The sequence below is a fragment of the Bacteroides clarus genome, assembly GCF_015555825.1.
GTDB lineage: Bacteria > Bacteroidota > Bacteroidia > Bacteroidales > Bacteroidaceae > Bacteroides > Bacteroides clarus.
In genome coordinates this window covers 115,344-173,014 of sequence record NZ_JADNLF010000003.1, presented here as the reverse complement: position 1 = coordinate 173,014, position 57,671 = coordinate 115,344, and the positions used below count along the sequence as shown (strand labels likewise).

At 46.2% G+C, this 57,671-nt stretch carries 49 protein-coding genes, 1 tRNA gene and 1 riboswitch (2 of these 51 cut by a window edge); of the genes, 20 read left to right on the top strand and 30 right to left on the bottom strand.

Translation table 11 applies throughout. From position 1 onward, the window contains the following. Positions 1 to 163: the beginning of a response regulator transcription factor gene (locus I2F54_RS04790; RefSeq protein WP_009121020.1), read on the bottom strand. 554 nt of this gene lie to the left of the window's left edge; 163 of the gene's 717 nt are visible here — the first part of the coding sequence; it begins with the start codon at positions 161 to 163; its stop codon lies off the left edge, out of view. A 229-nt stretch (positions 164 to 392) separates the two neighbouring features. Then, positions 393 to 2,108: a sensor histidine kinase gene (locus I2F54_RS04785; RefSeq protein ID WP_195500627.1), complete on the bottom strand. Its 1,716-nt coding sequence runs from the start codon at positions 2,106 to 2,108 to the stop codon at positions 393 to 395. A gap of 212 nt (positions 2,109 to 2,320) precedes the next feature. Between I2F54_RS04785 and I2F54_RS04780 the strand changes: the two genes are divergently transcribed. After that, positions 2,321 to 4,486 (top strand): outer membrane beta-barrel family protein, encoded by a 2,166-nt coding sequence (locus tag I2F54_RS04780; RefSeq protein ID WP_195500626.1) that lies wholly within the window; start codon positions 2,321 to 2,323, stop codon positions 4,484 to 4,486. Positions 4,487 to 5,488: 1,002 nt separating this feature from the next. Further along, positions 5,489 to 7,159, top strand: coding sequence for a formate--tetrahydrofolate ligase (locus I2F54_RS04775; RefSeq protein WP_195500625.1), 1,671 nt, complete (start codon positions 5,489 to 5,491; stop codon positions 7,157 to 7,159). A gap of 131 nt (positions 7,160 to 7,290) precedes the next feature. Here I2F54_RS04775 and glyA read toward each other — a convergent pair whose 3' ends face one another. The 5 genes from glyA to pyrB all read right to left on the bottom strand — a co-directional run bounded on the left by glyA (position 7,291) and on the right by pyrB (position 11,552). After that, the gene (gene glyA, locus I2F54_RS04770) at positions 7,291 to 8,571 is read right to left on the bottom strand and encodes a serine hydroxymethyltransferase (protein WP_009121016.1); all 1,281 of its coding nucleotides are present in this window, start codon (positions 8,569 to 8,571) and stop codon (positions 7,291 to 7,293) included. A 103-nt stretch (positions 8,572 to 8,674) separates the two neighbouring features. Further along, positions 8,675 to 9,454 carry a porin family protein gene (locus tag I2F54_RS04765; RefSeq protein WP_009121015.1) on the bottom strand — a complete coding sequence of 260 codons (780 nt, stop codon included), beginning with the start codon at positions 9,452 to 9,454 and terminating at the stop codon, positions 8,675 to 8,677. A gap of 56 nt (positions 9,455 to 9,510) precedes the next feature. After that, a complete protein-coding gene (locus I2F54_RS04760) occupies positions 9,511 to 10,077 on the bottom strand; it encodes a flavin reductase family protein (RefSeq protein WP_009121014.1) in 567 nt (188 codons plus the stop codon). After that, entirely contained in the window at positions 10,077 to 10,532 is a 456-nt protein-coding gene (gene pyrI, locus I2F54_RS04755; protein WP_195500624.1) for an aspartate carbamoyltransferase regulatory subunit, read from the bottom strand. The genes I2F54_RS04760 and pyrI overlap by 1 nt, the downstream gene beginning before the upstream one ends. A gap of 90 nt (positions 10,533 to 10,622) precedes the next feature. After that, positions 10,623 to 11,552 carry an aspartate carbamoyltransferase gene (pyrB, locus tag I2F54_RS04750; protein WP_022218837.1) on the bottom strand — a complete coding sequence of 310 codons (930 nt, stop codon included), beginning with the start codon at positions 11,550 to 11,552 and terminating at the stop codon, positions 10,623 to 10,625. 615 nt (positions 11,553 to 12,167) lie between these two features. Here pyrB and I2F54_RS04745 point away from each other — a divergent pair. From I2F54_RS04745 to I2F54_RS04725, 5 genes are all read left to right on the top strand, one after another. Continuing rightward, complete coding sequence (locus I2F54_RS04745; protein ID WP_039950353.1) at positions 12,168 to 14,489, top strand: transglycosylase domain-containing protein; 2,322 nt, start codon at positions 12,168 to 12,170, stop codon at positions 14,487 to 14,489. 16 nt (positions 14,490 to 14,505) lie between these two features. After that, the gene (locus I2F54_RS04740; protein ID WP_195500623.1) at positions 14,506 to 14,868 is read left to right on the top strand and encodes a 2-amino-4-hydroxy-6-hydroxymethyldihydropteridine diphosphokinase; all 363 of its coding nucleotides are present in this window, start codon (positions 14,506 to 14,508) and stop codon (positions 14,866 to 14,868) included. Positions 14,869 to 14,880: 12 nt separating this feature from the next. Continuing rightward, positions 14,881 to 15,639 (top strand): 3-deoxy-manno-octulosonate cytidylyltransferase, encoded by a 759-nt coding sequence (gene kdsB, locus I2F54_RS04735; RefSeq protein WP_195500622.1) that lies wholly within the window; start codon positions 14,881 to 14,883, stop codon positions 15,637 to 15,639. An 11-nt stretch (positions 15,640 to 15,650) separates the two neighbouring features. Further along, the gene (locus I2F54_RS04730; RefSeq protein ID WP_022218756.1) at positions 15,651 to 16,946 is read left to right on the top strand and encodes a M16 family metallopeptidase; all 1,296 of its coding nucleotides are present in this window, start codon (positions 15,651 to 15,653) and stop codon (positions 16,944 to 16,946) included. A 79-nt stretch (positions 16,947 to 17,025) separates the two neighbouring features. Further along, positions 17,026 to 18,183, top strand: a complete 1,158-nt coding sequence (locus tag I2F54_RS04725) for an MORN repeat-containing protein (protein WP_009121006.1) — start codon at positions 17,026 to 17,028, stop codon at positions 18,181 to 18,183. A gap of 100 nt (positions 18,184 to 18,283) precedes the next feature. Here the strand turns inward: I2F54_RS04725 and I2F54_RS04720 are convergent, their stop codons facing one another. Beyond that, a complete protein-coding gene (locus I2F54_RS04720; protein ID WP_009121005.1) occupies positions 18,284 to 19,222 on the bottom strand; it encodes a ribose-phosphate pyrophosphokinase in 939 nt (312 codons plus the stop codon). A 159-nt stretch (positions 19,223 to 19,381) separates the two neighbouring features. Here I2F54_RS04720 and I2F54_RS04715 point away from each other — a divergent pair, with 159 nt between their 5' ends. From I2F54_RS04715 to I2F54_RS04705, 3 genes are all read left to right on the top strand, one after another. Next, positions 19,382 to 23,704 carry a DUF5113 domain-containing protein gene (locus I2F54_RS04715; protein ID WP_195500698.1) on the top strand — a complete coding sequence of 1,441 codons (4,323 nt, stop codon included), beginning with the start codon at positions 19,382 to 19,384 and terminating at the stop codon, positions 23,702 to 23,704. 64 nt (positions 23,705 to 23,768) lie between these two features. Next, complete coding sequence (locus tag I2F54_RS04710; protein ID WP_009121003.1) at positions 23,769 to 24,497, top strand: DUF5932 domain-containing protein; 729 nt, start codon at positions 23,769 to 23,771, stop codon at positions 24,495 to 24,497. 19 nt (positions 24,498 to 24,516) lie between these two features. Next, positions 24,517 to 25,974, top strand: a complete 1,458-nt coding sequence (locus I2F54_RS04705; RefSeq protein ID WP_195500621.1) for an AbgT family transporter — start codon at positions 24,517 to 24,519, stop codon at positions 25,972 to 25,974. Between the two features lie 25 nt (positions 25,975 to 25,999). Here the strand turns inward: I2F54_RS04705 and rpiA are convergent, their stop codons facing one another. Together rpiA and hepC are read right to left on the bottom strand one after the other, a co-directional pair. Further along, entirely contained in the window at positions 26,000 to 26,701 is a 702-nt protein-coding gene (gene rpiA, locus I2F54_RS04700) for a ribose 5-phosphate isomerase A (protein ID WP_195500620.1), read from the bottom strand. A gap of 81 nt (positions 26,702 to 26,782) precedes the next feature. Further along, a complete protein-coding gene (hepC, locus tag I2F54_RS04695; RefSeq protein ID WP_338083436.1) occupies positions 26,783 to 28,960 on the bottom strand; it encodes a heparin-sulfate lyase HepC in 2,178 nt (725 codons plus the stop codon). A gap of 433 nt (positions 28,961 to 29,393) precedes the next feature. Here hepC and I2F54_RS04690 point away from each other — a divergent pair, with 433 nt between their 5' ends. The 3 genes from I2F54_RS04690 to I2F54_RS04680 all read left to right on the top strand — a co-directional run bounded on the left by I2F54_RS04690 (position 29,394) and on the right by I2F54_RS04680 (position 30,759). After that, the gene (locus I2F54_RS04690) at positions 29,394 to 29,576 is read left to right on the top strand and encodes a hypothetical protein (RefSeq protein WP_009120999.1); all 183 of its coding nucleotides are present in this window, start codon (positions 29,394 to 29,396) and stop codon (positions 29,574 to 29,576) included. 168 nt (positions 29,577 to 29,744) lie between these two features. Beyond that, positions 29,745 to 29,818: transfer RNA gene (locus I2F54_RS04685), tRNA-Arg, on the top strand. Between the two features lie 227 nt (positions 29,819 to 30,045). Next, entirely contained in the window at positions 30,046 to 30,759 is a 714-nt protein-coding gene (locus I2F54_RS04680) for a tetratricopeptide repeat protein (RefSeq protein WP_009120998.1), read from the top strand. Between the two features lie 79 nt (positions 30,760 to 30,838). Here I2F54_RS04680 and I2F54_RS04675 read toward each other — a convergent pair whose 3' ends face one another. From I2F54_RS04675 to I2F54_RS04665, 3 genes are read right to left on the bottom strand one after another with little or no spacing between them, the layout of a single operon-like run. After that, positions 30,839 to 32,848: an alpha amylase C-terminal domain-containing protein gene (locus I2F54_RS04675; RefSeq protein WP_195500619.1), complete on the bottom strand. Its 2,010-nt coding sequence runs from the start codon at positions 32,846 to 32,848 to the stop codon at positions 30,839 to 30,841. Positions 32,849 to 32,874: 26 nt separating this feature from the next. After that, positions 32,875 to 33,321 carry a YhcH/YjgK/YiaL family protein gene (locus I2F54_RS04670; RefSeq protein WP_009120996.1) on the bottom strand — a complete coding sequence of 149 codons (447 nt, stop codon included), beginning with the start codon at positions 33,319 to 33,321 and terminating at the stop codon, positions 32,875 to 32,877. Between the two features lie 39 nt (positions 33,322 to 33,360). Next, positions 33,361 to 34,026, bottom strand: a complete 666-nt coding sequence (locus I2F54_RS04665; RefSeq protein ID WP_009120995.1) for a DUF2461 domain-containing protein — start codon at positions 34,024 to 34,026, stop codon at positions 33,361 to 33,363. A 298-nt stretch (positions 34,027 to 34,324) separates the two neighbouring features. Between I2F54_RS04665 and I2F54_RS04660 the strand changes: the two genes are divergently transcribed. Further along, positions 34,325 to 34,564 carry a DUF6965 family protein gene (locus I2F54_RS04660; protein ID WP_009120994.1) on the top strand — a complete coding sequence of 80 codons (240 nt, stop codon included), beginning with the start codon at positions 34,325 to 34,327 and terminating at the stop codon, positions 34,562 to 34,564. A gap of 27 nt (positions 34,565 to 34,591) precedes the next feature. On the opposite strand, the gene I2F54_RS04655 is transcribed toward I2F54_RS04660, so the two are convergent. From I2F54_RS04655 to I2F54_RS04635, 5 genes are all read right to left on the bottom strand, one after another. Then, positions 34,592 to 36,289, bottom strand: coding sequence for an alpha-amylase family protein (locus tag I2F54_RS04655; RefSeq protein WP_022219154.1), 1,698 nt, complete (start codon positions 36,287 to 36,289; stop codon positions 34,592 to 34,594). 27 nt (positions 36,290 to 36,316) lie between these two features. Further along, positions 36,317 to 37,126 (bottom strand): patatin-like phospholipase family protein, encoded by an 810-nt coding sequence (locus tag I2F54_RS04650; protein WP_009120992.1) that lies wholly within the window; start codon positions 37,124 to 37,126, stop codon positions 36,317 to 36,319. Positions 37,127 to 37,213: 87 nt separating this feature from the next. Further along, positions 37,214 to 37,609, bottom strand: coding sequence for a phosphoribosyltransferase (locus tag I2F54_RS04645; protein ID WP_195500618.1), 396 nt, complete (start codon positions 37,607 to 37,609; stop codon positions 37,214 to 37,216). A 14-nt stretch (positions 37,610 to 37,623) separates the two neighbouring features. Continuing rightward, a complete protein-coding gene (locus I2F54_RS04640) occupies positions 37,624 to 38,745 on the bottom strand; it encodes a DUF362 domain-containing protein (RefSeq protein ID WP_195500617.1) in 1,122 nt (373 codons plus the stop codon). 148 nt (positions 38,746 to 38,893) lie between these two features. Next, positions 38,894 to 39,373, bottom strand: coding sequence for an HU family DNA-binding protein (locus I2F54_RS04635; RefSeq protein WP_009120989.1), 480 nt, complete (start codon positions 39,371 to 39,373; stop codon positions 38,894 to 38,896). Between the two features lie 311 nt (positions 39,374 to 39,684). On the opposite strand from I2F54_RS04635, the gene I2F54_RS04630 reads away from it, so the two are divergent. Beyond that, positions 39,685 to 41,514, top strand: coding sequence for a vWA domain-containing protein (locus I2F54_RS04630; protein WP_195500616.1), 1,830 nt, complete (start codon positions 39,685 to 39,687; stop codon positions 41,512 to 41,514). A gap of 226 nt (positions 41,515 to 41,740) precedes the next feature. Here the strand turns inward: I2F54_RS04630 and I2F54_RS04625 are convergent, their stop codons facing one another. The 10 genes from I2F54_RS04625 to fabD all read right to left on the bottom strand — a co-directional run bounded on the left by I2F54_RS04625 (position 41,741) and on the right by fabD (position 50,117). Continuing rightward, on the bottom strand, positions 41,741 to 41,965 hold the full coding sequence (locus I2F54_RS04625; RefSeq protein WP_022219150.1) for a DUF4248 domain-containing protein: 225 nt from the start codon (positions 41,963 to 41,965) through the stop codon (positions 41,741 to 41,743). A gap of 215 nt (positions 41,966 to 42,180) precedes the next feature. Next, positions 42,181 to 42,981: a bifunctional hydroxymethylpyrimidine kinase/phosphomethylpyrimidine kinase gene (gene thiD / locus I2F54_RS04620; protein ID WP_195500615.1), complete on the bottom strand. Its 801-nt coding sequence runs from the start codon at positions 42,979 to 42,981 to the stop codon at positions 42,181 to 42,183. A 21-nt stretch (positions 42,982 to 43,002) separates the two neighbouring features. After that, positions 43,003 to 43,596 (bottom strand): thiamine phosphate synthase, encoded by a 594-nt coding sequence (locus I2F54_RS04615; RefSeq protein ID WP_195500614.1) that lies wholly within the window; start codon positions 43,594 to 43,596, stop codon positions 43,003 to 43,005. A 109-nt stretch (positions 43,597 to 43,705) separates the two neighbouring features. Continuing rightward, entirely contained in the window at positions 43,706 to 44,401 is a 696-nt protein-coding gene (locus I2F54_RS04610) for a HesA/MoeB/ThiF family protein (protein ID WP_195500613.1), read from the bottom strand. Between the two features lie 30 nt (positions 44,402 to 44,431). After that, positions 44,432 to 45,559: a 2-iminoacetate synthase ThiH gene (gene thiH / locus I2F54_RS04605; RefSeq protein ID WP_195500612.1), complete on the bottom strand. Its 1,128-nt coding sequence runs from the start codon at positions 45,557 to 45,559 to the stop codon at positions 44,432 to 44,434. Between the two features lie 18 nt (positions 45,560 to 45,577). Continuing rightward, complete coding sequence (gene thiC / locus I2F54_RS04600; protein WP_087411935.1) at positions 45,578 to 47,263, bottom strand: phosphomethylpyrimidine synthase ThiC; 1,686 nt, start codon at positions 47,261 to 47,263, stop codon at positions 45,578 to 45,580. 20 nt (positions 47,264 to 47,283) lie between these two features. Then, complete coding sequence (locus I2F54_RS04595) at positions 47,284 to 48,060, bottom strand: thiazole synthase (protein ID WP_022219144.1); 777 nt, start codon at positions 48,058 to 48,060, stop codon at positions 47,284 to 47,286. 7 nt (positions 48,061 to 48,067) lie between these two features. Further along, positions 48,068 to 48,715, bottom strand: a complete 648-nt coding sequence (locus I2F54_RS04590) for a thiamine phosphate synthase (protein WP_195500611.1) — start codon at positions 48,713 to 48,715, stop codon at positions 48,068 to 48,070. Positions 48,716 to 48,719: 4 nt separating this feature from the next. Then, a complete protein-coding gene (gene thiS, locus I2F54_RS04585; RefSeq protein WP_009120978.1) occupies positions 48,720 to 48,917 on the bottom strand; it encodes a sulfur carrier protein ThiS in 198 nt (65 codons plus the stop codon). Positions 48,918 to 48,983: 66 nt separating this feature from the next. Beyond that, positions 48,984 to 49,074, bottom strand: a riboswitch (TPP riboswitch). Between the two features lie 155 nt (positions 49,075 to 49,229). Beyond that, entirely contained in the window at positions 49,230 to 50,117 is an 888-nt protein-coding gene (gene fabD, locus I2F54_RS04580) for an ACP S-malonyltransferase (RefSeq protein ID WP_009120977.1), read from the bottom strand. Between the two features lie 396 nt (positions 50,118 to 50,513). On the opposite strand from fabD, the gene I2F54_RS04575 reads away from it, so the two are divergent. The 4 genes from I2F54_RS04575 (at position 50,514) to xylE (ending at position 55,742) form a co-directional block, all read left to right on the top strand. Beyond that, positions 50,514 to 51,245, top strand: a complete 732-nt coding sequence (locus I2F54_RS04575; protein WP_039950345.1) for an NUDIX hydrolase — start codon at positions 50,514 to 50,516, stop codon at positions 51,243 to 51,245. A gap of 38 nt (positions 51,246 to 51,283) precedes the next feature. Continuing rightward, positions 51,284 to 52,771, top strand: coding sequence for a xylulokinase (locus tag I2F54_RS04570; protein ID WP_195500610.1), 1,488 nt, complete (start codon positions 51,284 to 51,286; stop codon positions 52,769 to 52,771). A 49-nt stretch (positions 52,772 to 52,820) separates the two neighbouring features. Then, on the top strand, positions 52,821 to 54,137 hold the full coding sequence (xylA, locus tag I2F54_RS04565; RefSeq protein WP_009120973.1) for a xylose isomerase: 1,317 nt from the start codon (positions 52,821 to 52,823) through the stop codon (positions 54,135 to 54,137). Between the two features lie 129 nt (positions 54,138 to 54,266). Next, a complete protein-coding gene (gene xylE / locus I2F54_RS04560; RefSeq protein ID WP_009120972.1) occupies positions 54,267 to 55,742 on the top strand; it encodes a D-xylose transporter XylE in 1,476 nt (491 codons plus the stop codon). 72 nt (positions 55,743 to 55,814) lie between these two features. Here the strand turns inward: xylE and I2F54_RS16260 are convergent, their stop codons facing one another. Next, positions 55,815 to 55,937: a hypothetical protein gene (locus I2F54_RS16260; protein ID WP_262894502.1), complete on the bottom strand. Its 123-nt coding sequence runs from the start codon at positions 55,935 to 55,937 to the stop codon at positions 55,815 to 55,817. 47 nt (positions 55,938 to 55,984) lie between these two features. Beyond that, complete coding sequence (locus I2F54_RS04555) at positions 55,985 to 57,166, bottom strand: alkaline phosphatase family protein (protein ID WP_229097135.1); 1,182 nt, start codon at positions 57,164 to 57,166, stop codon at positions 55,985 to 55,987. Between the two features lie 151 nt (positions 57,167 to 57,317). Between I2F54_RS04555 and I2F54_RS04550 the strand changes: the two genes are divergently transcribed. Continuing rightward, positions 57,318 to 57,671 carry the start of a carbon-nitrogen hydrolase family protein gene (locus I2F54_RS04550; RefSeq protein WP_039950416.1) on the top strand. Its footprint extends 1,182 nt past the window's final position, so 354 of the gene's 1,536 nt are visible here — the first part of the coding sequence; the start codon lies at positions 57,318 to 57,320; its stop codon lies off the right edge, out of view.

Here is a 57,671-nt window from a genome sequence, read left to right as displayed (position 1 = left end):
CGTCGGCCACGAGTACATCGGGGCGCAGGTCGAAGAACCGGCGCAATCCCTCTTCACCGTCGGCAGCGGTGTGGATGGTGAAGTTCTGCCCTTCAAGCGTGTCTTTTATAATCATGGCGAGGGTTTCTTCATCCTCAACCAATAATACTTTTATTTTATCCATAATCCTTTATTTATTCTGTATTATAAGCCGAATTTTGTTACTCCTGAGGCGGATGTCGGTTTTCAGCGGCGAAACAGACTGTTCCAACCGTTGAAACACTTTGTTTCCCTACGGTGAACATTTTGTTTCGCTATGCGGAACATTCTGTTTTCATGCCTTGAAACAAAGTGTTCAAACGCGTAAAAAACACTTTGTTTCGTGCGTTGAAGCTTTTTGTCCCATACAGATTTCAATCATCCGCCTGCTTGTTTAATCTTACAACAAAGGTGCTGCCTTTGCCCGGTTCGCTCTTTACGGATATGCTCCCGCCATGTTTCCCAACCATGGTCTTGACGTAGAACAAACCGAGCCCGTAGCCCTTCACGTCATGTAGGTTACCGGTGGGAATGCGGTAGAACTTATCAAATATGTGGCTCTGCTTTTCGGGAGCGATACCTATTCCACGGTCGCTGATGGCGATTTCGACAAGTTCTCCTTGTTCCGCTGCGTTGATTTGCCGGCAACGGATGTTTACTTCCGCTTCTCCCGGCGAGTATTTTATGGCGTTATCTATTAGGTTGCTGATGATGTTACTGAAATGAGTGCGGTCGGCGGTAAGAGCCAGGTCTTCCGGCTCGATATCTACCGATATATGCACGGGCTTCTCCGATTTCAGTGTGTGCTGTTCGATGAGCGGTTCGAGGATATCTCCAACGGACAGTACTTCCGGATGCAGGCGGAAGGTCTTGTGGCGTTCCATACTCATGGAAAGTATTTGCTCGACAAGTCCGCTGAGCCGCTGCAACTGTTCCTGGCAGATACGCAGGTATTTGTCGCGTTGCGTCTTGTCTTCCGCCTGGTTAAAGTTCAGCAGGGCATCGTTGGCGGCGTAGGCGACGGCGATAGGGGTTTTCAGCTCATGGGTGATGTTGTTGGTGAAGTCGCTTTTCATCTCTTCCAGCGTCTTTTGCCGCAGAATGGTGCGGATAAGTACCCAGAATGCGAAGATAAGGATAATCAGAATGACGAGCGAGGTAGCCAGTATGCCCGACATCTGCTTCAACACCAGTTGCGTGACGGGCTCTATCCAAAGACGGTAGCTTTGGTGGGTATTGAGGTCGAAGGCGTAGTTGTATTGCTTGGCGTCAGGGCCGGGGATATATCCGGCAGTACCGGCAACGGCCAGCGTGTCCACGAATGTGTAAGGCGCGTCTTTGTCGCTCGTGTAGATATGCTCCAAACGGTAGGGCAGCGTGATGCCCCGGTCTTTCAGTTGAAGGGTCAGCAGGCTGTCGTACACGAGGACGTCGGGGTCGGAGATAATGTCCAGACCGGAGTGCAGACCTCGTTGGAAATAGGTGGCGAGTTCCAGCATGCTGTTCTGGTCGCGCAGAATCACATCCAGTCCGTCTTTGGCTCTCAGGGCGGCTTGGGGCGAGTTACCGGTATCTTTTACGGCGGCTTCCAGCTTCTTTTGGGCTGAATCGGGGTTCAGCCATTGAGCCTTGCTCCGGTCTTTGTTTCGTTCTATGAAAAGCACGTCACCGGAGTCCGAGGCGGCAATGTCATCACGGGTGACAATAGCTTGTACGGAAGAATTGTCCGAGATATTCATCGAAATGGTATCACTCTTTTGATGGATGACCTGCTGGGTGGTGGTTTCTTCTTTCTCACCGTTGCGGTCTATACTGGTGGTGCTGCGTACATAGGCTTTGTTTTGCGTTCCGTCTTTCTCGAATCCGGCGGATACGCTCACTTCTCCATGGTCGGTGCTGTCCTTACGCATCCTTTCCACACGCAGCATCATTTCATTATAGTCGCTCATGCGCATGGCTTCTATGATGTTGCGTTCCAGGTCATTGCGCATGGTGCGGTACAACCCGCCGAGCCAATAGGCCTGGTAGGAGAAGATACCCGCCAAAGACAGGATAACGAGTACGGCAATATATTTCAGAGGCAGTTTCATGGCAGTTTCTTTATGCTTAATGCTTACGCAGGCAAATATAAGGAGTTATATCGTGCGCTGTATCATGCGGTAAGACTAAATAACACTTCCGATAACAGTAGATAACACTTGGTAAGCCGGTGATAACACAGAGTTACGCGGCTAATGCCGTACTTTGCGGAGGTCAATTAAAATATGCCTGACTATAAATTAAATTTCAACACTGACTTGATATGAAACGATTTTATCTGTTATCAGCCATTTGCCTGACAAGCATCAGCCTTTCCGCCCAGGAAAGCACCGGCGAAGAGCGTACTCTCAGCGCTGACAGTATTATAACCTCGGATGCCCGGCTGGACAGCATCTACCAAAGTCTGCCCGAAGTAATGATAACCGGCGAGCGTCCCGTAGTAAAAGCATCGCAAGGCAAACTGGTTTATGACTTGCCGCGGCTTATCCGCGACCTGCCTGTGGACAACGCTTATGATGCCGTAAAGGAGCTTCCCGGCGTAACCGAGATGAACGGCGCTTTGCAATTGGCGGGGCAGGGTGTCACCGTCGTTCTGAACGGAAAGGTAACCACCCTCAGCGTCGAACAGTTGTATTCATTGCTGCGGAGCATCCCTGCGAGCCGTATAGAAAAAGCCGAAGTGATGTACAATGCGCCCGCCCGCTACCAAGTGCGCGGCGCCCTTATCAACATACAATTGAAGCAGACCGCAGACGGCCCTTCTTCCTGGCAAGGCGAGCTTTATGGCAAGTACAACCAGAAGTATTACGAAAACTTTGAAGAGCGTGCCAGCCTCTTATATAACGGAAATAAGTTCTCAGCGGATTTTCTTTACTCGCACAAACATGGCCGTACTTACAATACGACGGACAAAGAGGCTATGCACACTCTGGCGGATGGCTCGGTGTACCCGATGACTACCGATGAGGTGCGCCGCGGCCGTTCGCATACGCATAGTTTCCGGGTGGGAGCCGATTACAATATCGCTGAAGAGCATCAGTTGAGCTTTGTTTATAACGGTAACTATCAAACGTATCACAACCGGATGCATATCAACGGTTCGCAGCAGTCCACCACGCTGAGTAACAGTACGGATTGGCTTCACAACGGTCGTCTGGACTACCGTACTCCCTTCGGTTTGAAAGCGGGTGTGGAACTGACCTATTATCGTTCTCCGTCCGACCAGCTGTTGAACAGCCGTCTGTTGGAGAGCGATGAACTCGACTTCTTTACGCAAGACTGCCAGCGCATCAACCGCTGGAAAATGTTTTTGGCGCAGGAACACAGTCTGGGCAAGGGCTGGGGATTGAATTACGGCATCGTCTATACCACCAGCACCGACAATAGCTACCAATATTACTACGACCCGGAGACCGGAGAGCAGCTGGGAGATGAAAACACAACTTCGTTGGCAGCCGGTGATAACTCCGCCGATAACCTCAGCAACATGAAATCACGCAAACGGGAAGAAACACTGAACATCTATGCGGGCTTCAACAAGAGTTTCGGCGATAAGCTCTCGCTGGACGCATCCTTAGCCATAGAACGCTATAAAACGCCCGTATGGAACCAGTGGGATTTGTATCCTGCCATCAATCTGAACTATATGCCTGCTCCCGGACATATCCTGCAACTTGCGTTGAGCAGTGATAAGGACTATCCCGATTATTGGGCTGTGCAGGATGCCGTTTCGTATATCGGCGGCGGGTATTCCGAGATTCACGGTAATCCTCTGCTGAAGCCTGCGCAAAGCTACGAGTTTAAGATGAACTACGTTTTGAAGGGAAAATATATCTTCAGTACCTGGTTCAGCCATACCAAAGACTACTCGACGCAGACGCTTTACCAATCCTCGCAACGGTTGGTCGAGATTTATAAGTATATGAATTTTGATTATCATCAACAGGCTGGTATACAGGCGTCAGTGCCGTTTAAGATAAAGAATTGGTTGAATTCCCGCCTGACGCTTATCGGGATATGGCATCACGAGAAAGACAATGACTTTTGGGATATTCCTTTCAATCGCAAACAGTGTTACGGCATAGCTCAAATGAACAATACTTTCACCCTTTCCACCAAACCCGATTTGAAACTGACCCTCACCGGATTTGTACATAGCAAAGCGATTCAGGGGATTTACGACCTGCCTGTTTCCGGCAATGTGAACGCCGCCCTGCGCTATGGATTTGCCAAAGGAAAGGCCATACTGAATTTGTATTGCAACGATATATTCGAAACAGGGCAAATCTCTCCGCGCATCCGCTTCCGGACACAGAACGTAACCAATCATTATTCGTGCTTTCGCGAGTTGGGAGTGTCGTTCACATACAAATTCGGTGGCTATAAAGAAAAGCAAAGGGAAGGGGTGGATACATCACGATTTAAATGATTATTTGGCTGTTAATGATTGTTTGAGAATTGAGAAGGATTGAGTAATAAAGGAGGATTGACGATTGAGTGTAACTTGATAATTGAACATGACTTGGCGATTAAATATGATTTGGTAGTTAAGCATGGCTTGGCAATTAAATATGATTTTGTAGTTGATTTGATTAACTCTAAGCCTGAAAGGCTTTCAGCATATAGCCCGGGGTAACACCCCGGGTCTAAATGTCCTCTGTATTCTACGCCCTGTAAGGGCAAAAGATTAATGTTCAAAAATTTTGCCCTTACAGGGCGCAATGTTAGTCATATATACGTTCCCGGGGTGTTACCCCGGGCTTAGAGATGTAAGGCTTTCAGCCTTAGGTTAGTCTATACTTAATATACCTTGATATTAAGTATAAATTGGTCTTAAATATACCTTGATATTAGGCATGATTTGATATTAAGTATAAATTGGTTTTAAATATACCTTGATATTAGGCATGATTTGATATTAAGTATAAATTGGTTTTAAATATAACTTGATATTAGGTATGATTTGATATTAAGTATAAGTTGATATTAAATATGTCTTGATAATATAGGTATGTCTTGTCAATTAAATATGATTTTGTAGTTGATTTGATTAACTCTAAGCCTGAAAGGCTTTCATCATATAGCCCGGGGTAACACCCCGGGTCTAAATGTCCTCGGTCTTCTGCGCCCTGTAAGGGCAAAAGATTAATGTTTAAAGATTTTGCCTTTATAGGGCGTAATGTTGGTCATATATACGTTCCCGGAGGCTTACCCCGGACTTAGAGATGCAAGGCTTTCAGCCTTAGGTTACTCTACAATCAGGCTATTCTATGTATTAAATTATTCCATTATACTATATGGCATTCTCCCCATACCGACGAAACAACTCGGCGTGTTACTAAATTCTTTTTATATACCTGCATTTTCCCTTCTTTTTTGTACTTTTGCAACTTTCAAAAACCAAAGTTGTTATTTAAAGAAAAGACCCTGTATGAAATCAGACATTGAAATAGCGCGCAGCATAGAGCTGAAGAAGATAAAGCAGGTTGCTGAAAGTGTGGGTATTCCCCGTGAAGAAGTAGAGAACTACGGCCGTTACATCGCCAAGATTCCCGAACAACTGATTGACGAGGAGAAAGTAAAACAGAGTAACCTGATTCTTGTAACCGCTATCACGGCAACCAAGGCGGGCATTGGCAAAACTACCGTCTCTATCGGCCTGGCATTAGGACTTAATAAGATTGGAAAGAAAGCCATCGTAGCCTTGCGTGAACCCTCACTCGGCCCATGCTTCGGAATGAAAGGCGGAGCGGCAGGCGGCGGCTATGCGCAGGTGCTTCCCATGGAGAAAATAAACTTACATTTCACAGGAGATTTTCATGCCATCACTTCCGCTCACAATATGATTTCCGCTTTGCTGGATAACTATATCTACCAGCATCAGGCAGACGGCTTCGGTCTGAAAGAAATCATCTGGCGACGCGTGCTCGATGTAAACGACCGCTCTTTGCGCAGCATCGTCACCGGTCTCGGCCCGCGCACCAACGGGGTTACCATGGAGTCCGGCTTCGATATTACGCCTGCATCGGAGATTATGGCAATTCTTTGCCTGTCAAAAGATACGGAAGACCTTCGCAGGCGAATCGAGAACATCATACTCGGCTTTGATTTCAACGGCAAACCGTTTACTGTTAAAGACTTAGGTATAGCCGGTGCCATCACCGTATTGCTGAAAGACGCCATTCATCCCAATCTGGTACAAACTACCGAAGGAACGGCTGCTTTTGTGCATGGTGGTCCGTTCGCAAATATAGCGCACGGTTGCAACTCCATTCTCGCCACCAAAATGGCTATGACCTTCGGCGATTATGTAGTGACGGAAGCAGGCTTCGGCGCGGACTTGGGAGCGGAAAAGTTCTATAACATCAAATGCCGTAAAAGCGGACTGCAACCCAAGCTCACTGTTATCGTTGCCACTGCGCAAGGCCTGAAGATGCATGGCGGCGTCAGCCTTGACCGTATCAAGGAACCGAATATGGAAGGCCTGAAAGAAGGTTTCGGTAATCTTGACAAACATATTCGTAACCTGCGCTACTTCGGGCAGACCGTTGTTGTCGCTTTCAACCGTTTTGCCAGTGATACCGACGAAGAAGTAGAAGCTATCCGCCGTCATTGTGAAGATGATTTGAAGGTGGGCTTCGCCATCAATAACGCTTTCGCCGAGGGTGGGGAAGGTGCCATCGACCTGGCTAACCTTGTCGTGGAAACAATCGAAAAGAAACCTTCCGCCCCGCTGCAATACACTTACGGGGAAAACGATAGCGTACAGCAGAAGATAGAGAAAGTAGCCTGCAACCTTTACGGAGCAAGCGTGGTGACTTACAGCAGCGCTTCACGCAAGATGATGAAGCTCATCGAAGAAATGGGCATCGCGCATTATCCCATCTGCATAGCCAAGACGCAATACTCTTTCTCCGCCGACCCCAAAATATACGGCGCAGTCAATAACTTCGAGTTCCACATCAAGGACATCGTTATCAATAACGGCGCGGAAATGCTTGTAGCCATTGCCGGTGAGATACTCCGTATGCCGGGTCTGCCCAAAGTTCCGCAAGCGGAGCACATCGACATCGTGGACGGTAACATAGAGGGACTTTCTTAAAAATTGAGAATTGAGAATTAAGAAGTGAGAAATAATAGTTTCTACAATAAGAAGTGAAAAAAAACAGGCTGCGCAGTTCGAGTGAACATTGCGCAGCCTGTTTTTTTATTTCTCAATTCTTAATTTAATAATCAGTAAGCGAACAGCGGATATTCCTTCATCTTAGCATTCACACGTGCGCGAACGTCTGCGATGACCTGTTCGTTGTCTACGTTGGAGAGAACGGTTTCGATCATTTCGGCGATTTCCAGCATCAAATCTTCTTTTGCGCCGCGGGTTGTGATGGCGGGAGTACCCAGACGGATACCGGAAGTCTGGAATGCGGAACGGCTGTCGAACGGAACCATGTTCTTGTTTACGGTGATGTCGGCAGATACCAATGCCTTTTCAGCCACTTTACCTGTCAAATCGGGGTATTTGCTGCGCAGGTCTACCAGCATGGAGTGGTTGTCCGTACCGCCGGAAACGATTGTAAAGCCACGGTCTATCAGGGCTTGCGCCAGCGTAGCGGCATTCTTCTTAACCTGCTTGGCGTATTCCTTCCATTCCGGTTGCAGAATCTCGCCGAAAGCAACGGCTTTTGCCGCAATGACATGTTCCAACGGACCGCCTTGAATACCGGGGAATACGGCAGAGTCGAGCAATTGGGACATCATCTTGATTTCGCCTTTCGGAGTTTTCTTGCCCCAGGGGTTGGGGAAGTCCTTACCCATCATGATGACACCGCCGCGAGGACCGCGCAGCGTCTTATGAGTGGTGGAAGTTACGATATGGGCGTATTTCACGGGGTTATCCAGTTCACCGGCGGCAATCAGTCCGGCAGGATGCGCCATGTCAATCATCAGGATAGCGCCTATCTTGTCGGCAATTTCGCGCATGCGCTTGTAGTCCCATTCGCGTGAATAAGCGGAACCGCCGCCGATAATCATTTTCGGTTTCTCACGCAGGGCTACTTCTTCCATTTGGTCGTAGTCTACGCGTCCGGTTTCTTTATTAAGGTTGTATTCGCAGGGAGTATAGATAATACCGGAAGTATTAACCAATGAGCCGTGAGAGAGGTGACCGCCGTGCGCAAGGTTCAAACCCATGAACTTGTCGCCCGGATTCAGCACTGCGAGGAATACGGCGGCATTGGCCTGTGCGCCCGAGTGCGGCTGTACGTTAGCCCATTCTGCACCGAAAATCTGTTTCAAACGATCGATAGCAATCTGTTCGCTTTGGTCTACAACCTCGCAACCGCCGTAGTAACGCTTGCCGGGATAGCCCTCTGCGTACTTGTTGGTGAGGCAGGAGCCCATCGCCTGCATAACTTGGTCACTTACGAAGTTCTCTGATGCAATCAGTTCAATGCCTTTGAGCTGACGTTGATGTTCTTTTTCGATGATGTCGAAAATTAAATCGTCTCTTTTCATTCTTGCTTATTAGATAAGTTTGATAATTCTGTGTTCTCTTATTAAGCGCACAAATTTAAAGGAAATAAATGAATAAACTGTAAGAAAAGTAAGAAATTTCCTATCAAAAGAACACCCCGAGCGAAAAGCTGAGTACATTATCCCGTCTGTGGAAGCGTATTTGGTTGGCAAGAGTAATTTCCTCGCCGACGCTTTCATCGTAAACCGGCTTGTAGCTGATGCGCTTTGAAATGTTGTGCAGTCCGATGTCGTAGCGGAAGTCGAAGAATACGCGTGAAATCGTTACGGCAACGCCGGCCGTGAAGCTGACGTTCAGCGGATAAAGCTCTTCTTCGATATCCCGTTGGTCGAAATTCTCGAAAGTGACCTTGCTCTGCTTGTCCCAAATATAGCGTATTTTCGGTCCGCCGAATACGGCAAGGCTGTAAGGCCCTTCCTTGATGATGTTGTATCCGTAGATTACGGGAATCTCGAAACTATGGATGGACGAGGTGATAGAGGCCATTTCGGGCGTACTGTTTTCGGGCGCGTCTTCGGGCAGCGGCTTCTCGAAGGTGATATTGCAGCGGTTTATCGTGTACGACAGTTCCGGTTGCAGGAAGTGGCGCTTGAAGTTTATCCGCATAAAGAACGAGCCGAAATAGCCTATCTTGTAGTTGTTCTGCACTTCGTCGATGACGGTGCCGTTAAGCACCAGGTCTGATACGAGGAAAAGTGAAGAGGTGAATCCGCCCTTGATACCGAAGTTCACCCGTCGGTCGTGACGGTGGGTATGCTGGGGGCGTTCCGGTTCATCCGTTCCGGGCACAACCGGCAGTTGACCCCACATGGTTGCGGAGAAAGCCAGCAAACAAAACCCGAAAAGTAATCCTCTTCTTCCCATAATTGTCTTTAAATTATTAATGTAACGACACGCTTGGACGTATCAGATAGTATCTATCACTTTTTCTTCTCTACCGACCAGCCGAATTTTCCGATTTTCTCTCCCAGTCCGTAATAACCGCCATGCACGTAGACCAGCAGATTGGATTCCGCCAGCTCCAGCTTTCCGGTTTCCGTATTCAGGCGGGATGTATCGGCACGGACATTCACCACATCGGCGATGAACATATCGTGTGAGCCGAGGGCGACGATTTCCTTTACCCTGCACTCGATGCACAAAGGAGACTCCTCTATGAGCGGAGCGCTGACAACGGTACTCTTGCCGGGTGTCAGCTTCATCTCCTCGAATTTGTTGTAGTTCTTGCCCGAGCGTACGCCACACCAGTCGGTGGCGCGTGCCATGTCTTTGGTTGTCAGGTTGATGACAAACTCCATGTTACGCTTGATGATGTCGTAGGAGTGACGTTCCGGACGTACGGAAATATAGCACATGGGCGGGTTTGTGCAAATGGTTCCCGTCCATGCGACAGTCAGTATGTTGTATTCTTCCGGGGTGCTTCCGCAGCTCACCAGTACGGCGGGCAGCGGATAAATCATGGTTCCCGGTTTCCAGTCTTCTTTCATCAGATTATCTCTATGTCCTCTCTTGTTTGTTCTTTCTCGCAATAGTGGCATTTGATTACGCAATTATCCTTGTCCACCACATGAAACAAGGTAGGCATCGGCTCGTTGTTGGTGATGCACTTGGGATTGGCGCATTTTACGATGCCGCGTAATTCGTCGGGCAGGTTCACTTCGCGTTTTTCCACCACTTCGTAGTCGCGGATGATGTTCAACTTTACGTTGGGGGCAACTACGGCGATGCGGTTTATTTCCTCGTCGCAGAAGAAATTATCCGCTATTTTGATGATACCCTTTGTCCCCAGCTTCTTGCTCTTGAGGTTGAAGCCGATTGTTATGTTGTTGTTCATCTGTTTCAGTCCGAGCAGTGACACTACTGTAAACAACTTTTCGGATGGTATATGGTCGATGACAGTGCCGTTTTCTAACGCGGCTACTTGTAATTCTTGCTTTTTCATGTCCTAAATAAAGTATGAAGTGTAAAATATTGAAGTAGAAAGCGTAAAAGAAGTATAACGTTTAGAGCGGTATACCTCATGTTCCATGCTTTATACTTTAACATCGTCCAGCGTGATGCCGAGGACATCGCAGAGGATGGCTTCGCGGGCATAAAGTCCGTTTTGCGCCTGCTGGAAATAGTACGCTTTCGGATTGTCGTCCACATCGAGGGCTATCTCGTTGACACGGGGCAGCGGATGCAGGATGCGCAGGTTGGGACGGGTGTGTTCCAGCATCTTGTTGCGCAGGATGTAGATGTTCTTTACACGTTCGTACTCCATGAGGTCGGTGAAGCGTTCACGCTGCACACGGGTCATGTAGAGGATGTCCGCGTCGGCTATTATTTCTTCCGTGAAGTCGGTGTGTTCCACGAATTTGATGTCGTGTTCGCGACAGTAAATCTTGTATTCTTCCGGCATTTTCAGTTCTTCGGGAGCGATGAAATGGAAGGTGGGGTTGAAGTGGCGCATTGCCATCAGCAGGGAGTGTACGGTGCGGCCGTATTTCAAATCGCCTACCAGGTAAATGTTCAGATTCTCCAGCGTGCCTTGCGTCTTGTAGATGGAGTAGAGGTCGAGCATCGTTTGCGAGGGGTGCTGGTTGGCTCCGTCTCCGGCATTGACGATAGGCACCGAGGTTACTTCGCTGGCATAGCGGGCAGCCCCTTCCAGATAGTGGCGCATCACGATGATGTCGGCGTAGTTGCTTACCATTTTGATGGTGTCTTTCAGCGTTTCGCCCTTGGACGAGCTGGTGGCTTTAGGGTCGCTGAAACCGATGACACGTGCGCCGAGACGGTTGGCGGCGGTTTCAAAACTTAAACGGGTACGGGTGGACGGCTCGAAAAATAGGGTGGCGACAACTTTTTCATCAAGCAGATGCCTGTTGGGCTTTGCCTCGAACTCTTTCGCCATTTCGAGCATGTAGAGGATTTTTTCCTTGCTGTGTTCGGCGATAGTGACTAAACTTCTGTTTTCCATATCGTTGATATTCATTTTACTTTTCGAGAGTGTAAAGGTACGAAAAAGATGTGGCGCACGAAAATGTGAGCGGACTTTTTTGAGATAAAAATGCAGGTTGTCGCCAAGCGCGCGCTTTGTCGCTCCCGAGCCCTCAGCCCGTCATTCCCGGGCGCACGTCTCATCGGTCGTGAGCCCGTGGTTTACGCTTGCCGGCATGCGCGGCCGGGCTTCGCAAGGTGTGGGCTCGGGAACGGCAAGCCGCGCGCTTCCGGTCTCTCGTTTCCCGGAAAGAAAAAAGCGGCAGCGGCGGCAGTTCTTTCTTTTTCTTTCTTATGATGTTGTTGTTTATATATAATATATAGTATTTCCGCATGAAAAAACGCGCGAAAAAGCGGTTAATAGCTTGCTTGTCAGCGCATTTTCGATTTTCCTCTGATTTAAAAAAGTGCAGAATTTGTTCACTTTAGAGGCGTTTCGCGTTCATTTTCGTGCGAAAAGTGTCAAAATCTGCACGGGAAAACCCGCTTTCCGAACCTAAAAAAGACGAAAAAAGCAGGGATGTTTGGGTGTATATATATTATATTTCCGTACCTTTGCCCTATTATTATAATCACAGAAATTGTTGAACCGGACATGATAAAAAGAGTCGTAAAAGTCCTTTGGATTTTCATAGCACTGATAGCATTGACATGCGTTATTATTTTCTTCTCGATAGCAAAAGGTTGGATTGGCTATATGCCGCCTGTGGAAGACCTGGAAAATCCCAATTATAAATTTGCAACGGAAATCTTCTCGGAAGACGGAAAAGTTCTGGGTACTTATTCTTATAGTAAGGAGAACCGCGTTTTTGTGGGATATAACGATTTGTCCCCCCATATCATCAATGCGCTGATCGCGACGGAAGACGTACGTTTCGCCGAACATTCGGGTATTGACGCCATCGCGCTGTTCCGTGCCGTGGTGAAGCGGGGAATCCTGATGCAGAAGAATGCCGGCGGCGGCAGCACCATCAGCCAGCAGCTTTCCAAGCAGCTCTATTCTCCGAGCGCCGATAACATTATGGAGCGTCTGTTCCAAAAACCCATCGAATGGGTTATCGCCGTGAAACTGGAACGCTATTATACCAAAGAGGAGATTCTTACGATGTATCTCAACAAGTTCGACTTCCTGAACAATGCGGTAGGTATAAAAACCGCCGCTTATACTTACTTCGGTTGCGAGCCGAAAGAATTAAAGATAGAGGAAGCCGCCACGCTGGTGGGTATGTGCAAGAATCCGTCGCTTTACAATCCGGTACGTTATAACGAACGCTCGCGCGGACGCCGCAATGTGGTGCTCGACCAAATGCGCAAGGCCGGATATATCACCGTTGAGGAACGCGACTCTTTGCAGGCATTGCCCCTGAAACTGTCCTATCATCGCGTAGACCATAACGAGGGGCTTGCAACGTATTTCCGCGAATATCTGCGCGGCGTACTGAATGCCAGGAAACCCGACAAATCGGATTACCGGGGCTGGCAGATGCAGAAGTATTACGAGGATTCGCTCGACTGGGAAACAAACCCTCTGTACGGCTGGTGCGAAAAGAATACGAAGAAAGACGGAAGCAAATACAACCTGTATACGGACGGGCTGAAAATCTATACCACGATCGACTCCCGCATGCAGAAATATGCGGAGGACGCCGTGACCGAGCATCTGAAAGAATTGCAGGGTTACTTCTTCAAGGAGAAAAAAGGCGCTAAAAAAGCGCCCTATACTTTCCGTCTGACGCAGGAGCAGGTGGACGAAATCCTGGGACGTGCCATGAGGCTGTCCGACCGCTACCGCATCATGAAGAACGCCGGAGCTTCCGAGGCGGAAATCAAGAAAGCGTTTGATACGCCCGAGCAAATGTCCGTATTCAGTTGGGGCGGCGAGAAAGATACGGTAATGACGCCGATGGACTCCATACGTTATTACAAGTTCTTCCTGCGTGCCGGATTCATGTCGATGGACCCTCGCAACGGTCATGTAAAAGCGTATGTAGGCGGGCCTAACCACCATTACTTCAAGTATGACATGGCCATGGTGGGACGCCGCCAAATCGGTTCTACCATGAAGCCTTATGTGTACTCGCTGGCCATGGAGAACGGCTTTTCTCCTTGCGATCAGGCGCGTCACGTGGAATATACGTTGATAGACGAAAACGGAAAACCCTGGACACCGCGTAACGCCAACAAAAAACGCTACGGCGAAATGGTGACGGTGAAGTGGGGACTGGCGAATTCGGACAACTGGATTACGGCCTATCTGATGAGCAAACTGAACCCGTATGAATTGAAACGGCTGGTACACAGCTTCGGTGTGCGCAATCGCGACATCGTGCCTTCGGTATCTCTCTGTCTCGGCCCTTGCGAAATATCCGTAGGCGAGATGGTGAGCGCTTACACCGCATTCCCCAATAAGGGTATTCGTGTAGCGCCGCTGTTCGTAACCCGTATCGAGGATAACGACGGTAATGTACTGGCTACATTCTCGCCGGAAATGCAGGAAGTAATCAGCGCATCCAGCGCTTATAAGATGCTGGTGATGCTGCGTGCGGTAGTCAATGAAGGTACCGGCGGACGTGTCCGCCGCCTGGGTGTGAAGGCCGATATGGGCGGCAAGACCGGAACGACCAACTTTAACGCCGACGGCTGGTTCATGGGCTTTACGCCTTCGCTGGTGTCCGGTTGCTGGGTGGGCGGCGAAGACCGTGATATTCACTTCGATACGATGCTGCACGGACAAGGCGCTTCCATGGCATTGCCTATCTGGGCTAAATATATGGTGAAAGTGCTTGGCGACAAATCGCTGGGATATGACGAAAACGAGACTTTCCAACTGCCCGAAGGTTTCGACCCGTGCAAGGACAGCGACTATGAGGATGCGGAACCTGCATCGGAAATAGGATTGGACGATTTGTTTAATTGAGAACCGGATAACAGAAATGGTGTATACAATCTGCATCGGCAGTAACGAGCACCGGAAAGATAATCTGGCATTGGCGCGTAAAAGGCTGTCGGAACTTTTTCCGGATATTCGTTTTTCAGCAGAGGTGGATACGAAACCGTTGTTTTTCCGGCGGCAGGCGTTGTTTACCAATCAGGTGGCACGTTTCATATCCGATTATGACGCCGATGAAGTCATACTCCGTTTGAAAAATATAGAACGGGAAGCCGGAAGAACGCCCGAAGAGAAGGAACGGGAGATTGTGCGCCTCGATATCGACTTGCTGGCCTGTGATGGCAAGGTGTATAAACCCGAAGATTGGAAACGGGACTATATTGTCCGTGGATTGGAAGAACTATAAAGTATTAACGATATGAAATTTCTGGGAATCATTCCTGCCCGTTACGCATCTACGCGTTTCCCGGCCAAACCTTTGGCTTTGTTGGGTGGAAAAACCGTTATTCAGCGGGTGTATGAACAAGTGGCCGGTGTTTTGGACGACGCTTACGTGGCTACCGACGACGAGCGCATCGAAGCTGCCGTAAAGGCGTTCGGCGGAAAAGTCGTGATGACGTCCGTACATCATAAAAGCGGTACCGACCGTTGTTATGAGGCCTGTACCAAAGTAGGGGACGGATTTGATGTGGTGGTAAACATTCAGGGTGACGAACCTTTTATACAACCGTCACAACTGGAAACCGTAAAGGCTTGCTTCGATGACCCGTCCACGCAGATTGCCACCTTGGTAAAACCTTTCACGGCGGATAACGGCTTCGAGGCATTGGAGAACGTCAATTCTCCGAAAGTGGTACTCAACAAGAACATGAACGCCCTTTATTTCAGCCGTTCCATCATTCCGTACCAGCGTAATACGGAAAAACGGGAGTGGCTGAAAAATCACACTTATTACAAACACATCGGTTTGTATGCCTATCGGGTGGAAGTACTGAAAGAGATAACTTCGCTTCCCCAGTCCTCGCTCGAACTGGCGGAATCGCTGGAGCAGTTGCGTTGGCTGGAGAACGGTTATACCATTAAAGCCGGCATTACCGAAGTGGAGACAATCGGCATCGATACGCCGCAGGATTTGGAGCATGCGGAACGCTTCCTGCAAGCTCAAAACGTTCAATGAATAGTTGACTGATGATGCTTTTGGACAGAACCATCCAACCTAAAGTAAGGGATATCGAGCATTTGGCCGTACAAATGCCCCGACGCTCCGTCATGCCCAACGGCGTACTTTTGAACGTTCTCGATTCCGGCGATAATGAAGTGGTACGCATAGACCTGCTGATGGAAGGCGGACGCTGGCAGCAGTCGCAACCGTTGCAGGCTCTGTTCACCAACCGTATGCTGCGTGAAGGAACGCTGCGGTACGGCGCTTTGGAAATAGCGGAGAAGCTGGACTATTACGGCGCATGGCTGGAGCTGTCCAGCGCATCGGAATATGCCTACATCACGCTTTATTCGTTGAATAAATACCTGCCGCAGACTTTGGAGATACTGGAGTCTATCGTGAAAGAACCAGTATTTCCGGAGAAGGAGTTGGGCATTATCATAGATAATAATATCCAGCAGTTCATGGTCAATTCGTCCAAAGTGGATTTTCTGGCGCACCGGGCGTTGATGAAAGCGGTGTATGGCGAAGCGCATCCCTGCGGGCGGCTGGTGCAGAAAGAGGATTATAACCGGATAAACCCTGCCGTGCTCAGGGAGTTCTACGACCGGCATTATCATTCGCGGAACTGTACGATTTACGTTTCCGGAAAAGTAAGCGATGATTGTGTGCGGCGGATAGAGGATTTGTTCGGCAGGGAAGCGTTCGGCAAGGATTTTCGCAAACCGGAAAGGAGAGACTTTATTCCGGTTTCTTCCGCAGACAAACGGATTTTTGTGGAATATGCGGATGCCATGCAGAGCGCGGTGCGCATGGGCATGCTTTCCTTGGAGCGCAATCATCCCGATTATTTGAAGACACGGGTGATGGTGACGCTGTTCGGCGGGTATTTCGGAAGCCGCCTGATGTCTAACATCCGTGAGGAAAAAGGATATACTTACGGTATTTCCGCAGGTATCGTGCCCTATCCGGGAAAAGGGATGCTGGTTGTAAATACGGAAACGGCAAACGAGTTTGCAGAGCCTCTTATTCGGGAAGTTTATCACGAAATAGACTGCCTGCAGAATGATTTGGTACCGGAAGAGGAGTTGTCTATGGTAAAGAATTATATGCTGGGCGAGATGTGCCGCAGCTATGAATCGGCGTTTTCGCTGGCAGACGCGTGGATGTTCGTTCAGGTTTCGGGCTTCGGTGATACCCACTTTGAGGATGCCCTGAATGCGGTTAAGGATATTACCCCCGAAGAAATACGGGAACTTGCCGGACGGCATTTGTGCAAAGAGAAATTAAAAGAAGTCATATCCGGCAAAAAAATGTCATAAAAAGCGGGAAGCGGCTCGTGGTTTTGGCAGATTAATCGTATCTTTGTCAAAATACTAATTAAGTAATCTGTAACCAAAGATGAAATATCTATATACCGCAATCATTCTGTTATACTTATCACAGGGCAGTGCCGCAGCCCAAGAAAAGAGCGGTTTCTTCGATAAAATAAAGGGTACTTTCTCATCGGAAATAAAAATAGGGACGCATACGTTTAAAGACGGTTCCGTATATACCGGCGAGATGAAAGGACGCAAACCCAACGGTAAAGGAAAGACGGTTTTTAAGAACGGCGATGTCTATGAAGGCGAATACGTCAAAGGAAAACGCGAGGGGTACGGCGTCTATACTTTTCCCGACGGCGAGAAGTACGACGGCCAGTGGTTTCAAGACCAGCAGCATGGCAGAGGTATCTATTATTTTATGAACAATAACCGTTACGACGGTATGTGGTACCAGGACTACCAACACGGCAAAGGCACCATGTACTACTATAACGGTGACCTTTACGAGGGCGACTGGATAAACGACAAACGTGAAGGCCAGGGTACTTATACCTGGAAGAACGGTTCCAAATACATCGGCTCGTGGAAAGACGACAAAAAGAACGGTGAGGGTACGTTAATCTGGAATGACGGCTGCAAATACGACGGTCATTGGAAGAATGATGTACGCGACGGCAAAGGTACGTTTGAATATGCCAATGGCGATAAGTATGTAGGCGACTGGAAAGAGGATATGCAGCATGGCAAGGGTATTTACTTTTTCCATACGGGCGACCGCTACGAGGGTTCTTACGTGCAGGGCGAGCGTACCGGCGAAGGCATTTATTATCATGCCAGCGGCAATAAATATGTAGGAAACTTCAAGAACGGCATGCAGGACGGACAGGGTACGTTTACATGGGCCAGCGGTGCCGTATACGACGGACAATGGAAAGATAACCAGCGTAATGGCTATGGCGTTTACAAATGGAACGTCGGCGATTCCTACGAAGGTGAATGGAAAGATAATAAATTCAACGGCCAGGGTACTCTGATTCTTACCGACGGCACAAAATACAAAGGCGGTTTTGTGAACGGACTGGAAGAGGGAAGCGGCGTGCAGGAAGATAAGAACGGAAACCGCTACGAAGGCTTCTTCAAACAAGGCAAGAAAGACGGCCCGTTTGTGGAAACGGACAAGAACGGAAAGCTGATACGGAAAGGAACCTACAAAATGGGACGGTTGAGTAATTGAAAATTGAGAATTAAAAATTAAAAAATAGAGAGGGCTGCGCGATTCGGATGAATATTGCGCAGCCCTTATTTTTTAATTCTCAATTCTTAATTCTCAATTTTCAAATAATGTATTGAGAACTGATGGATTCATTGCTCATCACTCGTCTGATGGTTTCGGCAAACATATCGGCGATGCTCAATTGCTTAACCTTATCGCATTTCTTGGAGTAAGGAATACTGTCTGTAAATACCATTTCGGTCAGACCGGACTCTTGTACGCGGAATGATGCCGGATCGGACATCACGCAGTGGCTGGCAATGGCACGTACGGATTTGGCGCCTGCTTCCATCATAATGTTGGCAGCTTTGGTAATGGTGCCGGCCGTATCTACAATGTCATCCACCAATACGACATTCTTGTCTTTTACGTCACCGATAATCTGCATGGTGGCAACTACGTTTGCTTTTTCACGCGTCTTGTTGCACAATACCAAAGGTACGCCGAGGTATTTGGAGAATGTGCTGGCACGTTTTGAACCGCCCACGTCGGGAGTTGCGATAACAAGATCATCCAGCTTTAATGATTCGATATAAGGAAGGAATACTGCCGATGCATACAAATGATCAACGGGAATGTTGAAGAAACCTTGAATTTGGTCAGCATGGAGATCCATAGTAATCAAACGGTCGATGCCTGCAACTGAAAGCAGGTCGGCTACCAGCTTGGCGCCGATGGAAACACGAGGTTTGTCTTTTCTGTCTTGACGTGCCCAACCAAAATAAGGAATAACTGCAATTACACTTTTGGCGGATGCTCTTTTGGCCGCATCAACCATCAGCAGAAGTTCCATCAGATTGTCGGAATTAGGGAAAGTGGATTGAACCAGGAATACGTTTGCGCCACGGATGGACTCTTCGTAAGAAACGGCGAATTCACCATCAGCAAAGTGGGTGATATTCATCTTTCCTAGAGGGCAATCAAGGCTGGCGCAGATTTTTTCTGCAAGGTATCTCGAGTTTGTTCCGGAGAATACCATAAAGGGTGCTTTTTCGCTCATTTTGTAATAGATGTTACCTATTTATTAATTTGCATGCAAAGGTATGAATTTCCCGCTACATAATACAAGACTTATTGTAGAAAAAATATTTTTCTTTACCGGATTTATTTGTAGCTTTGCTTTGTGAAATGCCTTTCATCTATATTATTGTCGGTAGGAATGCTATGCCTGGCAGGTACGGCGTTTGTCTCGTGTGTGGGTACGGCTCCTACAAAAGAGGTGCATCTGATTGATTCCTTGAATCAGGCGGCATATACTTATCGTTATAAAAATCTGGACTCGTCGTGTCATGCGGCGTCGAGGGCTTACCGGGAAGTGGGGCTTTACAGACAAGGAAAGGCGGAAGCCTGTAACAATCTGGGATTCTGCGCTTTTATGCGCATGGATTTCGAGCAGGCGGAGAAATACCATCAGGAAGTGTACGGCCTGACAAAGAATGAGTTGGAGCTTCTTATCGCCGATATAGGCTTGATGAAGATTTATCAGCGGACGGCGCTGAACAAGGAGTTTTATGATTACCGCAACAGCGCCGTGCGCCGCATGAAACGTATCGCCGAGGATAATAATCTGTTTGCGGACAGGCATGAACGGATGCGGCTGGCCTACGCCCGGTCGGAGTTCTATATCGTATCTGCCATATATTACTATTATCTGCAGCAGCGGTCGGAAGCTCTGGCGTCCATCGATGAGGTGCCGGAGAACGAGGAGCTGGCGGCGGACACCAACCAGTTATTGTATTATCACTATATAAAGGGTTCGGCTTCTTTGTGTGACGGAGAAACGCCCGACGAGCGTCGTTTAAGGGAGTTTGACGAACTGTACACGACCTGGAGACTGGCTTCCAGAAAAGGGTATCTGTATTTTGAGGGAAACGGCGTACAGGGGTTGGCCAATCTGATGGCTTCGCCGGATAATTATGAATTCTTTCAAGGACGGCGGGCGCATGCGCTGAAGCAGTTCGGCGAGCCGGTGGATTCTTTATTGCCCATGCGGTTGGGGCAATTGGCTTTGGAGAAATTCCGGCAATATAATGACATTTACCAAATTGCGGGCGCGTACGTTTCCATCGGGAAGTATCTGAATGCGCACGGGGAATACGAGCAGGCTCTCGATACGCTGAAACATGCTCTGGAATGTGTAAACGACCATCATCGCCGCTTTTACGATTGCCACGATAGCTTAGACTGGTTGAAGGCTTACGACCGCCGTGATACGATATGCGCGGAGAAGTCGTGGATTCAGCAGAAACTGAAAACCGTTCCCGAATGGATTTCAAGGATACGCGAGCAGTTGAGTGTGACTTACGCCGGGCTGGAAATGAAAGAGTATTCGGATTATAATAGGAATATATATCTGGATATTCTGGAAGATACCCGTCAGGATAAGGAGCTGGAAAGCCGTTATCAGGCGTTGGAGAAAGAGGCGGGACAACTGAACCTGCTGCTTTTCTGTGTGATTACGGGACTTATTTTGGTGCTGGTGTTCTTCTGGTTCTTTAATAAACGCTCCAAACTGCGCAACAGATTACACCTGCACCGCTTGCAGTCCATGCTGGATATTTGTCAGGGAATAACCGCATCCATTCCCGCCGATGCGCAGACTGAGGAAGACATCACGGATGCGATTCTGACGGCTGTACGTCCCGGGCTGAAATGTTTGTTCGGTACAGAAGAGGTATGTATCAAAAACAGAGAATTGGTATTCGCACGGCGTATGGGGAAAGACGAGCAGGCTATGGTGCAGGTAATCAACCCCTATATCCAATGGGCGCTGGATAACGGAATGACGTCCATCTCTCTCGGCGAGGAACAGCGCAGGCTGGAAAAGCAACGCTATATCCATGAACAGCATATCGCCGGAAACAAACGGCAGAATCTGATTAAAAAGGCTTGTCTTTCCATTGTCAATGGCATTCATCCTTACATCGACCGTATTCTGAACGAGGTGCATAAGCTGATACGCATGGGATATATCCATGATGAAACTATCAAAAAAGAGAAGTATCAGTATATTGATGAACTTGTCACCACCATTAACGAATATAATGATATTCTGGCTTTGTGGATTAAGATGAAGCAAGGTACGCTGAGCCTGAACATCGAGGCTTTTGAGCTGAATGAACTTTTTGAATTGTTGAGGAAAGGGAACCGGGCTTTCGAGATGAAGCGGCTGGATTTGGAAGTGGAGCCGACCGATGCCTGCGTGAAAGCGGACAAGGCCTTGACTCTCTTTATGATAAATACATTGGCCGAGAATGCGCGCAAATATACTCCTAAGGGGGGTAAGGTGAAAATCTACGCCCGTCGGGAGAGTGATTATGTGGAAATATCCGTTGAGGACAACGGCTGCGGCCTGTCTCCGGAAGATGTCGCCCATATCATAGGCGAGAAAGTATATGATTCCAAAGCCATCGGAGTGAACGACGCGCCCGACCGGGAAGAATTGCGAAAGAATAAGGGCAGCGGGTTCGGTTTAATGAATTGTAAGGGTATCATTGAGAAATATAAGAAAACGAATCCTATTTTTAATGTGTGCCTGTTCGATGTAGAGAGTACGTTGGGGCAGGGCAGCCGCTTCTATTTCAGGCTGCCGGCAGGAGTACGCAAGGTTTTGACGGTAATGCTGCTTGCATTCTCTTTGGGTATGGTTTCTTGCGGTAAAGCGGCAGATAACGATATGCTGAAGGAAACGCTTACCGATTCTCTGACATCGGCCTTGCAGGCAGAATATGAACTTTTACTGAATCGGGCTTCCGACTATGCCAATGAAGCCTATTACTGTAATGTGGACGGTGAATATGCGATGGCTTTACAATATATAGACTCCGCGATGATTTGCTTGAATGAGCATTACGGAAAGTACGCCGAAGAACCGCGTCGCTATATGGCTTTGGCCGGGGATGACACGCCTGCCGAGCTGGATTGGTGGAATAGGATGTTTAATTCGGACTTTCATGTGATACTGGATATCCGGAACGAGGCGGCGGTTGCTTTTCTCGCTTTGAAGCAGTGGGATGAGTACAGTTACAATAATGCCGCTTATACTACTTTGTACAAGTTGCTGGGCGAAGACCAGTCTTTGGAAGATTTCTGCCGTGAGCTGGAACGCTCTACGAATAATAAGATGGTGAGCATCCTGCTGGTGATTATTTTGCTGGTTACGCTATGTCTGGGGTATTATGTTCTGTATTTCCGCAGGAGATTGGTAAACCGTTGGAACCTGGAACAGGTCTTGGAAATCAACAAGCAGGTGTTTTCCGCCTCTGTAATGCCTGCATCCGAAAACGAAGAGATGCTGCAACGGGAAGAAGATACGCTGAAAGGTATTCCGCAACACATAGTGGATAATGCATTCGACGCGGTTAACGAGTTGTTGGGTATAGAGCGGTTGAGTATTGCGGTGTATAACGAGGCTGCCCATAGGTTGGAGTACGCATCCAATCCTTTGGAAGGAGCGGCGGAGAATAAATCCGTGTGGAAAGACTTGATGCAACGCTGTTTTGAAGAACAGAGGTATCTGTCGGAAAGTGGAATGCAGGTATTACCTCTCATTGTGAAAACCGGAAACTCCAGTCAGTGCATAGGGGTGTTGTGCCTGGTAAGAAGCGAGGCGCAGCAGGAGTCCGACCACTTGTTGCTGGAGCTGATAGCCCGTTACGTTGCGATCGTGATATTCAATGCGGTAGTGAAGCTGGCAACGAAATACCGGGATATCGAGACGGCTCAGGATGAAGCGCGCCGTGCATCGTGGGAAGACAGTGTGCTGCATGTGCAAAATATGGTACTCGACAACTGTTTGTCTACCATCAAGCATGAAACGATTTATTATCCGAACAGAATAAAGCAACTGATAGGCAAGCTCCGTTCCGGTGAGTTGTCGGAAACGGAAGAGCGGGAAACGGTAACGGCTATCAGCGAACTGATAGAGTATTATAAGGGGGTATTCTCCATTTTGAGCCAATGCGCATCCCGCCAATTGGAAGAGGTTACTTTCAGGCGTACGGTGATTCCTGTTTCAGAGTTATCGGAAGCTGCGGAGAAGTATTTCCGCAAGGCGGGCAGGGGAGTTGCGGCTTCTGTTGTTTTCAGTACGGAAACGGTAGACGAATCGGTTGTCGGCGATGTAAACCAATTGCGTTTTCTGTTGGAGAACTTGATTGATGAAGCTTTGTCTGTACCTGTTTCGGGAAAAATCAGCCTGACTTGTGCAGTAGAAGATGATTTTGTGCGTTTTCTTTTTACAGACACGCGGCGGGAGAAGACAAGGGAAGAGCTGAACCAACTGTTTTATCCGAATCTGGCGCGTATGACGGCCGGTGAAAGGGGAGAGTTGCACGGTACGGAGTATCTGCTATGCAAACAGATTATTCGCGACCATGACGAATTCGCCGGAAGAAGAGGATGCCGCATTAACGCGGAACCTGCGGAGAAAGGGGGATTTGCCGTATACTTTACGCTGCCCCGTTATCTAAAAAGAATTTAGCCGGGAAGATAATTGTTTTTCCCCGGAGCAAATCGGAATAAGTAAGGATGAAAGGATATGAAATATGGAAGCAAAGAAATTTAAAGTCATTATTGTAGAGGACGTAAAGCTGGAGTTAAAGGGGACGGAAGAGATATTCCGTCACGAAATACCGGATGCGGAAGTTATCGGTACCGCCATGACGGAACAGGAGTTCTGGGGTTTGATGGAAACCGGTGTACCGGACCTTGTTTTACTGGATTTGGGCTTGGGTGGTTCCACCACTATCGGCGTGGAGATTTGCCGCAATATCTTTAAGCGCTATCCGGGTGTGCATGTGTTGATATTCACCGGAGAGATTTTGAATGAGAAACTATGGGTGGATGTTCTTGATGCGGGAGCCGACGGTATCATTCTGAAGACCGGAGAACTGCTGACCAAGACGGATGTACAGGCCGTTATGGACGGGAAGAAACTCGTTTTCAATTATCCCATATTGGAAAAGATTGTAGAACGCTTTAAAACTTCCGTCCGGAATGATGCGAAACGGCAGGAAGCCGTTATCAGTTATGATATAGACGAATACGACGAACGCTTTCTCCGTCATCTTGCTTTGGGGTACACCAAGGAGATGATTGCCAATCTGAAAGGAATGCCGTTTGGCGTGAAGTCTTTGGAGAAACGGCAGAATGATTTGATAGGACGCCTTTTTGGAGATTATGAACGAGTGGGAGTAAATGCTACGCGCCTGGTGGTGCGTGCGCTCGAGCTGCGTATTCTTGATATTGACAATCTGGAAGCGGACGAGGAATAATCCCGGATACCGAATAGTTATGAGGAATAAATGGCGCATGCCCCATCCCGCAACGATGTTCTTCCTGCTGACGCTGGGAGTTATCTTTCTGTCGTGGATATTCGATGTCTACGGTTTGAGTGTGCGTCTGCCTCAGACAGGCGAGGAGATACGTGTACAGAGTTTGTTGAGCCCGGAAGGTATTCGATGGCTGTTGCGCCATGTGGTAACGAATTTTACGGGTTTCGCCCCGTTGGGGCTGGTTATCGTGGCGATGTTCGGGATAGGAGTTGCGCAACATTCCGGGTTTATAGATGCGTGTATACGCAAAGGCATACGCGGCCGGGGACGTAATCCGTGGCATATCGTACTCAGTGTTATTGTTTTGGGGTTGCTGTCCAATGTAGTGGGGGATGCCGGATATATCATATTGCTGCCTATCGCCGCAACGTTATTCCATTCGGTAGGATTGCATCCCGTAGGCGGAATTATAGCTGCTTATGTATCGGTGTCGTGCGGTTATAGTGCCAATATACTTTTGAGTACGCTCGATCCTATGCTTGCCGCCGCAACACAAGAGGCTGCCGATATGACGGATGTGTCGGGCGGACGGGTCGGACCTCTGTGCAATTATTATTTCTTTTGCGCATCTACTTTCCTATTGGTACTCATTATTTACCATATAACCCGTAGAAGACTATTGCCGGGCTTAGGGGAATACAATGGAAGTAATGCGTTTTGCGGTTATAAGCAGTTGTCCCGAAAGGAGCAGAGAGCTTTGTTGGGAGCTGTCATTGTCGGTTTGCTCTATGCGGCGCTTATTCTGTGGGCTACATTCTCTTCGTGGGGGATATTGAGAGGCGTTAATGGCGGGTTGATCCGTTCGCCGTTTATTGTCGGTATCCTGTTCCTGCTATCTTTGGGAATAGGGTTGATGGGAATGGTGTATGGATTCGCTTCCGGACGTTATCGTACGGACGGTGATGTGATAGAGGGGCTGACCCAACCGATGAAGTTATTGGGTGTTTATTTCGTAATCGCTTTTTTTGCTGCCCAGATGTTCGCTTGCTTTGAGTATTCACATCTGGATAAGTGTATCGCAATAATGGGAGCGAATATGCTTTCTTCCGTTCGTTCGGACAGTTTGTGGATACTGATATTATTTATTTTGTTTACTGCTCTTATTAACCTCATTATGGTTTCTTCCACATCGAAGTGGGCGTTTATGTCGTTCATTTTCGTTCCGGTATTGGCCGGTATGGGGATTGCTCCGGATATGACACAGTGCGCGTATCGCATCGGTGATAGCGCAACGAATGCGATTACTCCTTTCATGTTTTATATGCCGCTTGTTCTGACGTATATGCAGCAGTACGATAAGCAGTCTACTTATGGTTCGCTGCTTAAATATACGTGGAGATATTCATTGGCCATTCTTATTGCCTGGACTGCTTTGTTTGTGCTTTGGTATCTTTGTAAACTGCCGCTGGGATTGTAAGTCGGGATTGTTTTCGCGCGTATCTTTATTCTGCGGTAATAATATCAACATCATAACCAATGAAAAGCCCGCTTTCAATGACTCCCGTAATGGATTTGAGCTGTTGTTCCAAACCGGAGCCGATGGTGTCGAAACGGACATCCAAGATAAAGTTACCGTTTTCGGTCAGTATCGGACCGTCTTTCCCAACAGCAAGCCGCAATGTTATTTCAGAAGCTCCCAACCGACGAATCTCCTGCTCCGCATGATTGAGCGCACCGGGAAAGACTTCCACCGGAATAGGAAATTTACTCCCCAAACGCTCCACCTTCTTGCTTGGGTCGATGATGATGTAACTTTTGTCACTACTCTTAATCAGCAATTTTTCTTTGAACATGGCACCGCCGCGACCTTTAATCAGGTTATGTTGTGGATCGACCTCGTCGGCTCCGTCAAAAGTCCAGTCGGGGCGTTTATTCCAAAGGGTGGTTTGTGGTATGTTCAGTTGTATGCAGGTCATTGAAATCTCATTGGAAGCAGGTATTATCTCTATGTGGAGCGCTTCCTTGCGTATCCGTTCGGCCAATGCGAATAAAGTCAGGTAGACAGTAGAGCCGGAGCCGGCACCGATTATATCTCCGTTTTTGGCCATATCGGCTACTTCTTTGGCAACACGCTCTTTGCCGGCTCTGTTGATAATAGTATTTAACCATTGCAACTGTTCTATGAGTTGATTGTTCCACTTCATACCTTTTACTGTTTTTTATATTGTTATTATAACATAACTTTAAAGAAAAAAGTTTGCCAAGAATGTTTTCTGTTTCATTGGTTAACGGACTTTGTAAATAGGCTGTTCATTAAGGTTATAATGTAAATCGTATGGGTGACCGTCTATTTTTATATTGATAGATACATTGTCCTTGTTCCCGGTTTCTTTAAACTGACCCTCGATTGTGTGATCTGTGGCAGAGCGTACGGGGTATAGTACTGTAATATATCGTACAGGACTGTTATCTGGCTTCCGCATGACAACCGCATAGGACTTTCTTTGTTCATATTTTCTGTCTGTCTGGTAGGATATGCGGCCATCAAATTCTTTGAAGATAAGATTCTTATTTGTTTCTCCGAATGTACGAACTAACAGGTTGTTGTCACCATTGAAGGTGGTATGAGCGCCAAATACTTCCTTATCCAAAAGAACATTGTCAACAGACTTTTCATCGCAAAGATGGAAATATAATTTTGCATATCCGGTAGCTGTCCCGAATCCTTCATCTACAAATACAAAGAATTCTTGTGGCCGTTTGACGTAGAAGATGGCTCGACGGTGTTTGAAGTTGGCATATCCTTGATTTTCCGTCACAATAAGTTGGTATTCATTTTCATCTTTGGATAATAATAAGGTTCCGGCTGCTTTATTGATGTTTTCCGCTCCGGTCTCTTCATGTTCCGCGGTCTTGCCTAAAACCATCGTGTTATGCGCTTTGGTCTGGCGAAACCATCTGCGTAACTCCATTACATCTTCATTACCCTCTGCCATATATGCACAAACACCGGAGTCGGGGAAGAAGTTACGCCCGTTACGATATAGCTCAAACGTACCGTTGTCAAGCTGGTTATGGCTCGAATCGCCCAATTTTGAAGAAATATTATTACTGTGAATCAATACGGTAGATTGTGAGTCCCAACCGCTACGCAGTACATAAAAGCCTGAAGATTGGAACGTTTTTATTTGTGTGCTCGGACAAGTGCCGCTTTTACCATATGTGTACATATATTCAAACTCGGAATCTTCAGGAAACATTTCCATATATTTCTTGAAATTCTTATTTAGCACGCTTCGGGTTTTCACCCATGAATCGTTGAAAGCAGGGCTGCAATCTTTACTGTTTTTCGTGAAATAGCTGGGGTAAGTGAAGTGCATCACTACCTTTGCCGCTTTTAAAAGTACCTTATTGAGATTTGGTGAAAGTAAATTCTCCGGAACTTTGTTCAGAAGAAGCAGTCGTTTGAGGTCATACAGTCCGTCTAATATACCTATATGATAATGTAGAGACAAGTCGTTTGTCATACCATCCTCCAAAAACAGTTTTGAAGTTTGGTCATTGATAATATCACAACCTGTTTTTTGCCATTGTGAGGCATTCTTCAACTCAGGGAACAAAGTTCCTGCAAACACTAATGCCACTGCTTGGCTTAGCAAGATGTTATTTTCACCGGCATATTTGTATTTGGATAAATAATCGGCATGCTCCGCAAAGTGTACCAGGAAAAAAGAGAGCCACTCCGGCGTAAAGTTGGGAGAACTTTTGAAATATTCAAATGACTCCGTCTGACCCATAATGCGTGTGGACACTTGAAGCTGATACCATTTAAACTTATCAGGACTGCCTTCGGGCAGAGGATGCTTGGCAATCCAATCGGTATATACTTCTTTCCATGAAAGCATATATTTCTCATCATGAGAATCTTGATAGGTTTTTCCTTGAAGCGGCATCCAATTGTGGCGATGCAATTGCTTCTGATATTCATTATCCGCACCTTTAGGCGCAAATTCCCAATTGATTGTTTTATCGCTGTTTTGTAGGGAATAAGGCTTTTTCAGATTCTTATCTTCCAAATAGTTATCGTTTACATAAAAACGGTATTCATCTATGGCATAGTCCGCATAACCACGCTCTACCTCACTGGGAGAAGCTGATGTGACATTGGGATTCTTTATATTCTCTCTGTTTATGTAGTAAGCCAACAGTTCTTTTAAGGCGGTATTATCATCACCTGCTTCATGCAGCGATTTGACAGCACCCAATCCGGGATAGTCCAGATTAAGAATATTGAATAGGGTTACTTCTGTATCTTCGTCTGGGGGCAGAGCGGGCTTTTCTTCATCCTCTACGGGCGGTTTCTCTTCTTCCTTATCTTTTATGGGTATGTCGTTATCTGTACATCCGAACATAATGATAGAAGATAGGAATGCACAAATGTAAAAATGGCGTTTGAATATCATCGTATTAAGTATTTAGTTTATTTGTGCAAATATAAGAAGTTTATCACCGAGTGCCGTTCAGTAATGTGTATATCCTAACTACAAATAGGAGTTGAATTATTAATTTGGTTGAATATGTTATTAGAATTGTCTTTTAGAAAGAGAGAGGAAATGCCGAAACAAGAAAAGAACTCATTTACCGTTGATATCAGTTTAAAGAAATGATTTAGAAAAACATAGACAATCGTTAGTAACGGATCCAATAGGCTGTAATGACTTGAATTACATTTACATTACACTTCTCAGAGGGAAGTTCTTATTAGAAATATGTTTGGTATAATATATTGTAATGGTAAATATTATTTGCAAATAATAGCTAAGAAGTCATGGCGATATATTATTTTTGCCAAAAAAAGATATTTAATAATGATACTATAATAATCATTGAGTAAATATGAAAACGGAGTTAATAGAAAATTTAGACTTTACAGAGAAAGATTATAATGAGAAAACAGCAGGTGAGGATATTGCTTCTTTCAACGAGTTTATAGATGCTATTATCGCATTTGTAGAACAAAGTGGCGGTACTTTGGAAGATGCAATCATTATGGCTGACGATGCTTATTACCAATTATGATGCAACTCTTTTAAAAAATATTATGTATGTATAAAGCATTGTGTTTCAGTAATACAACTATTTGCTTGCCATATAGAAGACTATCATTTTAATACAAACAATAAATATTTTGAATGTAAAATTTGTAGTTTTCATAAAAAAACGTACCTTTGCACCGCAATTAAGGCTGGTTCCGTAGCTCAGCTGGATAGAGCAACGCCCTTCTAAGGCGTGGGTCTTGCGTTCGAATCGCAACGGAATCACAACGATAAGGCAAGTAGTCGATAAAAAGACTGCTTGCCTTTCGTCGTTTTATAATCTTAATGAATTTTCTTCCCGATAAACCGCTATCATCCCGTCAACATCTTTGTTTACGTAAAATAACACTTGTTACTACTCTCGTAAAAAGCTCAAAAAAGGTAAAAAGGTTTTGCTCCTACGTTATAGGCTGCTAACTTTGGAATATCAACTTTTAAAATAATAAAAGCATATGAAAAAATTAATCTTATCTCTTGCACTATGTTGTGCAGCTACTAATTTCTTTGCGCAGAATGCTGACCCTGCACAATTGGTCAACGAAGGTAAAGCCGCACTTGAGGCTAAGAATTATCAAGAAGCATTCACAAAATTCAGTACTTATCTGACACAGACCAACAACCAAGATTCTGTAATCGCTTTTAACTGCGGTGTTTGCGCCGATAAAATTAAGAAACCGGCGGACGCTTTGAAATATTTCGATATAGCCGTACAGAAAAAGTATAACTTGGCCAATGCTTATATCGGTAAAGCCGGTGCATTGAAGGATTTGAAGAAGAATGATGAATATGTAGCTACTCTGAAAGAAGGTCTGGAAGCAGTTCCCGGAAATAAGACATTGACCAAGCTGTATGCCACTTACTATGTAAATCAAGGTATTTTGGCACAAAGAGCCAAGAAAAACAGTGCCGCAGAAGAAGCTTTCAAACAAGCGGTTTCTATTCAGCCCGACAATGTAAACGCACTCAATAGCTTAGGCTCATTATACTACAATCAAGGCGCAACTCTGCTGAAAACAGATGCAGATAAAGCAAAAGAGGAATTTAAACAAGCCAAGGAATACTTGGATAAACTGATTCCGTTATTGTCTGCCGACAAACCGGCTCAAAAGAAAATGAAAGACAATGCAAATACAATGTTGAATTTCATCAATTCTCAATTACAGTAAGTATTTTCAAGAAGATAGCAAAAGAGAGGCAGGTACTGAATTACAATTACCTGCCTCTCTCTTTATTCTACCGCTTGTATTATTTGGTCTTTCTCAATACCACCGCCGTACGTGCCGGAATATAGAGCTTCAGCCACTCCTTCTTTTCTTTCTTATACAGAGGATCCGATAGAGTGAAATGCTTCACTGTATCATCGGTAAGGCCGTTACCGCCATAATCCGGATTATCCGTATTTAATATAACCTCATAAGAACCTGCCGGAACCAAGAAGCCATAATCAGTGAAAGACTGTTTAGGATTGAAGTTGAATACAAATATCAAATCCTTACGCATATACGCCAATACCTGATCGCCGTCATTATGCCAGATTTCCTGAACCGGTGTAGCCTGGAAATTCTTCACGCTCTTGATGACTCCCAACATGGCGCAATCGAAATCACCCAGATAATGATATGCCAGATTCTTGTTATCTACCAAATCCCATTGACGGCGGGCATACTTGCACGACCAGCCGTTACCTTCACGAGGGAAGTCTATCCATTCGGGATGGCCGAATTCATTACCCATGAAATTAAGATAACCGCCATTAATAGTCGTCGCTGTCAGCAAACGTATCATTTTGTGCAAAGCGATGCCGCGATGTACCGTATAGTTTTCATCACCTTTCTGCATGTGCCAATACATATCGGCGTCTATCAAGCGGAAAACAATGGTTTTGTCACCTACCAATGCCTGGTCGTGGCTTTCCGCATAAGATATTGTTTTTTCGTCCTGACGGCGATTGGTTACTTCCCAGAACATGCTGGACGGTTTCCAGTCTTCATCTATCTTTTCTTTGATAGTCTTAATCCAATAATCAGGAACATTCATAGCCATGCGATAATCAAACCCATAGCCGCCGTCCTCAAACTTGGCAGCCAGACCCGGCATTCCCGATACTTCCTCCGCAATGGTTATTGCTTTAGGATTAACTTGATGAATCAAGCGGTTGGCAAGCGTCAGATAACAGATGGCGTTGTCGTCCTGATGACCGTTGAAATAATCTCCATAATTACAGAATGCTTCACCTAAGCCGTGACTGTAATACAACATGGAAGTCACACCGTCAAAACGGAAGCCGTCGAAGTGATATTCTTCCATCCAGTACTTGCAGTTGGACAGTAAGAAATGAATTACTTCATTCTTGCCATAATCAAAGCAAAGTGAGTCCCATGCCGGATGTTCGCGACGGGCGCCCGGGTAGAAATATTGATTCGGATCACCGGCAAAGTTCCCCAAGCCTTCAACCTCGTTTTTCACTGCATGTGAATGAACAATATCCATGATAACGGCAATACCCATGCTGTGGGCTGTATCAATCAATTCTTTCAGTTCTTCCGGAGTACCGAAACGGGAAGAAGCCGCAAAGAAACTGGAAACATGATAGCCGAAACTTCCGTAATACGGATGTTCCTGAATCGCCATAATCTGAATACAATTATATCCGTCCTTGGCAATGCGCGGAAGAATCTTTTCCTGAAACTCTTTGTAGCTGCCTACTTTTTCCTCCTGTTGCGCCATACCGATGTGGCATTCATAAATCAACAACGGGTCGGTAGCGGCCTTGAAGCTCTTTTTCTTCATCTTGTACGGTTTCTCCGGAGACCATACTTGCGCGCTGAATATCTTGGTTTGCTCATCTTGAACAACCCGATTGGCCCATGCCGGAATGCGTTCGCCGCAACCGCCGTCCCAATACACCATCAACTTATATAAGTCGCCGTGTTTCATGGCGTCGGCGGGAAGCTTTATTTCCCAGTTGCCGTTCGCCTTACGTTTCAGGCTGTATTTTTTCTCTTCTTTCCAATCGTTGAATGTGCCAATCAGGAAAATTTGGGTGGCATTAGGCGCCCATTCGCGAAACACCCAGCCGTCATCTGTGCGATGTAAACCAAAATAAAGATAGCCGGATGCAAAATCCGATAATGTCTGCTTTCCCTTGTTGGTCAACTCAGCCTCTTTTTCAGCGGCATGTTTATGGCGTCCGTTTATGGCATCTGCATAAGGTTCCAGCCAAGGATCGTTTTTAATCAAATTCAATGTTTCCATAGAGGATTAATTTTGGATATTTGATATTATGCTTTAACTTTCACAATTACTTTTTTCACGCCGTCCGGAGTGATACCGGGAGCATGTCCGTCTTGTGGGAAGAAAATGGCAAACATACCTGGTTTTACTTCGATATAGCTTTCCGCCAGACCGGCAAAGAAAGTAATATCCTTTTCCGCGTTGTAAGGAGCATCGGCCGGAACGCAGTCTTTGGCAGCGGTATACCCCATTAATTCGGTTCCTGATAGAGGTATCTGGATGTCAATAAAGTCTCTGTGAGTTTCCAGCTTGGCATCTTCTTTTGCTTTCGGTTTGGTTTGCGCTACATTTACAAGCAAATCTTTACCTTTGAGCTCGGTTTTTCCCACTTCCAAAGCGTTTAAGTCGTGCGATTTCAAAAACTCGATGGCCTGTGCGAATAAAGGATTCAGCGAAGCGTATTTCTCTATGTTTTCAAGTCTGTCTACTACCATAATTCAAATATTTTTTAGTTAGTTATAAATAGGTAATTATTATTCAAAGTCGTCTATTGTGTAATTCACAAAGTCGGAAAAACGTTTCATCTGCTTGAAGACGTCATCTGTACGCTCCAGAAAGTCGGGAGCCAGAAAGAAGCTGTCAGGCTGATAACAAGTAACGGTGTATTCCTTACATTGCAGATACTTCAGGTACGGATAATCTTTTGGGAAACCTTTCGGGGCCGTCTTTAGAAAATTCTCTCCGATAACGGGAAAGTATTGCTTGAAAGCAGGATCCTCGACAATCCCCCGAAATTCATCCATATTATCATAAACAGCCTGTCTCAGGGCTTTCAGCAAGGGAGAGGGCGGACAATAGCTGCCACCCGCCAAGAGGCAGTTTCCCGGTTGCAGATGAACATAGTATCCGCAGTGGTCTGATTTCTTCCCTTTGGCATTGATGTAGCCGCCGAAATGATTTTTATAAGGCGTTTTGTCTTCCGTAAAGCGTGTATCCCGGTAGATGCGGTATGTGCAGTCCCTGGCTTCGATGCCACGAACACTTTCGTCAAACAATGAGATACGGGAGATAATAACTGTCAGCAGGTTCTCAAACTCGTTCCGGGCATTTTCATACTGTTCCCGGTGAGCATTGAACCATTCACGATTGTTGTTGGCGGATAGTTCTTTCAGAAATTGAAATATAACAGGGATGTTCATATCATATAAATCCTTATTTCTGCCAAATTTACGGATAATATTTCTAACATGCTACAAACAGACGTAAAAAAAAGCATCGGCTCTGGTAAACCGATGCTCCTTACACATTTATCAATCAAACAGACGCTTCTGTTTTTTGATGTACTTACTTATCACAAGCGGGTACGTCTCTTTTAATTAATCTTATATCTAATACTATGAAAAACACATTTATATAACATTACACTTTCAGATTTTGTTCATGGGGGTAAGCATATCTTTAGCAATTGTTATATCTTTGCAAGAAAATATGTAAAATATGAAAGAGTATAAATACGACGAAGAAAGCGTTAACGCTCTGATAGAGTGGACTAAAACTGCGTCATTCCCCGAACAGGTCATGCTAAGCGAAGCGGAGAATATATTTGATGTGAAAAGGTATGTACAGGCCAATCTGAGCGATATAGCCGCTCATTATCCGGATGAATTCTATAATCCGGCCATCACCCGCCTGTATCAATTAAAGGATAAGATGGAAGGTAAAGATAATGCAGAGTGATTGGGTTCACCCTGCATTATCTATCTTTTATAGTTTTATTTTGAGAATCTTACCGCTGCATCCCTCTACGGATACTTCCGTTGCCTTATAGGGCAATAGGCTTATTTTTTCTTCCTTACCGGTCAATAAATCCACGGCCTGATATTGGTCCATCTGCGGTATTTGCAGAAAATCGAAAGCATGGGAAGGAATATTGATTGCAAGGTCGGCCGATATATGGTCGAAGTTCACGACAAACAGCAATAAATCCCGTCCGAACTTACGCAGGAAAGTATATTGCCTATGTTCGTTGAAGCGCCAGCCGTTGACGTTGGCATACATCAAATCAAAAAAGTCTCCTTGCGCAATTGCCTTTTCCTCGTTGCATAACGTCAATATGCGTTGATAGACGCTATACAAATGTTTCTGATTTTCCGTCAGCATCTTCCCGTCGAATTTCCCGCCATTGCGCCAGCGACGGATAGTATCTACGCTCCAATAATCAAAGATAGTGGTACGTCCGTCCCTGCCGCTGAATCCTTCGCTATCCATACCCAGTTCGCCGAACTCCTGTCCGAAATAAATCATCATGGGATTTACATTCATACAAGCCGATACGATAAGGGCGGGAATAGCCTTGCGCGGATTACTCGCAAAGAAATCGGAAGCGATACGCTGCTCATCATGGTTTTCCAGGAAATTCAACATCCGTTTTTCTATTCCGCCCAGACTTTGCCATGCCCGTGTAATGGCGGTAGCGGATTCGTTGCCGCAAACTATCGCGCGGAGCGTGTCATATAATCCCACTTTGTCATAGAGATAATCAAATTTTCCGCGAAACAGATAGTTGCCGTATTCTTTCGGATTGTATACCTCGGCGATAAAGAGTAGGGCGGGGTACTTGGCCTTTACCTGCGGAATAGCCCATTCCCAAAACTCAACGGGAACCATTTCCGCCATATCGCAGCGGAAGCCGTCGATATTCTTATCCGCCCAGAACAGCAGAATGTCCAGCATTTTGGTCCATGTATCGGGAACGGGATTGAAATGACAGGTACCGCCATTCTGATAATCCACGCCATAATTTAGTTTGACCGTTTCGTACCAGTCGTTGATGTTAGGATACGCATCGAAACGGTTGTTACCCGTAGCCTTGGCGGGAAACTCTTTATAAGGTTCGGCGGCAGCGCCTTTCATGTCGAATTGTCCATGCAGTTCCGACTGCGGAATATAATAGAAGTTATTATAAGGACTGAACGCATAGTTTGTATCATCGTTTGCTCCCAACTGGGAAGTACCGTCCGGCTGCATATCCGAATGGTATTGACGTGCCACATGATTGGGTACGAAATCTATAATTACCTTCAGCCCGCTGCGATGCGTACGTTGCACCAGATTTTCAAATTCCTTCATACGTTCGGGAACATCTTTCGCCAAATCAGGGTCTACATCATAATAGTCCTTTATGGCGTAGGGCGAACCGGCCTTACCCTTTACGATAGCCGGATGATCGGGCTGGATATTATAGCGACGGTAATCCGTTTGCGTTGCGTGTTCAATGATACCTGTATACCAAATGTGGGTAGCACCCAGTTTTTTGATTTCTCCTAATGCCTTGGCGGTGAAATCCGCCATCTTGCCGCATCCGTTTTCGGCGATACTGCCGTTATTGATGCAGTGGTTATTGTTGTTTCCGAATAATCGGGTAAACACTTGATAAATAATCAGTTTTTTTTCGTCGCTCATTGCTTGTTATTTAGAGAATGGTTATTTTTATTCTTTCCATATGGTGCCTTTTTCTATTTGCAGGCGTTCAAGTATGTCGTTGGTGGCATTGTATCCCTGCATAAATATCTCTTCCGCCTTTTCCAGCTCCCGGTTGCTGTAACCGTCCAGATTATAAGGCTCTATCAGCAGGTCGGCTTTTTCCCGTTCGGGAAACGAGTTGGAGCGGAACATGAAGTTGTACGAACGCAAGGCTACACTTACGATATTCATTTTGTACTTAGGCGCCATTAAAGGGCTGACATTGATTGCTACAACCTTCTCGCATACCCGCCGAATGGTAGTTACAGGCAGGTTCATCAGCAAGCCGCCGTCCACGTAATACGTCTCGTCTATCTTTACGGGCGCAAACAGTACAGGCATACAGCAAGATGCCGCTACACGCTCCGCGATATCCCCTTTATGAAAATGCGCAAGACGCCCGTGGTCCAAATCCGTAGCGGTGATAATCAACGGCAATTTCAGCTCTTCCAGCTTTTTCGCCTTCAGGTTGCTTTTCAGGAAGTCTTTGAATTCACTAAGCTCAAACAAGCCCACTTTGGGAATAACCAGTTTCGTTAAATCCTGGAATTTATGCCCGGCAAAATAATCCAATACTTTATGGGGCTCGTTACCGTCCGCATAAAAAACACCGGCCAGCGCACCCGCACTGACACCGGAAATTATGTCGGGCTTAATATCGTGCTCCAATAAAGCCTGCATGGCTCCTAAATGGGCAAAACCTTTAATGAAACCGCCGCTCAGGGCATAACCGATAGAATATTTGTTTGAGAACCAGTTGTTCGTTACTACTTCCATGTTGTTAAAATCTACTGTTTTTGTTCGGTACGAAATTAGTTATTTTATCGTAGTAAGAAAGGAAAATAGTAGAAAAATGTTCATTTATTATAGTATCCACGGGAATTTGAAACACGTTTCATCAAACAATGCATAGTCGGCCGTACCGTTTACCGCAAAGGTTTTGATGCTGCGCGCCTCTTTCAGCAATTCACGCGCCAGCTTTATGGTAGACCCCGTTTTTATGCGGTCGTCCACCAGTAAAATGCTCTTTCCCTTGAAATCAAAATCAACGGGAGCCAGCAATTGCGGAGTATCGTATTTAGGATGTTGGTATTCGTCCCTCAAATTGATGCGCAGCAGGTGCACTTCTTTTTGTAAACGCTGATTGATGATGCCGGCCGGAACGATACCGCCATTGGCAATAGCTACAATCATATCAAAATCATCGTGGAACTCGATCGTGCGGAAACGCTCCAGCACTTCTTCCATTGTTTTTGCCATAAGAGTAATGCGGTTTATATTTTTATCAACTCGTAATTCATTGTTCCCAAGCCTATTTTTTCGGCATGACGCAATCCGGCAAGCCAGTCCGTATCGGGATGTATCATGTGGAATTTGTCGCAGCCGCACAAGTCTTCGTGCTCGTGTTTCTTGGCAAGCACATTATCGCTGTGCAGTACGGGAGCCTGAATCACCAAATCCGCGCAAGCCTTATCCAGCGCTACGGGGTCTGCCGACGCCAGCATGCCGAGGTCGGGAATGATGGCGGCATCATTATGGTTCCAGCAATCGCATTCCGGCGATACGTTCATAATGAAACTGATGTGGAAGTGCGGCTTGTCTTTTAGTACGGCAACGGAATATTCCGCTATTTTGTAGTTCAGACGTTCGGACGTATCCCAGTCGCTTACTACGGCAGCGTCATGCTGGCACAGGGCTACGCATTGTCCGCATCCCACACATTTTGCATAGTCTATTTCCGCTTTACGTCCGGCGTTCAGATGTATGGCGTCATGGGCGCAATGCTTTACGCATATATTGCATCCGATGCAGTTTTCGATATCCACCTTGGGCTGCGACGACGCGTGCAATTCCAGTTTACCGCCTACGCTGGCGCATCCCATTCCAAGATTTTTCAGAGCGCCGCCAAATCCGGCCTGCTCATGTCCTTTAAAGTGATTCATGCTGATGATGATATCCGCATCGGCAATGGCGGTACCTATCTTGGGAGCAGGGCAGTATTCCCCGTCTACCGGTATTTCCCTGTAATCCGTACCCTTCAGCCCGTCGGCAATAATCACCTGACATTGGGCGGATATAGGATTGAAACCGTTCTCCATGGCGCTCTGCAAATGGTCTACCGCATTGGAGCGACGTCCGGAATACAACGTATTGCAATCCGTCAGAAAAGGTTTGGCTCCGAAACTGCGGAGCAGGTTAGACATACGTGCGGCATAATTAGGACGGATATACGCCAAATTACCCGGTTCTCCGAAATGTATCTTGATAGCGGTAAAACTGTCTTTCAAAGGAAGTTGTCCGATGCCTGCACGTTTAAGCAGGCGTTCCATCTTGTCTAAAAGATTAGAGGTGGGAGAGGTGCGTAAGTCTGAAAAATATACTTTGGCTTTTTCCATATATATACCTGTTTATTGTGATTATTTTTGCAAAAATAATAGATAAAATTAAATAATGACAGGTATATGACATAAAAAAAGCAGCGGAACAAAATCCGCTGCTTTACACTCTTTTCGTGTGGAAGAACCATGTCTTCCTATTTGACAATTAACCTAACGGGTTCTCTTCCTCGCCGCCGTTCCCTGAACCGCCGCCGCTATTATTACCGCCGTTACTGCTTCCGTCCGTATAGTCTGTGTCGACAGGTACGGAACGGGTAACGCTCATTTCATCCAACGTACGGTGGAATATCTTTCCCGGAGTAAAAACGATACGCTTGGAAAGGATATTACTTGCCTTGACGGCATCTGCGGCATCGGCGCTCTTCGTTTTAATGGTAGGGCGGAACAATCCGAATTCACCCATTTGTACGGTTTTGCCGTCGTCAATATCCTCTGCCATCATGTCTACCAGACCGCTCACCACTAAATCCACCACTTTGCGATGAATACCGCACAGACGGCTGACCTTTGCGCACATTTTGTCGAAACTCACCTGTCCCGAACCGACAGATCTCGCTACATACTTTTCCGCTTTTGTCTTGTCAAAGCCAAACACTCTTTTGGTTACTACATACTCTAAAGCCATAATTGTTAAAGTTTTATTGGTTAAAAAAACAAGGTTTACTATTGCCGTTTGTTTCAACGACTATGCAAAGATACAATAGGTCTTTATTGCCATAGTCCCCTTTTAAACCCTTTAGAAGTATGTTTTTTAAGAAAAGTCATAATCCATTGATTGCTAAATCTTTTTCTTTTTGAGTTACAGACTGCTTCTGCGGTTTCCGACTTTCTAACGGAAAGAAGTCAAGGTAGTAATAAAAGTTTAAGCCGCCGATAGATAAATATGATATCATTAATTAGTATATTTGCAGTTATAAAGTAGAAAACCTTAAAGATATGAAAACAAAATATTGGACGATTGTAGTACTCGCTTTACTGACGGCAATGATGTCAGTGGCGCCTGCCAGCGCAAAACCTGTAACTGTAAAAGGAAAGGTGACGGCAAAAGAAGATGGTTCCGTCATAATAGGCTGCAGTGTACTTATAAAAGGAACCCGAAACGGAACACTGACCGATACTGACGGAAAGTATGCTATCAGCGCCAATACAGGCGATACACTCGTGTTCTCTTATATAGGCTGCATTACCCAAGAGAAAACGGTGAAGTCTGCCAAACTCAATGTTGTGTTGCAGGAGTCTCCTGAAGCGCTCAAAGAATCCATGGTCACCGGTTATACGGTAGGAGAATCTGTGGAAGATGTATCCTCGGAGGAAATACGGATAATGTATGTTCCGGTTCGGCAGGAACTTCCTTCCGAAGAATACAATGAAATCGTAGAAAACGGATTCATGAAAGTAAAGGATACGCCGCTGTCCACTTTTTCCATTGATGTCGATGCAGCGGCTTACGGCAATATGCGCCGCTACCTTAACAAAGGACAGCTGCCGCCGGCAGATGCCGTCCGTACGGAAGAATTGATAAATTATTTTTCCTATGATTATGCGAAACCGACGGGAGACGCTCCTGTAAAGATTACGACCGAAGTAGGTGCATGTCCTTGGAATCCAGTTCATCGGTTGGTTCGTATCGGTTTGAAAGCCAGAGAAATTCCTACGGAAAATCTGCCGGTATCCAATTTGGTGTTTCTGATTGATGTGTCCGGTTCGATGTATGGCGCCGAACGTTTGGATTTGGTAAAGTCATCGCTTAAACTTTTGGTAAATAATCTTCGTGATAAAGACAGAGTAGCCATTGTGGTCTATTCAGGGGCTGCGGGCGAAAGATTGCCTTCCACTTCCGGCAGTGACAAACAAAAGATTAAAGATGCCATTGACGAACTCGAGGCAGGAGGTTCCACAGCGGGTGGCGCGGGTATTGAACTTGCTTATAAAATAGCCCGGAAGAATTTCGTGCCCGGTGGCAATAACCGTATCATTCTTTGTACGGACGGAGATTTCAATGTAGGCATATCATCCGGAAAAGCTCTTGAAAAATTGATAGAGAAAGAGCGTAAAACGGGCGTTTTTCTTACGGTATTGGGATATGGAATGGGCAATTACAAAGACGGTAAAATGCAGGTACTCGCTGAAAAAGGAAATGGTAACCATGCTTATATAGATAATTTGCAGGAAGCCAATCGGGTGCTGGTGAATGAATTTGGCGCAACGATGCATACGGTGGCAAAAGATGTGAAACTGCAGGTTGAATTCAATCCGGCACAGGTACAGGCTTATCGGCTGATAGGCTACGAAAGCCGCTTGTTGCAGGACGAAGACTTTAACAATGATGCGAAAGATGCAGGAGAAATGGGAGTCGGACATACGGTAACCGCTTTTTACGAAGTGATTCCCGCAGGAGTAGAAAGCGACTATGCAGGTAAGGTGGACGAATTGAAATACCAAAAACCGGAAAAGACTGTTCCCGTATCACTTTCCAAGGAATTATTGACAGTGAAACTTCGCTACAAACAACCGGATGGGGATAGTAGTAAGAGAATAGAGATTACTCTTGTGGATGATAAAGCAAATAAAGTATCGGTGGATTTTCATTTTGCTTCGGCAGTGGCAATGTTCGGCCAGTTACTTCGCGATTCCGACTATAAGGGAACAGCCACTTATGACAAAATTATTTCCCTTGCTAAGACCGGTCTTGGTAAGGATGCCAAAGGATATAAAAGAGAATTTATCCGCTTGGTGGAAATAGCTAAAGGATTGGATAAAGAATAGAAACAGGAATTGTTATACAAAAAAGTAAAATGATGATACAACTAAAATATCCTTATTAATGAGTGTGTTTTGAATTTTACTATAATTCTGGAAAAATTATAGTAAATTCTTCCAAAATTTATTAGTAGATATTTCTGAGGTTATAAATGAATTCATTGAAATATAGGTACAAAAAAACGGCAAATCACAGTGTGAAATGCCGTTTTTTTTATGTCTTTTCATAAGTTTAATCGGGGTAAGGATCTCCTAAATTCTCAAAAATAAGCGCTTGCTGTCTGGGCGAAATCCAACGGTGATTGTATGGAAGATAACCTGTTTCGGCTAATAATGTTGCCAATTTTGTACATCTTTTGATACTGCGTTGCAAGCATCTCACCGCATTTTTGGGAGTAGAGCACCCGGGGAAATACATCTGCGCCAATTCGGAAAAAGAAGAAATAGATTTTGCCATTTGCTAAGTTTTAGGTTAATGTTATCAGTTGTTCAGAATACAAATATACGAAAACAGGATACCCTTTGTCAAGTGTTTCGGGCTTTAATTATGAAGTTTCTCAAAATTAGTTTATACGCTCTGAATGACAGAGTGTTTTGATATAAACCGATTCTCAATATCTACTTATAAGTTTTATCTTTATCTCAATTCTGCTTATTATTTAAGAACTGAGTTTATTCCCCGGAAAAGAAATGGCATAGAGGCCCGTTTCCATGTCCGATATGCAGGTCTTTACCATAATAAATAGCTTTGCCTATATAGGCTTTGGCTTGACGGATAGCTTCTTCAAGTCCGTTGTTGCGGGCTGCAAAGGTGGCGATGGCGGAAGAAAGCGTACATCCCGTACCATGAAGGTTGCAACTCTCTATTTTTTGCTGTTCGAACAGGCTGACACTACCGTTGTTGTACAATACATCGCACATTGTGCCGCCGGATAAGTGACCGCCCTTCACCAGTACGGCGCAATGATAGCGGTTTGCCAGCTCACGAGAGGCGTGTTTCATTTCCTCCAGGTCCGTAACGGGGTTGGAAAGAAGCAAAGACGCTTCGCTCAAATTGGGAGTTATCAGGGAACAGAGGGGGAACAGTTCGTTTTGGATAGCGCAAACGGTATCTTCCGTCATTAGTTTTCGCCCGCTGGTGGATACCATAACGGGGTCATAGACGACAAAACGAGACCGGTACTTTTGCAAACATTCTGCTATGATATGCACGATAGCGGCATTGTGTACCATTCCTATCTTGATAGCGGCAGGCTGCAAATCGTCTGTTACGGATATTATCTGTGCTCGAACAATATCCGGCGGGATAGGGTAGACAGCTTGAACTCCCGTTGTGTTTTGCGCTGTAACGGCGGTAATGACAGAGGCAGCGTACCCTTTCAGCGCAGAAATCGTTTTAATATCCGCTTGTATGCCTGCACCGCCGGAACTGTCGGAACCGGCAATGGTGAGAATGACAGGAATAGTTGACATGATAATATAAATGCTTGATGATTAAAATAAAGACGCCGAACGGAACAATTCCTTGAAGTGCCCGATAAAATCCGTTCCCGTCCGTTTCCACATATCTCCCAAAAGAACCGCACCGCCGAAACCTGATGAACTGATTTCGGGGAAATGCGCTGCCGTGACACCACCCAATGCCATTACTTTAGCGTCTATAATGCCTGCTTGCCGCGCCTTTTGCAGGGTGTCGGGAGTATAGGCAGAGGAATACCCCTTTTTGGAAATACTATCGTATATGGGGCTGAGGAATACGTAATCGCAGGTTGTTTTGTATTTTGAGACTTCTTCCAATGAATGGCAGGAGCGGCTGATGTGTCCGGTAAAGCCTGCCGGCGCTACCGGGTTGCGTCCGTTCAGATGGATACCTTTCAAATTTAGGAAAGACGCCAGTTGGAAATGCTCGTGAGTGACGATACGTTCCAGATACTCCGACGGAAGCTTGTTCAATAATTTTTCCATATCTTCATAAGAAGCGCCGGGTTTCCGAAGATGCAGAATCTCAAGCCCTGCATCGAACAGGGAAGTGATTGCTTCGGCTTCTTTTTCAAAGAATACAGGTAGGGTAATCGTTATCAGTTTCATACTTTTCGGGATATTGCTTTTATGTAAGTAAATGTTGAGAATTAATTTATATCAAGATAGTATAAACTAATTGTGCGCATTTACTTATTAAAGGGCAAATCATTCGTTTTCACAGTAAAAGAACGAACGATTGCATGGTTCTTAAATCCACAGTCCATAATTTTCCTGCCAAGACCTCGCCGTAGCCGCAAATGAGCTTCAGCGTTTCACTCGCTTCCACACTGCCTACGATGGCAGGGGTAACACCTACGACGGAGTTGTCGGGAGCGGGCATTTGCAATGTTGCGGTTTCGTCGGGAAACAAATCCCTGTATGTCTTGGGTCGCTCACCGTAACAGAATACGGAAACTTGTCCTTCAAATCCCTGAATAGCGCCGTACACATAAGGCTTGTTCAGCGAGCTGCAACTGTCGCTAATCAGATAACGGGTGGAGAAGTTATCGCATCCGTCTACAATGATGTCATATTCGGCAACCAGACGGCGGGCATTCTCCTGATTGAGACGGAAAGGATAGGCATGTACTTTTACATCACCGTTCAAAGCCTGCAATCTTTGGGCGGCACAGTGTACTTTAGGTTGTCCTACCTCGTTTTCCGTGTACAATATCTGGCGTTGCAGGTTGCTGATACCAACCGTGTCATCGTCCACCAAACCTATTGTACCTACCCCTGCACCTGCAAGATAGAGGGCGACAGGGGAACCAAGTCCGCCTGCGCCTACTATCAGAACTCTTGCCTTATGCAGTTTTGCCTGTCCGTCTTCTCCTATTTCAGGAAGAGAGGTTTGTCTACTGTATCGGGTCATGATGAGAATTATAAGTATAAAGAAAGAGGCTTAAACCCGTTTCAGGTCGAAACTGGCATCCCAGTCTTTCCATACGGGTTCGCGGCCTAAACTTTTTAAGGCTTTGTCCACTTCCACGGCTTTGCGTTCATCGCTGACGTGGAATTGCTCCAATGTCTGCGGATAGCTGTAATATCCACCCGGTTCCGTCTTGCTTTCCGCGCTCATGGTGGTTACTCCCAGAGTAGCCATGTGATCGCGTATGAAAGCCGGTTCGCGGGTAGAATAGGATATATCCACATCATGGTCGAATATCCGCATGGCGAATGTAACTTGCGCCAGTTCTCGGTCGCTCATAATCACGTTGGGTTGGAAACCACCGTTTTCCGAGGGACGCATGCGCGGGAAGTTGACGCTATACTTTGTTTTCCAGTAATGTTTCTGGAGATAGCGCAAGTGGTATGCCATCATGCAAATATCGGTTCTCCACTCTTTCTCCAAACCGATAAGCACTCCCATACCGATGGAATGTACGCCCGCCTGTCCCATACGGTCAAAACCGTTGACACGCCATTCGAATTTGGACTTCATGCCGCGCGGGTGATAGATGTTATAGTTTGCTTTATGGTAGGTTTCCTGAAAGCAGATAACGCCGTTCATGCCATGCTCTTTCAGCTCGGCATACTCTTCGGCTTTCAGGGGCATTACCTCAATCTTCAGGTTACTGAAATAAGGCTTTGCCAAATCGAGTGCGCGGGCGATATAGGGAACGCCGGCTTTGGCGGGGTTTTCACCCGTAACCAGCAACAGGTTCTCAAAGGGAGCGAGCTTTTTGATAGCCTTGTATTCGTTCACAATTTCCTCTTCCGTCAATATGGTGCGGGGCATGGGATTACTGATATGGAAGCCGCAGTACACGCAGGAGTTGGTACAGGAGTTCGTAATATACAACGGCACAAACATGGAAATCGTTTTGCCGAAACGTTCCTCCGTATACTTTTTGCTTAAACGCGCCATCGTTTCCAGATAGGGGACGGCGGCCGGTGAGATGAGTGCCATAAAGTCCTCTACGTCACAATGTTCTTTGGAAAGAGCACGACGTACGTCCGCATCTGTTTTGGAGTGGATGCGGTCGGTCGTCTCTTCCCAGGATATTTTTTCTAATTCGTCTGAAAACATATAATTCTTTTTATTGAATCACTCTTTTTTCTTTAATTCTCTTGACAACCGCATCGCGCAGAAATTCGGCCCGCACATGGTGCAGTATTCTCCGTCGATATGGTGTCCCGCCCGGAAATAGGTCTGTGCGCGTTCCGGGTCGAGCGAAAGGTCGAACTGGTCTTTCCAGCGGAACTCGTAACGTGCCTTGCTCAAGGCGTTGTCGCGTACTTGCGCGCCGGGATGCCCTTTGGCAAGGTCGGCGGCATGGGCGGCTATCTTATAGGTAATGACACCTACGCGTACATCTTCTTTGTCGGGCAATGCAAGGTGCTCTTTCGGAGTAACGTAGCACAGCATTGCCGTACCCAGCCAACCTATTTGCGCCGCACCGATGGCAGAAGTGATATGGTCGTACCCCGGAGCAATATCCGTAACCAGCGGGCCGAGCGTGTAGAACGGCGCATTGTGGCACTTCTCTATCTGACGTTCCATATTCTCCTTAATCTTGTGCATGGGCACGTGTCCGGGGCCTTCGATGAAAGCCTGTACATTCTTGTCCCAGGCACGGAGCACAAGCTCGCCCATGGTATCGAGTTCGGCAAACTGCGCTTCGTCATTGGCATCGTACGTAGAACCGGGACGCAGGCCGTCGCCCAAGGAAACGGCTACATCGTATTGCGCCAATATATCGCAGATGTCATCGAAATGCTCGTACAGAAAGCTCTCCCGGTCGTGTACCAAGCACCATTTGCTCATGATGCTTCCGCCGCGGCTTACGATACCGCACAGACGTTTATCCGCCAGGTGTACGTTGTGGCGGCGGATACCCGCGTGTATGGTGAAGTAGTCCACGCCTTGCTCGCATTGTTCAATCAAGGTATCCCGATAGAGTTCCCAAGTGAGCTCCTCTACTTTGCCGTTCACCTTTTCCAATGCCTGATAGATGGGCACCGTGCCTACGGGAACCGGGCAGTTTCGGATAATCCATTCGCGCGTTTCGTGGATGTTTTCTCCGGTAGATAAATCCATTAAAGTGTCACCGCCCCATTTGCAGCTCCAAAGTGCTTTTTCCACTTCTTCGTCGATGCTTGAAGTGGTGGCGGAGTTACCGATGTTCGTATTGATTTTCACAAGGAAGTTACGGCCGATAATCATCGGTTCGGCTTCGGGATGATTGATATTGGCGGGAAGCAAAGCACGCCCTTCCGCTATTTCTTGGCGGACGAATTCGGGAGTGATATGCGTTTCTATTCCTAATTCGGCGCAATTCATGTTCTCGCGAATCGCCACATATTCCATTTCGGGAGTGATGATGCCTTGCTTGGCATAATACATCTGCGTGCAGCATTTGCCTTGTTTGGCGCGATAGGGTAATGAGATATGCTCAAAGCGCAGGTGGTCGAGCGACTTGTCGTCACGGCGCATACGGCCGTATTCCGAAGTAATTTCCGGCAACTGCTCCACATCGTCACGACGCAAAATCCAGGGCTCGCGCAGACGGGGCAATCCTTTTTTAAGGTCAATCTCTATATCGGGGTCGCTGAACGGACCGCTGGTGTCGTAAATGTAAATGTCCGGATTGGGAGTAATGACTTTTTCTTCTCCGACAAAAGTCGTACTGGGTACTTGCTCTACTTTGCGCATAGCCACGCGCAGTTCCGGATATATGTTTCCCGACAGGTATACCTTTTCCGAACGGGGAAATTTAATTCTTGGTTTCATAGCTTATTTAATAATGTGTTTTATTCATTGAGAAAGGCTGTAAGGGGAGAACTGGCCTCGGCCACAAAGTTATCGGCCTGCAATCCTAAACCGGCTTCATAAGCCATGCGTCCTGCTTCTACGGCTTGTTTGAAAGCCTCTGCCATGGCTACGGGATTGCCCGCTACGGCAATGGCCGTGTTGACCAGACAGGCGGAAGCGCCCATTTCCATTGCTTCGGCGGCATGGCTGGGAGCACCGATGCCGGCATCTACCACCACAGGTATGGTGGCCTGTTCGATGATAATCCGCAGGAAGTCGCGGGTCTGCAATCCTTTATTCGTACCGATAGGCGCACCCAGCGGCATGACGGTGGCGGCTCCGGCTTCTTCCAGACGTTTACAAAGCGTAGGGTCTGCCTGACAATAGGGAAGAACTATAAAGCCTAACTTTACCAGCTCTTCCGTAGCTTTCAGGGTTTCGGTGGAGTCGGGAAGAAGATAGCGCGGATCGGGGTGGATTTCCAGTTTCAGCCAGTTGGTTCCGAATGCTTCGCGTGCCATTTGCGCGGCAAATACGGCTTCTTCGGCGTTGCGCACGCCGGAAGTGTTGGGCAGAAGCTGGATATGGGGATGACGGATATGCTTCAGCATATCATCTTCTTTATTCTCCAGCTCTATACGTTTCATGGCCACCGTCACCATTTCCGTGCCGGATGCCAGAATGGACTGCTCCATGATTTCATTGGAATTGAACTTTCCCGTTCCCAAAAACAGGCGGGAGTTGAATTCACGTCCCGCAATGATTAATTTCTCCATATCTTATTTATTTGTTAGTTCGGTGATTGTCTGTTTGATTGATTGCCGTAAGTATTCTCCGCATTTCTTCCACCGGATTATCCGCCCGCAGCACGGTACCCGAAAGGGCAATGCCCGTAACTCCTGTCTGTATGACAGACGGAATATCTGCGAAGGTAATTCCGCCGATAGCGACGATAGGCAGGTTGATGTTCTCCGTGCGCATTTGACGGATAATCTCTTTATATCCTTCCAAACCCAGAATAGGACTGAGCTTTTGTTTGGTGGTGGTATATCTGAACGGTCCGCAGCCGATGTAATTTACTCCGTCGAGCCAATGCTTCTTTACATCTTCGTATGTGTTGGCCGTACCGCCTATGATATATTCGTCTCCGAGTATGCGCCGCGCTTCGGCAACGGGCATATCATTCTTGCCGAGATGTACGCCGTCAGCACGAATTTCCCTGACCAGTTCCACATGGTCGTCGATAATGAATATTGCGCCGCAATCATTGCATAATTTTCGTATTTCCGTCGCTATGGGCAGTATCTCCTCTTTTCCGGCATCTTTCATGCGCAGTTGTATCCATCGGCAACCGCCTTCCAAAGCCATACGGGCCGAGTCGAGGTAGGAATACTTTTCGGTGTAATGTGTAATGAACTGAAGTGATTTCATAGGCTTATCCGCCGCAGGCAGCTTTTATTATAACGATAGATATTCCTTCGGACAGAGCATAATCCGTCCATTCCGCACGTGGAACCATGCGGTTATCGACAGCAACGGCGACGCCTTGCGCCGGCAGGGAAAGTTCATTTGTCAGTTGTAAAAGGGTAACGGCCTCGGTTTCCACTTCTTTGTTGTTGATTAATACTTTCATGTTTTGTTTCTGTTAAGTAAAACAATGGAAGTAAATACAAAGAAGTACCGTTAAGGTAAGTTCCAAAAAGAAAAAATATCCAATTCCTACGGCAGTACTAACTGCATCAGGTTCGAGGGTATAATCTCAGCCCGTCGGGGCACCCCTTTGTCTTTACGGTGGCAAAGGTAAAGGAAAATAAAATATAAAAAACAAAAGGAGAGGATTTTTTATCAAAGGGAAGCAAAATGAATAAAAAAGATGGGGATGTGCCAATCGAAATTTTGACACATCCCCACCGGAAGTAACTCCAAAAGGAATTTTTTTTATGGATTATGCAATGCCATGAGCCGTTGCACTGGCATCAATCTTCTTGATAAGCCCTTGCAGAACTGCACCCGGACCGCATTCCGTAAAGTCGGTAGCACCGTCGGCAACCATATTCTTGACTGTTTGAGTCCAGCGTACGGAAGCTGTCAGCTGAGCCACAAGATTCTTCTTGATTTCAGCCGGATCCGTATGAGGAAGAGCGTCTACATTCTGATAGACAGGGCATTTCGGAGTATGGATTTCAGTAGCGTTGATAGCTGCTTCCAATTCGACCTTGGCAGGATTCATCAGCGGAGAGTGGAATGCACCGCCTACCTTTAAAGGCAAAGCGCGCTTCGCTCCGGCGGCTTTCATCAGTTCGCAAGCCTTGTTGATGCCTTCAATGGAACCTGAGATTACGATTTGTCCCGGACAGTTGTAATTGGCAGCCACGCAAACCTCGCCTTCCGCACTTACCTGTGCGCAGATTTCTTCCACTTTTTCGTCCGGCAAAGCAATGATGGCGGCCATAGTGGAAGGCTGCGCTTCACAAGCTTTCTGCATTGCCATGGCACGGGCATATACAAGTTTCAGACCGTCTTCAAAGCTCAACGCGCCGGCGGCAACCAATGCGGAGAACTCACCGAGTGAGTGACCGGCAGTCATTTCCGGTTTGAAATCATCGCCCATACAAAGCGCGGAAATTACCGAATGAAGGAATACGGCAGGTTGCGTTACTTTGGTTTGGCGCAAATCTTCGTCCGTGCCGTTGAACATAATATCTGTAATACGATATCCGAGGATATCGTTTGCTTTTTCAAAAAGTTCTTTGGCTAAAGCCGAATTTTCGTACAAGTCTTTACCCATTCCTACGAACTGAGCACCTTGACCTGGAAATACAAATGCTTTCATATTTACTTATTTTTAGTGTTTAATTAAAAAAGTGGTGCAAAGGTATAGGTTTTTCTGATAACCACCGCACAAATGAACGTTTTTTGTGCAATGCACTATTTTTACATGTGGTTAGAATACAATATGTACCACCTTCAAAGGACAGGCAGGCAAACGGTAAAATCCTTATAAATTAAGCAGTTTACAGTTATTGTATATCTTACAATTACTTATGCCGGGTATCCGCTTAAATTACATATTGTATTTTATACGATAACACAATAAGTTCATATTGTAAAATGTATGATATGTATTTACCTGTAAAATAATGCTTTATAACATCATTAAAATATTCTTTTTTCTTTATTGCAAATTAGAAAAACCTCATTATATTTGCAGCCGTTAAACATAAATATTATGCAAAACATGGAACATAACATGCCGTTGGCCAACAATCATATTTCCGTAGATTGTGTAGTGATCGGTTTTGACGGAGAGCAATTGAAAGTTCTGCTGATTAAACGGGCGGGAGAGGAAGAAGGTGAAATCTTTCATGACATGAAACTTCCCGGCAGTTTGATTTATATGGACGAGGATTTGGATGAAGCTGCCCAACGGGTACTGAACGAATTGACAGGTCTCAAAAATGTAAATCTGATGCAGTTCAAGGCATTCGGTTCCAAAAACCGCACCAAAGACCCTAAGGATGTACATTGGCTGGAACGGGCCATGCAGTCCAAAGTGGAGCGTATCGTAACCATCGCATACCTCTCGCTGGTAAAGATAGACCGTGCGCTGAATCGTGATTTGGACGATTATATGGCAAGTTGGGTGGCTTTGCCGGACATCAAAGCGCTGGCATTCGACCATAACCTTATCATCAAAGAGGCTATGACCTACATCCGCCAATATATAGAGTTTAATCCATCGTCATTGTTTGATTTGCTGCCGCGTAAATTTACGGCATCCCAGCTTCGCACCTTATACGAATTATTGTACGGCAAACAGATTGATGTGCGCAATTTCCATAAAAAGATAGCCCTCATGGAATATGTGGTTCCCTTGGAAGAAAAACAACAAGGCGTAGCCCACCGCGCTGCACGGTATTATCGGTTTGACAAAAAGATATATAATAAGGTGAGACGATGAAAGCATAAATCATAAATTAAAAATCATAAATCTTCATCATGTATTTATTAGGTTATGACATCGGCAGCTCGTCCGTAAAAGCGAGTTTGGTAAACGCAGAAAGTGGCAAATGTGTCTCTTCTGCATTCTTTCCGAAAACAGAGGCGGAAATTATCGCCGTAAAACCGGGTTGGGCGGAACAAAATCCGGAAAACTGGTGGGAAAACTTAAAATTGGCTACGCAAGCCGTATTGGCAGATTCCCGTGTGGATGCGGCAGATATCAAAGCAATCGGTATCTCTTACCAGATGCATGGGCTGGTGTGCGTTGACAAAGACCAACATGTATTGCGCCCGGCAATCATCTGGTGTGATTCAAGAGCAGTGCCTTACGGACAAAAAGCTTTTGAAACGTTGGGAGAGGAAGTGTGCCTTTCTCATCTGTTGAACTCTCCGGGTAACTTCACGGCATCCAAACTTGCCTGGATAAAGGAAAACGAGCCTTCTGTCTATGAGAAGATATACAAGATTATGCTGCCCGGCGATTACATTGCCATGAAGTTGAGCGGTACAATCTGCACTACCGTATCAGGCTTGTCGGAAGGTATGTTCTGGGATTTCAAGAACAACCGGGTAGCGGACTTCCTGATGAAATATTATGGTTTTGACCATTCGCTGATAGCCGATATCAAACCTACTTTTTCCGAACAAGGACGTGTAAATGCTACGGCTGCGCAAGAATTGGGTTTGAAAGAGGGTACGCCAATTACATACCGTGCCGGTGACCAGCCTAATAACGCATTGTCACTGAATGTATTCAATCCCGGTGAAATTGCATCTACCGCAGGAACATCCGGAGTAGTGTACGGTGTGAACAGTGAAGTGAATTATGACCCGAAATCACGTGTCAACACCTTTGCGCACGTCAATCACACCGCAGAACAAACCCGTTTGGGAGTCCTCTTGTGCATCAATGGTACGGGTATTCTCAACTCGTGGGTGAAACGCACCGTTGCTCCCGAAGGTATTTCTTACAACGACATGAATATTCTTGCGGCTCAAGCTCCCATCGGCAGTGCAGGTATCAGTATCCTGCCTTTTGGAAACGGTGCAGAGCGTATGCTGGAAAACAAGGAGATAGGTTGTTCCGTTCAGGGTGTCAACTTTAACCAGCATGGCAAGCAGCACATTATCCGTGCCGCACAGGAAGGAATCGTATTCTCCTTTAAATATGGTATCGATATTATGGAGCAAATGGGTATTCCGGTACAAAAAATCCATGCGGGCAAGGCCAATATGTTCCTCAGTCCGCTGTTCCGCGAAACACTGGCCGGCGTAACGGGAGCGGTAATCGAACTTTATGATACCGACGGTTCGGTAGGTGCGGCCAAAGGCGCAGGTATAGGCGCGGGTATTTATAAAGACAATAACGAAGCTTTTGCAACATTGGAGAAACTGGAAATCATAGAGCCGAAGCAGTCCGACCGTCAGGCTTACGCAGATGCGTATGCACGTTGGAAACAATGTCTGGACATCAATATGAAATAGCAAACAGTTAAACAGTAAATATATTAATCCTTTAAAAACAATTAGAATTATGGCAACAAAAGAGTATTTTCCCGGTATAGGAAAAATTAAATTCGAAGGTAAAGAAAGTATGAATCCGATGGCATTCCGCTATTACGATGCAGAGAAAGTCATCATGGGTAAGAAAATGAAAGACTGGTTGAAGTTTGCCATGGCATGGTGGCACACACTCTGCGCAGAAGGCGGCGACCAGTTTGGCGGCGGCACAAAACAGTTCCCCTGGAATGGTGATGCCGACAAAGTACAGGCTGCCAAGAATAAAATGGACGCAGGTTTTGAATTCATGCAAAAGATGGGCATCGAATACTATTGCTTCCACGACGTAGACCTTTGCGAAGAAGCCGCTACCATTGAAGAATATGAAGCAAACTTGAAAGCTATCGTTGCTTACGCAAAGCAAAAACAGGCAGAAACCGGCATCAAACTGCTGTGGGGTACTGCCAACGTATTCAGCCACGCACGTTATATGAACGGTGCCGCTACCAATCCCGATTTCGACGTTGTAGCCCGCGCCGCCGTTCAAATTAAGAACGCCATCGACGCTACAATCGAATTAGGCGGTTCAAACTATGTATTCTGGGGCGGACGCGAAGGTTATATGTCTTTGCTGAACACCGACCAGAAACGTGAAAAGGAACACCTTGCACAAATGTTGACTATCGCACGCGACTATGCCCGTGCACGTGGCTTCAAAGGCACGTTCCTGATTGAGCCGAAACCGATGGAACCGACCAAGCATCAATATGATGTGGATACGGAAACTGTTATCGGCTTCCTGAAAGCTCACGGTTTGGATAAAGATTTCAAAGTGAATATTGAAGTAAACCACGCTACACTGGCAGGCCATACATTCGAACACGAACTTGCCGTTGCCGTAGATAACGGTATGTTGGGTTCTATCGACGCCAACCGTGGTGATTACCAGAACGGTTGGGATACAGACCAATTCCCTATTGACAACTACGAACTGACGCAAGCCATGATGCAAATCATCCGCAATGACGGTTTGGGTAACGGCGGTACTAACTTCGACGCTAAAACCCGCCGTAACTCTACCGACCTCGAAGATATCTTCATCGCTCACATTGCCGGTATGGATGCTATGGCACGTGCCTTGGAAAGCGCTGCCAAGTTGCTCGAAGAATCTCCTTATAAGAAAATGCTCGCTGACCGTTACGCTTCTTTCGACGGCGGTAAGGGTAAGGAATTTGAAGATGGCAAGCTGACTTTGGAAGATGTCGTGGCTTATGCGAAAGCTAACGGCGAGCCGAAGCAAACCAGCGGCAAGCAAGAATTGTACGAAGCAATCGTAAATATGTATTGCTGATAAATAGGGGTTAGTGACGAGTGATTAGCGGTTAGTGATTAGTGATAATTATTTATCACCCATCACCCATCACTTATCATTAATCGCTCATCACTAATCCCTAATCACTAACTCCTAATCACTATTATCATGAATTATACAGAAAAAGGTAGCAAACTCTACCTCTTCTCTATCGTACTTGTGGCCGTCATTGGCGGTCTGCTTTTCGGTTATGATACCGCGGTTATCTCCGGCGCTGAAAAGGGACTGCAAGCTTTTTTTATGGGGGCCGATTTTGAATACACAGATGCAATACACGGCATTACATCATCCAGCGCACTGATAGGTTGTATCATCGGTAGTGCCGTCTCCGGTTTTTTTGCTTCCAGATTAGGGCGCAAGAACTCTCTCTTTTTGGCCGGTATCCTGTTCTTTTTATCGGCACTGGGTTCATATTACCCGGAATTCCTGTTCTTCGAACACGGCGTTCCTTCCTATTCTCTTTTGGTAGCGTTCAACTTTTACCGGGTTTTGGGTGGTGTAGGCGTAGGACTGGCTTCTGCCATTTGTCCGATGTACATTGCCGAAATTGCTCCGAGTAACATTCGCGGAACATTGGTGTCATGGAACCAGTTTGCCATTATCTTCGGTCAGTTGGTGGTGTATTTCGTGAACTTCCTGATTTTGGGCAGTCATGCCAATCCTGTAATCGATTTGGTGAACGGAGTAAATCAGATAATGAACCCCGAAGCTGCTGCATGGACCACAGAAACCGGTTGGCGTTTGATGTTTGTCAGCGAGGCTGTTCCGGCGGGATTATTCGCATTGCTGGTATTGCTGGTTCCTGAAACGCCGCGTTACCTTGCCATGTGCGGCAGAGATGAAAAGGCTCTGAATGTATTGAGCCGAATCAACGGTTCGTCACAAGCCAAAGTAATTCTGGCCGAGATAAAAGCCACTACCGAAGAAAAGACGGAAAAACTATTTACGTACGGTTGGATGGTTATCTTCATCGGCATCATGTTGAGCGTATTCCAACAGGCTGTCGGTATCAATGCCGTACTGTATTTTGCCCCGCGTATATTCGATACAATGGGGATGGCTAATCCTATGGTGCAGACAGTGCTCATGGGTGTCGTGAATATCCTGTTTACCTTGCTGGCCGTATTTACGGTTGAGAAATGGGGACGCAAGCCGTTGCTTATTTCCGGTTCCATCGGTATGGCCGTAGGAGCTTTCGGTGTGGCGCTTTGCAACATCGTCACAGGACTTCCGGCGATAATCTCCGTTATCAGCATTATGATTTACAGCGCTTCGTTTATGTTCAGTTGGGGACCCATCTGCTGGGTATTGATTGCCGAAATCTTCCCGAATACCATCCGTGGCGCTGCAGTAGCTATTGCGGTGGCATTCCAATGGATTTTCAACTTCATTGTTTCGTCTACTTTCCTGCCGATGTACAACATGCGCCTCGGGGAAATGGGAGATAAGTTCGGCCACATGTTCGCCTATGCTCTTTATGGCATTATCTGCGTAGTGGCGGCCATCTTCGTATGGAAGCTCGTACCCGAAACGAAAGGCAAGACTTTGGAAGATATGACCAAGCTTTGGAAGAAAAAGAAATAAGTTCGTAAGGACTTCATTCAACAGAATATGAAAGGCTGTGCGATTCGAAATGAATTGCACAGCCTTTTGCGTTTAAACCTCTCGACTTTTGACGCCTACCATCAGGTGGTACTGCTCGTACCAAGGCATGGTACGGAGACTGCCACCCGGTGGTACACCGCGTACCTCAACATGGTACGGTCGGTACCAAGGCATGAAATAAGTTGGTACATGCAGTTATTTGATTATAAGCATGTCGTTGCCTATCGTAATATATCCCTGATTCGTTCAAACTGTCCGTCGGTTTTTTCCGGAACAATCTGCAAAAGATAGGATAAAAGGGGATAGATGTCTACATTCACAAAACCTTTGGCAGTATATCCTGTTTTAAAATCCGGTCCGATGGCACGAAACATCACCTGCATATCGGGACTTTGAGGGAAATATCCATGCGCGCCTTTGGTGTCACGCGCCACATCCGTGAACTGCCATCCGAGTTCCGGAGCAACGACAATATCGCCTATGCGGTCACTGCTGCCGTAATGCAGTTCTGCGGGAATCTCCTCTTTTTTCCATACGTTGATATGGGTCGCTTTTTTCAGTGTATTATAGATAGAATCACGATATTCGGGTTTAGAAAATATGGAAGTAGGCGTACGGCCGTCTACCACTTCACACCATTCCGGTTTTAAATAATCATTTATATTGACTACACGCTCAGCGCTGATATCGGTCATGCCGTGGTCTGAAGTGACAATAAGATTGACATCTCCGGCAAAAGGAAGAGTTTCTATCTTTTTTCTCAATACTCCCATCAGGCTGTCCATACGCTGAACCACTACGCCTGTCTGCGAACTGCGCGGACCGTTATGATGTCCGCTGCCGTCAGGTTCTTCAAAATACAACATGACAAGTCCGGGACGTTCTTCCTCGGGCTTTTGCAGCCAGGTCAGCACAGTATCTATTCGTTGTTCAAAACTCAGAAAAGGTTTGGCGTTCCAAGGCCTGTAATAAGTGGGATGAGCGTTTTTGATGGCAATGTCAGCACCTACCCAATACATGTTGCCGGTTTTAATACCTTGTTTCTGGGCTGTAATCCATATCGGCTCCCCTAAGTAATATTCCGGATTGTTACGGGTGGCGGAATCGCCCATCGAATACTGCCGTTTGTTTTTTGCATCCCAAAAGGTATTGTTGATTATGCCGTGATGGTCGGGAACCAACCCGGTAGCCAGGGTATAGTGATTGGGAAATGTAGAAGCGGGATAGGAGGGAAGCATTACGGCTTTTACCCCATCTGCCGCCATACGGTCTAAATTGGGAGTTCGGTACATGGCGGGATAGTCCCAACGAAAACCGTCCAGTGAAACAATAACGGTGTAGTGCTTTTTCGGATTTGCCGCATTCAGTGAAAGCAAAAATAAAGCGCTGAATGCCAACATCATAAGTTTACGCATATCTTATTTATATTTAGTATGTGCGGGGATAAATATCATTTTGGCGGTAAAGGTAGGAAAAAATCATATCCATAAAGATTAATGTATCGGTAAAACTGTAACTTTGCACTGTTTTTAATTCAGATGTAACACAATGAGTATGGACGAAATGAAAATCAATAAAGTGCAGATACGTAATCTGCAAATAGAAGATTATGACCAATTGGCACAATCCTTCACGCGTGTTTATTCAGACGGAAGTGATGTCTTTTGGACGCACAAACAGATAGAGAAACTGATCCGTATTTTTCCGGAAGGACAGATTGTGACGGTTGTCGATGAGAAGATAGTGGGATGCGCGCTTTCCATCATCGTAAACTATGACGATGTGAAGAATGACCATACCTATGCCCAGGTTACGGGTAAGGAAACTTTCAATACGCATAATCCCAAAGGTAACATTCTATACGGTATCGAAGTTTTTATCCATCCTCAATACCGCGGATTGCGTCTG

Bases quoted from the DNA above. Each gene is read 5' to 3' on its own strand.
- rpiA (WP_195500620.1), bottom strand. From the start codon at position 26,701: ATGAAGTGGAACAATCAACTCATAGAACAGTTGCAATGGTTAAATACT.
- I2F54_RS04610 (WP_195500613.1), bottom strand. From the start codon at position 44,401: ATGACCCGATACAGTAGACAAACCTCTCTTCCTGAAATAGGAGAAGAC.
- hepC (WP_338083436.1), bottom strand. From the start codon at position 28,960: ATGATATTCAAACGCCATTTTTACATTTGTGCATTCCTATCTTCTATC.
- thiH (WP_195500612.1), bottom strand. From the start codon at position 45,559: ATGTTTTCAGACGAATTAGAAAAAATATCCTGGGAAGAGACGACCGAC.
- I2F54_RS04555 (WP_229097135.1), bottom strand. From the start codon at position 57,166: ATGATGTTGGCATTCAGCGCTTTATTTTTGCTTTCACTGAATGCGGCA.
- I2F54_RS04745 (WP_039950353.1), top strand. From the start codon at position 12,168: ATGATAAAAAGAGTCGTAAAAGTCCTTTGGATTTTCATAGCACTGATA.
- I2F54_RS04705 (WP_195500621.1), top strand. From the start codon at position 24,517: ATGAGGAATAAATGGCGCATGCCCCATCCCGCAACGATGTTCTTCCTG.
- kdsB (WP_195500622.1), top strand. From the start codon at position 14,881: ATGAAATTTCTGGGAATCATTCCTGCCCGTTACGCATCTACGCGTTTC.
- I2F54_RS04740 (WP_195500623.1), top strand. From the start codon at position 14,506: ATGGTGTATACAATCTGCATCGGCAGTAACGAGCACCGGAAAGATAAT.
- I2F54_RS04680 (WP_009120998.1), top strand. From the start codon at position 30,046: ATGAAAAAATTAATCTTATCTCTTGCACTATGTTGTGCAGCTACTAAT.
- I2F54_RS04655 (WP_022219154.1), bottom strand. From the start codon at position 36,289: ATGAGCGACGAAAAAAAACTGATTATTTATCAAGTGTTTACCCGATTA.
- xylE (WP_009120972.1), top strand. From the start codon at position 54,267: ATGAATTATACAGAAAAAGGTAGCAAACTCTACCTCTTCTCTATCGTA.
- I2F54_RS04640 (WP_195500617.1), bottom strand. From the start codon at position 38,745: ATGGAAAAAGCCAAAGTATATTTTTCAGACTTACGCACCTCTCCCACC.
- I2F54_RS04760 (WP_009121014.1), bottom strand. From the start codon at position 10,077: ATGAAAGAAGACTGGAAACCGGGAACCATGATTTATCCGCTGCCCGCC.
- pyrI (WP_195500624.1), bottom strand. From the start codon at position 10,532: ATGAAAAAGCAAGAATTACAAGTAGCCGCGTTAGAAAACGGCACTGTC.
- glyA (WP_009121016.1), bottom strand. From the start codon at position 8,571: ATGAAAAGAGACGATTTAATTTTCGACATCATCGAAAAAGAACATCAA.
- fabD (WP_009120977.1), bottom strand. From the start codon at position 50,117: ATGAAAGCATTTGTATTTCCAGGTCAAGGTGCTCAGTTCGTAGGAATG.
- I2F54_RS04630 (WP_195500616.1), top strand. From the start codon at position 39,685: ATGAAAACAAAATATTGGACGATTGTAGTACTCGCTTTACTGACGGCA.
- I2F54_RS04670 (WP_009120996.1), bottom strand. From the start codon at position 33,321: ATGGTAGTAGACAGACTTGAAAACATAGAGAAATACGCTTCGCTGAAT.
- I2F54_RS04590 (WP_195500611.1), bottom strand. From the start codon at position 48,715: ATGAAATCACTTCAGTTCATTACACATTACACCGAAAAGTATTCCTAC.
- I2F54_RS04570 (WP_195500610.1), top strand. From the start codon at position 51,284: ATGTATTTATTAGGTTATGACATCGGCAGCTCGTCCGTAAAAGCGAGT.
- I2F54_RS04650 (WP_009120992.1), bottom strand. From the start codon at position 37,126: ATGGAAGTAGTAACGAACAACTGGTTCTCAAACAAATATTCTATCGGT.
- I2F54_RS04660 (WP_009120994.1), top strand. From the start codon at position 34,325: ATGAAAGAGTATAAATACGACGAAGAAAGCGTTAACGCTCTGATAGAG.
- I2F54_RS04730 (WP_022218756.1), top strand. From the start codon at position 15,651: ATGATGCTTTTGGACAGAACCATCCAACCTAAAGTAAGGGATATCGAG.
- I2F54_RS04775 (WP_195500625.1), top strand. From the start codon at position 5,489: ATGAAATCAGACATTGAAATAGCGCGCAGCATAGAGCTGAAGAAGATA.
- I2F54_RS04575 (WP_039950345.1), top strand. From the start codon at position 50,514: ATGCAAAACATGGAACATAACATGCCGTTGGCCAACAATCATATTTCC.
- I2F54_RS04675 (WP_195500619.1), bottom strand. From the start codon at position 32,848: ATGGAAACATTGAATTTGATTAAAAACGATCCTTGGCTGGAACCTTAT.
- I2F54_RS04780 (WP_195500626.1), top strand. From the start codon at position 2,321: ATGAAACGATTTTATCTGTTATCAGCCATTTGCCTGACAAGCATCAGC.
- I2F54_RS04625 (WP_022219150.1), bottom strand. From the start codon at position 41,965: ATGGCAAAATCTATTTCTTCTTTTTCCGAATTGGCGCAGATGTATTTC.
- thiC (WP_087411935.1), bottom strand. From the start codon at position 47,263: ATGAAACCAAGAATTAAATTTCCCCGTTCGGAAAAGGTATACCTGTCG.
- I2F54_RS16260 (WP_262894502.1), bottom strand. From the start codon at position 55,937: ATGCCTTGGTACCGACCGTACCATGTTGAGGTACGCGGTGTACCACCG.
- thiS (WP_009120978.1), bottom strand. From the start codon at position 48,917: ATGAAAGTATTAATCAACAACAAAGAAGTGGAAACCGAGGCCGTTACC.
- xylA (WP_009120973.1), top strand. From the start codon at position 52,821: ATGGCAACAAAAGAGTATTTTCCCGGTATAGGAAAAATTAAATTCGAA.
- I2F54_RS04615 (WP_195500614.1), bottom strand. From the start codon at position 43,596: ATGAAACTGATAACGATTACCCTACCTGTATTCTTTGAAAAAGAAGCC.
- I2F54_RS04720 (WP_009121005.1), bottom strand. From the start codon at position 19,222: ATGAGCGAAAAAGCACCCTTTATGGTATTCTCCGGAACAAACTCGAGA.
- I2F54_RS04725 (WP_009121006.1), top strand. From the start codon at position 17,026: ATGAAATATCTATATACCGCAATCATTCTGTTATACTTATCACAGGGC.
- thiD (WP_195500615.1), bottom strand. From the start codon at position 42,981: ATGTCAACTATTCCTGTCATTCTCACCATTGCCGGTTCCGACAGTTCC.
- I2F54_RS04710 (WP_009121003.1), top strand. From the start codon at position 23,769: ATGGAAGCAAAGAAATTTAAAGTCATTATTGTAGAGGACGTAAAGCTG.
- I2F54_RS04665 (WP_009120995.1), bottom strand. From the start codon at position 34,026: ATGAACATCCCTGTTATATTTCAATTTCTGAAAGAACTATCCGCCAAC.
- I2F54_RS04645 (WP_195500618.1), bottom strand. From the start codon at position 37,609: ATGGCAAAAACAATGGAAGAAGTGCTGGAGCGTTTCCGCACGATCGAG.
- I2F54_RS04635 (WP_009120989.1), bottom strand. From the start codon at position 39,373: ATGGCTTTAGAGTATGTAGTAACCAAAAGAGTGTTTGGCTTTGACAAG.
- I2F54_RS04765 (WP_009121015.1), bottom strand. From the start codon at position 9,454: ATGGGAAGAAGAGGATTACTTTTCGGGTTTTGTTTGCTGGCTTTCTCC.
- pyrB (WP_022218837.1), bottom strand. From the start codon at position 11,552: ATGGAAAACAGAAGTTTAGTCACTATCGCCGAACACAGCAAGGAAAAA.
- I2F54_RS04785 (WP_195500627.1), bottom strand. From the start codon at position 2,108: ATGAAACTGCCTCTGAAATATATTGCCGTACTCGTTATCCTGTCTTTG.
- I2F54_RS04715 (WP_195500698.1), top strand. From the start codon at position 19,382: ATGCTATGCCTGGCAGGTACGGCGTTTGTCTCGTGTGTGGGTACGGCT.
- I2F54_RS04595 (WP_022219144.1), bottom strand. From the start codon at position 48,060: ATGGAGAAATTAATCATTGCGGGACGTGAATTCAACTCCCGCCTGTTT.
- I2F54_RS04690 (WP_009120999.1), top strand. From the start codon at position 29,394: ATGAAAACGGAGTTAATAGAAAATTTAGACTTTACAGAGAAAGATTAT.